Genomic DNA, 46704 nt, shown 5'->3' on the forward strand with positions numbered 1-46704 from the left:
AAAGAACGGGATCACCTGCCTCAATACCCCTGGCACAATCGATGCCGACTACCGGGGTGAAGTGAAGGTCATTCTTGTCAATCTTTCGAACGAACCCTTTGCTATAGAACGCGGTATGCGCATTGCCCAGATGATTATTGCGCCCGTAACCCAAGGAGAATGGGTTGAGGTTGAGGCACTTGATGAGACTGCCCGCGGTGCAGGCGGTTTTGGATCAACCGGTACAAAATAAGGAACCTGCAATGGCTCAGGGATGGACATGCATCAAGTGCGAAAGCGATGAGTTTGAGACGGATGAAATCACCGTCACGGGCAATGGCCTATCCAAGCTCTTCAATGTGCAAAACCGGAAGTTCACGGCGGTTACTTGCAAGCGGTGCACCTATACGGAGTTCTACCGGGGCGAAACCAGCACGCTTGGCAATATTGTGGATTTCATGGGTAACTAGGCCGCGATGGATTTAACCGACGAACAGCTGGAGCGCTATGCTCGTCATATCATCCTCAAGGAGGTTGGTGGCGCTGGGCAGATGGCGCTTCTAAAGTCGCGTGTCCTTGTTGTTGGCGCGGGCGGGCTGGGCGCACCGATGCTGCTTTATTTAGCGGCGGCAGGCGTTGGGACCATTGGCATTGTGGACGATGATGTGGTGGAGCTCTCCAACCTGCAGCGGCAGGTGATCCACACAACAAAAGACATCGGCAAAGCAAAGGCGCTGAGTGCTAAGGAGAAAATCGCTGCGCTTAACCCGGACGTAAAGGTTGAGACGCACACCGTTCGCCTGACCGATGAGAACGCACGCGATATCACCGGAGCTTATGACATCGTGGCTGACGGTACCGATAATTTCAGAACCCGACATTTGGTGAGCGACACATGTGTTGCGCTCGGTAAAACGCTGGTATCTGCCGCGCTTGGGCCATACGAGGGCCAGCTCGCGACCTTCAAGCCGCACGCAGGGAGTGGTCTGCCCTGCTACCGCTGTTTCCTGCCCGAAGCACCCGGGGCGGAGGCTGAACGCACCTGCGCGGATTTTGGCATCTTGGGTGCTGTGGCGGGCATGGTCGGCACGATGCAGGCCCTTGAGGTGCTGAAAGAGATCACCGGCGCGGGCGAAAGCCTTGCGGGCAAAATGGTGCTGGTTGACGCGCAAAGCATGATGGTGCGCAAGATTGGCCTGCCAAAAGACCCAGCCTGCCCAAGTTGCGGAGCATTATAGATGGCCAGCAAACGCCCTATGACCCTGATGATGATTTCTGCGCGGGCGGAGCGTATCCACATGGCGCTTATGACAGGTGCCACAGCCGCGGCCATGGGCCGCCCGGTTACCTTCTTTTTCTCTAAAGCTGCTGTGCGATTTGTCACCAAAGCTGGTTGGGCCGCCATGCAGACAAGTGAGGGTGAGCCAGCGACTGAGATGGATGCAGCTCTTGATGCGCGCGGTGTGGCAGATACCGAGGTGCTGCTCGACGGCATTTCAGCCTTGAATGTGCGTTTTGTCGCCTGTGACAGCGCGCTCAGGGAACATGATATCGACCCTACCTCACTTATCCCTCGGCCTCAGGTTGAAGTAGGCGGCCTTGCCGAAGTGATTGAAAAAGGTGAAGGCGGTGACTGGCTGACCTTCTGATTCTGTCTTTCCGATACGTTCATGCAATTTGCGTGGTGTGCTACCGCCACCACTGGCCGTGTCATTGGCCTCAGTGACACACAAGCATCATCTACTTGTCATTGAAATGTTACCATGGTACATAGATAACAAAAATCACGAAGAGCTGAAGCTATGAAAATTGAGCGGGTACAGACAGGCGTGCGCATGGAGAAGCAGCTGGTGAAGGTGCTTAAGGGCACCGCCGAGTATCTTGATATGTCTCTCGGTGACCTGCTTGAAGGCATTGTACTGCACGCGTTTGATGGCAAGGAACCAGCATTCTCAGCGGAGACACGTGCCAAGATCGCAGCGCTCAAGGCCATCTATGGCTGCACGCTTGATGCGACCATGAGCCATAAGCTCACAGAGTAAGGAGGCAAAATCATGAACGACCTGGACCTGTTTCGTACATTTGAAAGCGGCGTACTCTCGCGTGAAGCTTTCAGCCACAAGGTTCATGTACATCTGGCGTGGATCTATGTTTCGCGTTTCACGCTGACGGAAGCGATTGAGCGTTTCCGGGCACGGCTGATCAATTGGGCGAAACTGAATGGTGCGGATGGCCTCTATCACGAGACAATCACGTGGGCTTACCTGATGATCATCAACGAGCGGCAACGACGCGGGCACTATGCCGACTTTGAGGCATTCCTGTCAGATAACGAGGATCTACTTAAAAAGCCGTCCGTGCTGGAGCAGTATTACACCCTTGAGACGCTTGATAGCGACTATGCCAAGCATCACTATGTTATGCCGGACAAGGCCGTTGCCGCCAAAGCAGCGTAGGTTAGCTCATGCCGCGCGGGCGTTCCTGCCCATAGGTACCAAGGATGCGGACCCGTTTGGTATGGAAGCGTAGCTCCTCCATGGCACGGTGTACATTTTCCATGCCTTCGTGGCCTTCGATATCTGCATAGAACTCGGTGGCGGTGAAGCTGTCCGATTCGTAATAGCTCTCAAGTTTCGTCATGTTCACGCTATTGGTGGCAAAACCGCCAAGCGCCTTATAGAGCGCGGCGGGGATGTTTCGTACCTCGAAGGTGAAACTGGTCATCACAGGCCCTTCAATCTCGTCTACCGTCACTGGGGTCTGCGAAAGCACCACAAAGCGGGTGGTGTTGTGCCCTTCATCCTGAAAGTTTTTGCGCAGTATTTTAAGCCCGTGTACCTCGGCGGCCAACTCGCTCGCGATTGCGCCTAGCGTTGGGTCACCCACCTCAGCCACATGTTTGGCGGAACCTGCGGTGTCAGCAAAAGGCAGGCGCTCGAGCCCCATGGCGCGCAGGTTTTTGCGGCACTGTCCAATGGCCTGCACGTGGCTGGTCACCCTTGTCAGTGTTTCTTCGCTGGCGTCCTTGTGGCAAAGCAGGCAGTGGCGGATCGTCTCAAAATGTTCGCCGATGATATAAAGGCCGCTATCGGGCAGCAGGATATGAATATCTGCCACACGCCCTGCTGTTGAGTTTTCAATCGGGATCATGGCGAGCCGCGCGAGGCCGTTTTTTGTAGCGGCCATCGCATCTTCAAAGCTCGGGCAAGGCAGCACTTCCATATCGGGAAACTTGGCCAGGCACGCCATATGAGAATATGCACCCAGTTCGCCCTGGAAGGCGATCTTGTTCTCAGCGGCGCCGATTGGCGCAGTTGGCTGGCCTGTCATGATATTTTACTCACCCGGAAAATTTTGAAACAAATGAAAAGACCTTGTGCCAATGCAATCCGGCCAAGTCAACGCGGGAAGTGGCTCTTTATGGCCCTGTGCGCTTATGCCTCATGGAAAAGAAGCAAAAAAAATGCTGTTTTTTGCCAATAGGTGCGAAAATGGTGCAAATGACGACTTGAAAATCAGGGTCATGAGCGGCTATTGTCGCGCCCGAATTACCGGTCTGCGTCTGTCAGGGAAATCTAGGGGCGGGCCATTGTTATCCAGTTGCTCGCCTGCAAGGAGAAGAGCCTGTGTCCTTAGAATCGAATAAAGTATTTGCAGCTGTGCTTTCGTCTGCACTGTTGATCATGGTGATCTCAATGGTGGCCGAGAGCGTTTTCCATGAAGAACATGCCAAGCCAGCGTTCACTGTTGAAGTTGCTTCAACCGACGCTGCCGAGGAAGTTGTGGAAGAAGGCCCATCGCTTGCTGAGCTGTTGCAGACCGCAGACCTCAGCAAAGGTGAGCGCCAGTTCGCAAAATGTAAAAGCTGTCACACTGTTGAAAAAGGCGGTCGTGACGGTACTGGCCCGCACCTCTATGGCATCCTCGGTCGCGGTGTTGCGGCGGTTGACGGCTTCAAATATTCCGGCGCTCTCTCAGAGCATGGCGGCACATGGACATATGAGCTGCTCAACGAATGGCTCGCCAGCCCGAAAAACACCGTTCCTGGCACGTCAATGGCGTTTGCCGGTATCCGCAAGGATGATCAGCGCGCAGACCTGATTGCTTACCTTCGCTCCTTCTCTGACAACCCACCGGCACTGCCTGAGGTTGTTGCAGCAGAAGAAGCCGCTGAAGAAGTGATGGACGGTGCTGCTGAGATGGCGGATGAAGGTGCTGAGGAAGCGTCTCACTAAGAATTAGCTTCGTTCAAGGGAGCGGATTGGCGGCGTGCCCAATGGGTGCGCCGCCTTTCTTTTGTGCTGACAAGAATGGACGGCTAGAGCCTGCGATATCCGAGAAATGCCGGGCCGGTTTGATTCTTTCTCTCAAGGTCCGCCTGTACCCAGCCGGTCACTTCGTCCACGGGGTCAATGGTGACAGCCATGTTGGTGGCGTTTGCATGCAGCAGGTGCACACCGTCTATCATCCAGCCCACATGCCCGGGGAAGAAGGCGAGATCGCCTCTGCACGGTGCCTCGTCGCTTGCAAGAGGTCTGCCGAGACTCTCAAGCTGCGGCCCACTGTCACGCAGCACACGATAGCCAGTATGGGCGAGTGATACCTGAACAAGGCCCGAACAGTCGATGCCCAGCTTTGAGCGGCCACCCCAAAGATATGGTGAGCCGATAAACTGCTCGGCAATGGTGACAGGATCTTCGCCCGTATCCGTTTGGCCGATTGGCATCAGGTGTTTTTCATAGACCCAGCCTTCAAAAGCCGTTTCCGCAAAGCCGCCCTCGCGCGGGCCGGGCAGGGTAAGATAGGCGCCCATGGGCAGTATGAGCTGAGGCTCTGACTTGAGGGACGGCGCGATATAAACATGCGTAAGCGGTGCACTAACCCGGTGTGTGGGCAGCACCTCAAATTCAGCGACAGCACTTTCACCCACCCAACCCATATATCCATCAATAATAGACACCATGAACCACCAGCCAGGTACCTCTGCAAGCAACTGTACGGGCTCACCGTAGAGAACCTCGCTCAAGGTCTCCGATGTGCTTTCGGGACGGGCTTTCAGGGCCGCAACAGGACGGGTGATAACGCCGTCAATCTGTGTGGCGCCTAGAAGCCGTTTGGATGTTGAGAGGCAACCTTCCGGGTCATGAAGTGGCGGCAATCCGAAAGAATGAAGCAGGTCATTCATAATCGCCCAGGTCCTGATCGACGAGCTTTTCAGCCGCCAGAATGCGGTCAGACACTTCGCTTAAGTAGACAGCGCCTTTCACCGTGCGCTGCACCAGCACATTGCGGCGGTCGCTCTCGTCGCGCTTGCGCTTTATCAGGCCCATGCGACCCAGTGTATCCAGCGCGCGGGTAATCACCGGCTTGGTCACATTCATCCTGGCGGCAAGCCCCCTTACGGTGTGGGGATCTTTGGTCATATAAACCGTGAGGAGAAGTGTCATCTGCCGCATGGTCAGGTCAGGCTCGTCCGAGCGCACACCATTGAGGTTAGCGGTGTGCCAGATTTTCAACATACGCGGGTTCGTTTTCTCGGTCACGATATCCGTTCCTTTACCGGAATGATCCCCGAAAACGCTACACGGGATTGCCTTTAAGACTGCCCCTTTGTGCCTTAAGCGTCAAGCTTCAAGAAACTTTTTAGTGCATCATAACAGGCGCGCAGGCCCTGTGCTTCACCGCCCTTCGGCCGTCCTGGCTTGGCAGACGGCATCCATGAGAAGACGTCGAAATGCACCCAGGGTACGGACTTCTCAACAAAACGCTGCAGGTAAAGCGCGGCGGTGATGGAACCGCCAAACGGACCATCAGCCGTGTTGTTCATATCCGCAATCTCGCTTTTGAGCATCGCGTCATAGGGTGCCCAAAGAGGCATGCGCCATAAGGGGTCCTGAGCTTCTTTTGCGGCGTTCTCTAGCGCGCCCCAAAGTGCATCATCGTTTGCGTATGTCGCGGGCAGGTCCGGGCCAAGCGCGACACGCGCGGCACCGGTCAATGTCGCAAAATCCATCAACAGGTCAGGCTTTTCCTCACAGGCAAGTGCAAGCGCATCACAAAGCACAACGCGGCCTTCTGCGTCTGTGTTGCCGATCTCGACCGAGAGGCCCTTCCGGGTGGCGATAACGTCGCCGGGGCGATATGCGTTGCCGCTGACAGCATTTTCAACAGCGGGGACTAGCACACGAAGTTGAACCTTGAGGCCGGATGCCATGATCAACCGCGCGAGGCCAAGCGCGTGCGCCGCACCTCCCATATCCTTCTTCATGATCAGCATGCCGGACGCGGGCTTGAGGTCCAGCCCGCCGGTGTCGAAACATACGCCTTTGCCCACAAGGGTGAGTTTTGGCCCTTCCTCGCCCCAGCGCAGGTCAATCAGGCGGGGTTCCCGGCCTTCAGTGGCGGCGCGCCCCACGGCATGGATCGCAGGGAAATTCTCATCAAGCAGGTCTTCTCCGACGATTGTCTCACATGTGCCGCCAAACTCTTCAACCAGGGCTTCGGCGGTATCCTGCAGGTCCGCAGGACCCATATCCTCGGCCGGTGTATTGACGAGATCACGCACGAGGCTGATGGATGCCACAGCACGCTCAATTGTCGCAATATCCGTGCTTTCAGGAACGATCAATGTGCGAGGGCCTGTGTTCTCATAGGAGCGGTAGCGATCGAAGCGGTACTGAGCGAGGCACCAGCCAAGCCCGGCAATCTCACATTCATCCGCGCTGGCACCCTCAAGCGCATAAATGCCTTCATCCAAGTTCGTGACAGCGTCAGCAAGACTCCAAGGTGTGAGCGGCTCGCCGCCGGTGCCGATCAGGACTTCTCCAACACCATTTTTGCCCTGTATGCGCAGGAACTCACCCGCCTCCCCCTTGAAGCGGGACGCCTTGGCCCAGGCCTGAATGTCAGCAGGTTTCTCTGCAAGCATCTCTGCATCAACGATGCGGATGGGGATTGCTTTGGCGTCTGGTTTAGAGGTGAGAAGGCTTGGCGTCTGGGCCATGGTTTGCTCCTGAGGGCAGAGTGTGTTGGCTTAGGCTTCTGGTGCGATTGTAACCTTGAGGCCGTCCATCGAACCGTCTACTTCAATTTGACAGGATAGACGTGATGAACCGTCGCGGAAATGTTCGCTGTCTTCCAGAAGATATTGTTCGTCGTCTTCCATCGCGGGCAGGTCACTGTAGTTATCAGCGTCTACATAGACATGGCAGGTGCAGCAGCTGCAACAGCCCCCACAAATGGCGGCTAGGTCGTCAAAGTCATTGTTGCGGATATTTTCCATGAGGGAGAGACCCTCCTCGGCTTCGATCGTCTGGGTTTGACCGGCGAGGTTGGTCACGGACACTTTAACCATACTAAATTCCTAAATCTGACAGGGTTGGCCGTTAGCTTTGCTTCCATATAGCATTTCCCGCGCAATAAAAAAGAGTTGATCCCCATCATATATGGCCCAGATCGTTCTTCAGGTGCGATTGAAGGCCGCTGATAGCATGCGCTTTTCATCAGGGGTGGATTTCCACTAGCGTCTGCGACAGACTGCCTGCACGGCTCACATCATAAGAGCTTGAGGGGTTATAAAATTTAAGGGGGACGGGAGCATGAGAGCATTCTGGGTAACGATCGCAATGTGTTGGGCTTTGGGGGCTGTACCGGCGCAAGCGGTTGACGCTGAGGGCGGTGATCAACCGTCGGATGCCACGCTATACACCGGCATGTCTGTTATCGACGGCACGGGATCCCCGATGCAGCCCGGCATGGCCATTCTTGTTAAAAATGGCCTGATCGTGGAGGTTGGACCGTCCTTGGAAATGGCCGCAGAGGTGGACAGGGATACAAAGCTGGTGGATGCAAGCGGCTGGTATGCCCTGCCGGGGCTTATTGACACCCATGTGCATATGGCGACTGTGCCGAACCTCACACAGGCGCGGGCATTGATGCGCCGCTATATCTATAGCGGGATCACAAGTGTACGCGACATGGCGGGTGATATGCGAACGCTTGCGGAGTTGGCCCGGGAAAGCCGTTTGCAGAAAACACCTGCTCCTGACCTTTATTATTCAGCCCTTATGGCCGGACCAAGCTTCTTCAAGGACCCGAGGCCAGGCTCAGCCGCAGAAGGTGAGATTGCAGGCCAGGTGCCGTGGATGCAGGCGATCACGCCTGAAACCGATATGGCGGAGGCCGTAACGCTCGCGCGTGGTACATGGGCAACGGGCATTAAAATATACGCAAACCTGCCGGGCACTGAGGTGCGCCGTATTGCTTCGGAAGCAAAAAAACAAGGCATCAAAACCTGGGCCCACAGCATGGTGTTTCCCGCCACGCCGGGCGAAGTTGTTGGCGCGGGTGTTGACGTTATCTCGCACGTATGCCGCCTAGCGTGGGAACTGACCGAGGAAAAACCCGGTGAGTATCACCACAGCATTGCACTTCCCTACGATACGCTTGACCCGGCGGATGATCGCCTGAAAGCGCTCTACGCCAAGATGAGAGCCCAAGGCACAATTCTGGACGCTACCTTGTGGCTATACAGCCACCTTGAAGAGCGCCGGAAAAACCAACCCGCCCGCAAGGCCGGGCCTGCGATCTGCCCACCCGATTTTGCCGCCAAGCTGACCTCGTTTGCTCACGAGCAAGGGGTGGAGATTTCCACGGGCACAGACGTCGTGCTGCCAGCGGAGGCGAGCCATCCTGCCTTGTTTGATGAGCTTGAAACCCTGGTGGCAAGCGCGGGGCTGACACCGCTAGAGGTTATTCGCGCTGCAACATTGAACGGCGCCCGTGTGGTGGGGCTTGAAGATGATCACGGTACACTTGAGGTAGGCAAGCGGGCGGATATCATGTTCGTGTCCAAAAACCCGGTTGAGGATATCAAAAACCTGCGCGCCGTGGTTATGACGGTGAAGGGCGGCAAGGCGTACCCGCGCGCTGATTATGTGCCGATCACAAAAGAAGACCTGGCAAACTAGCAAAACCGTTTGCACATGGAAGGCAACATGAGAGGGACCAGATGATGAGTGATTTTAAAAATGGTGGCGCGTTTGCCCGACGCGATGTCTTGCGCTTTGGTATCGGGGCTGTAAGCACCTTGCCACTGATGAACATGAGCCTTTCTGCACTTGCTAGTGAGGGGGGATATACCGGGCTCAAGGATATTATCCTGATCAACAATCTTGGTGGTATCTCCAACCCCAACTTGCGCATGCTGCCAAGCGATAAAAAGGCGAACCCTGTCGCGGGGTCAAAAGCCCTGAGCCTTGACCCGCGCGCGCTTGAGGATGCTCTGGCGTCAGGCACCACGGCCGTTAACCAGACGCTCGGTTATGTGGCAGGGCCAGAAGACCCGTTTGAATATACGGTGGGGGAGATCGCGCGCTGGAACCGCATCATCAACCACCATAGTGACAAGCTCCTGAAGGTCTGGACCGCGGCGGATATTGAGCGCGCTAAGCGCGAGGGCAAAATCGGCATCATCATGGGCTTTCAAAATGGCGCGATGATGGGCGAGAACGCCGAGCGGGTCGATATGTTCGCGGGGTTAGGCGTCAAGATTATCCAGCTTACCTATAATGGCCGCAACCAGTTGGGGGACGGCAGCATGGAGGCGGAGAACAGAGGGCTCACGGAGTTTGGACGTGAGGTGGTGGCGCGGTTGAACGCAACAAACATTGCCGTTGACCTCAGCCATTCGGGCGAGCAGACCTGCCTTGATGCGATCCAGGCATCCGAACGCCCGATCTGCATTTCGCACACCGGCTGTCGGGCGCTTGCCAACCTGCCCAGAAACAAAACCGACGAAGAATTGCGCCTGATGGCGGACAAAGGCGGCGTCGCGGGCATCTATTTCATGCCGTTCCTCAAAGAAGACAGTTTCCCCACGGCGGAAGACGTGGTGCTTCACATTGAGCATGCCATCAAGGTTTGTGGTGAAGACCATGTAGGCATTGGCACCGATGGCGGCACTACAGCGATTGACGACATGGCGGGGTATCACAAGATTATTGATGACGAGATCAGCCGCCGCCAGAAGGCGGGCATTTCAGCCAAGGGCGAGAAGAAGGGCGTTGTGCCTTTCATCCCCGATATTCAGGGCCCGGGCCAGTTTCAGCAACTCGCTGACATGATGGCCGCGCGCGGGCATTCATCCACACGGATCGAGAAAGTATTGGGGGCGAACTTCCTGCGCTACTACCGCGATATCTGGGGCGCCTGACAACCTAAACCAAGCTAAAAAAAGGGCCGATCCAGGGAAGGATCGGCCCAGATACACCCATTTAGTGGACAGGGTGTGAGGGACAAACTTTATTCAGCGGCCTTGAACTGAGCGGTTTCGGTCGATTCGCCCATGGCTGTTGTTGATGCCGTGCCACCGCTGATGGCTTGGGCCACAGCATCAAAATATCCTGTGCCAACTTCACGCTGGTGGCGTGTTGCGGTGTAACCGTCTTTCTCTGCGGCAAACTCAGCTTGCTGCAGCTCCGAGTAGGCAGCCATGCCGCGGTCGCGGTAGCCGGTTGCAAGCTGGTACATGCCGTGGTTCAGGCTGTGGAAGCCCGCAAGGGTTACGAACTGATATTTGTAGCCCATGGCGCCAAGCTCGCGCTGGTATTTGGCGATGGTGTCCTTGTCCAGATTGGCTTCCCAGTTGAAAGATGGTGAACAGTTATAGGCCATCATCTTGCCGGGGAATTCTTTCTGGATCGCTTCCGCAAACTTCTTCGCGTCATCGAGGTTGGGGGTGGAGGTTTCCCACCACAGAAGGTCAGCGTGCTTCGCAAACGCGAGACCGCGAGCGATACAGTGATCAACACCAGCATCCAGGTGGTAGAAGCCCTCTGGCGTGCGGCCTTTGTCCTTGAGGATGAAGGCGTGGTCGCGCTCATCAATGTCAGACGTGATCAGCTTAGCGCTTTCCGCATCCGTGCGAGCGATAACGATGGACGGCACGCCGCAAACATCTGCCGCCAGGCGTGCGGCCTGCAGGTTCTGCTCATGCTGCTGTGTCGGGATAAGTACCTTGCCGCCCAAGTGACCGCATTTTTTCTCAGCCGCCAACTGGTCTTCAAAGTGAACGCCAGCAACACCGGCCTCGATGAAAGCTTTCATAATTTCAAACGAGTTCAGCTTGCCACCAAACCCGGCTTCTGCATCGGCCACGATGGGTGCGAACCAGTCACGCTGTACGCCGCCTTCTGCATGCTCGATCTGGTCTGCGCGCTGAAGCGTGCGGTTGATGCGGCGGGCAAGCTCTGGTGCTGCGTTCGCCGGGTAAAGGCTCTGGTCAGGATACATGGCGGAGGCTGTGTTGCTGTCTGCCGCAACCTGCCAGCCTGAAAGATAGATCGCCTTGAGGCCTGCGCGCACCATCTGCATGGCCTGGTTGCCAGTCATGGCGCCAAGGGAATGCACATAATCTTCTGTGTTGAGGAGGTCCCACAGTTTGCGTGAGCCACGGTCCGCCAGCGTATATTCAATCTTGAGGCTACCGCGAAGCCGCTCAACATCTGCGACCGTGTAGTTCCGCTCAATATACTTGTAGCGATCTTTAGGGGTGTTCGGGATCAGGTCTTCAAATGTCTTACTCATGGGTACTCTCCTTCTTAATCCAAGGCCCCATCGGGGATTAGTCTCGGGCAATGTCTCTAGTGGTTATTTGATCAGCTCATAGGCCGGGGTTGTGAGGAATTCCTCTAGCTCGTCCTTGAAAACAAGGTCGAGGAACAGCCGACCGGCTTCCGCAAGCCGGCTGCCCTCGACAAGGTCCTGGCCTAAGGACGCTGTCAGTTTCGTGATCTCATCGTCATAGAGGTCACGAACCAATTCTTCGGAGATGGTGCGGCCATCAGAAAGCGTGGCGCTAAGCTTCAGCTGCTGCCAGATCTGTGTGCGGCTGATCTCAGCCGTGGCTGCATCTTCCATCAGGTTATAGAGCGGTACAGCACCGCGGCCTTCAAGCCAGGCCGCGATATACTGGATGCCCACGCGGATATTTTCCCTGAGGCCCTCTTCTGTGCGTTCGCCTTCGTGCGGCGCAAGAAGCTCTGCCTGGCCAATCTCCACATCGAGACGGGTGCGGTGAATTTGGTTCTGGTGCGGCATCAGCCGGTCGAAAACATCTTTGGCAACCGGTACAAGCGCGGGGTGCGCCACCCAGGTGCCGTCGTGGCCAAAGCTGGCTTCGCGGTCTTTGTCTGCGCGTACCTTCTCGAACGCTGCGTCGTTTGCGGCTTCATCACCCTTAACCGGGATTTGCGCGGCCATGCCGCCCATGGCGTGCGCACCACGCCGGTGACAAGTGCGAATCAGCAGCAAGGAATAGGCCTTGAGGAAGGCGGTGCCCATGGTGACCTGCGCCCGGTCTGGCAGCAGGTACGCCGGGTTTTTCCCGATGCGCTTGATGTAGCTGAAAATATAGTCCCAGCGTCCGCAATTGAGGCCCACGATATGGTCCTTCAGTGTATGGAGAATTTCATCCATCTCAAAAGCGGCAGGCAGTGTTTCAATCAAAACGGTGGTTTTGATGGTGCCGTGCTTGAGGCCAAGCGTTTCTTCCGTGTATGTAAACACATCATCCCAAAGCGCGGCTTCCTTGTGGCTTTCCATCTTTGGCAGGTAGAAATACGGGCCAGTGCCTTTAGCGAGCAGTGCCTTGGCGTTGTGGAAGATGTAAAGGCCAAAATCGAACAGGGATGCTGAGGTAGGCTCACCGTCCAGGAGCGCATGGCCTTCAAGCATATGCCAACCGCGCGGGCGCACTTTCAACACGGCGGTCTTCTCGCCCATCCGGTATTGTTTGCCGGATTTAGGGTCCGTGAACTCGAGCTGGTCGCGGGCGTAATCATAGAGATTAAGCTGCCCGTCGATCATGTTTTCCCACACTGGCGCGCTGGCATCCTCAAAGTCTGTCATGAAAACATTGGCGCCTGAGTTGAAGGCGTTGATCATCATCTTGCGGTCAACAGGGCCGGTGATCTCCACACGGCGATCTTTAAGGTCATCCGGTGTGCCGAGGATTTTCCAGTCACCATTGCGAATGTCTTTGGTGTCTGTGAGGAAATCAGGCAACTCGCCTGCGTCAAAGCGTTTCTGGCGTTCTGCGCGGGCAGTGATCAGACCGGCGCGACGTGCGCCAAAGCGCAGTTCAAGGTCCGCGACAAACGCTAACGCATCCTCGCTCAGGATCGTCTCATAGCGGTCACGCAAAGGGGCGTTCAGCTCGAGGGTCGAGGTGCTTTCAAGGCGTTTGGCTGCTGCTGACATCTGAATTCCTTCCCAGAAACAAGTAACTTTATTGCGTTCAGCAGCACTCATATTTCACATTATTTCGTTCCTTCAAACAACAATTGATACAAAAAGTGTTCTTATGTATGCTTTTGTAAATGTAAAAATGTTGATATGTAAATTTTGTAAAATAGTGAGAATGATATGGTTGAAACGGCAACCAAGAAGATATTTGCAGGCCCCCGCATCCGACGGCTGAGGCGGGAGCTGGGGCTTAGCCAGTCCCAGATGGCGGCGGCACTTGGCTTCTCAACCAGCTATCTCAATCTGGTGGAGCGCAATCAACGTCCTGTTTCTGCACAGTTTTTGCTGCGGCTAGCAGAAGTATACGATGTTGAATTGACGTCTTTCGCTGGCACGGATGAGGCGCGTGCATTTGCAGACCTCTCTGAGGTACTGGCGGACCCCATGTTCAAGTCAATCGGTCTCTCGCGCGGCGAGATGCAGGACATGGCGGATGCAGCGCCAAAAGCGGTGGAGGCATTTACACTTCTTTACAAGTCGTTCGAGCAGGCCCGTCACAACGCAAAAGAGATATCGAGCCAGTTCGCGGAACGTGAAGGCGGCGAAGTGGAAACCATCTTCCCGGTAGATGAGGTGCGGGATTATATCCATGACCGTAAAAACTACTTCCCTGAGCTTGATGAAGCGGCAGAGACGTTGCATGACGAACTGGGGCTTAGCCGTGATGATGCCTTTATGGTGCTTTCAGGCAGGCTTGATGAGGAGCATGGCATTCGTGTGCGCATCATGCCGCATGAGGTGATGCCTGAGACGCTCCGGCATTTTGACCTTCACCGCAGGCAGTTGCTGGTGAGTGAAATGCTCGATGCGCCCGCCAGGGTGTTTCAGCTCGCTTTCCAGCTTGGCATGTTGGAGTTTAGGCCCATGATCCAACGGCTTGGCGACATGCACCCGTGGCAAACAGAAGAGGCCCGGCGGCTCGTGCGTATAAGCCTCGCTAACTATTTCGCGGGCGCGCTTCTCATGCCTTATGGGCGGTTCCTGCGGGACGCTAAAACCCTGCGCTATGATATTGAGCATCTTGGCCGCCGTTTTGGCACCAGTTTTGAGCAGGTCTGCCACAGGCTCACCACATTGCAGCGCCCGGGTGAGCGTGGCATCCCCTTCTTTTTTATCCGGGTTGATAAGGCGGGCAATGTATCCAAGCGTTTTTCAGCAGGGCGTTTCCATTTCTCCCGCTTTGGCGGCACATGCCCACTTTGGAACGTGCATGACACGTTTGCAAATTCTGGCCGCATCGCCACCCAGATCATCCAGATGCCGGACGAAACCACATATTTCTCCGTTGCGCGTACGGTAAGGCGTGTGGGGGCCGTTTATGGCCAGCCAGACCAACAGCTCGCCATTGGCCTTGGGTGTGACATCGCCTACGCGCGGGAGCTGATCTATGCCAAAGGTCATGACCTTGAGACGCTGGATGCAACGCCTGTGGGGCCAAACTGCAGATTATGTGAGCGCCCGGCATGCCCGCAGCGGGCGAACCCGCCGCTTACACGCAACCTTGTGCTTGATGAACGCTCGCGCGGCATATCGGCCTATCGGTTTAGCCAGGAATAAGGGCTTCTGAAACATTGTTTCTGGTATGAGTAATAATATTTCACGAGAATCAGGCTGTTTTCTGCGGCTTAATTGATAGTTGAAATTATATTACTCAAAACCGCTGCTTTTCCCGTTGCGAAAAGTTTAGCTGCCACGTAGCGTGTGGCCCGAAAAGCGAACCCCCTTTTTGTGAGGCGTGAGAGATCATGAGTACCAGCGTTCTTGACCTGTTTAACATTGGCATCGGCCCGTCGAGCTCCCATACCGTGGGGCCGATGAAAGCCGCGCGCGAATTTGTTGAAAAGCTGGATGAGGACGGCCTGCTGGAAGGCACGGCCCGGCTGGTGACCAAGCTATACGGCTCACTGGGTGCTACGGGGCGTGGCCACGGGTCGGACGGTGCGGTTATCCTTGGTCTTTTGGGCGAGTGCCCGCGTGCTGTGGATGTTGAAGGTATCCCAGACCTTATCGCGGGCGTGCGGTCAGGCAAAAGCCTCAATCTTATGGGTAAAAAGCCGGTCCCGTTTGAAGAGGATACCGACCTCCAGCTTCTGCCGCGTGAACAGCTGCCGTTCCACCCCAATGGTATGGAGTTCTGGGCTTATGATGCTGATGGCGCTGAGCTTTCCCGTGCCATCTATTATTCCATCGGCGGCGGTTTCATCGTGCATGAAAATGAAGCCAAGAAAGACAAGTTCGTCGAAGAGAAAGTGCAGTTTCCCTACCCGTTTAAAAGTGGGGTTGAGCTTCTGGAGCACTGTGAAAAAACCGGTAAATCCATCTCGGCCATCATGATGGCGAACGAGAAGAAGATGCGCAGTGTTCAGCAGATCAGGGCTGAGCTTCTTGAGATTTGGAAGGTGATGCAGGAATGCGTGCGTCGCGGCTGTAGCCGGGACGGTGATATGCCGGGTCTCAAGATCAAACGCCGCGCTGCGTCGCTTTACCGGCAACTGGCGGACAGGCCGGAAAGTGCGCTTACGGACCCGCTCACCATTCTTGACTGGGTGAACCTTTATGCCCTTGCGGTGAATGAAGAAAACGCTGTTGGTGGCCGGGTCGTGACAGCGCCGACCAACGGGGCAGCGGGCATCGTACCTGCGGTGCTGCATTACTACACGCGGTTTATTCCCGGCGCGAACGAAGACGGTGTTGTGCGTTTCCTTCTCACCGCTGGGGCTGTTGGCAAGCTTTTTAAGGAAAACGCGTCAATATCCGGCGCCGAAGTGGGATGCCAGGGCGAAGTGGGCTCGGCCTGCTCGATGGCAGCGGCAGGGCTCACAGAGGTGCTGGGCGGTACCCCTGAACAGGTGGAAAACGCGGCTGAGATCGGTATGGAACACAACCTCGGCCTTACATGCGACCCCATTGGCGGGCTCGTGCAGGTGCCGTGCATTGAACGGAACGCCATGGCGGCCATCAAGGCAATCAACGCGGCACGGCTCGCCCTCAGGGGAGACGGCAAACATTTTGTCTCTCTCGACAAGGTAATTCGCACCATGCGCTTGACCGGACGTGATATGCGCTCAAAATATAAAGAAACGGCGCGGGGCGGATTGGCCGTCACCGTGCCGATCGCAGCAACGGTGGTTGACTGCTAGGCGCTTGCTAAAACCAGAGGGGAGAGCGGGATGGAAAGCTATGTTAAAGGCGATACGTCAGACCCGCTCCTTCATGCGACCATTGGTGAGGTGCTTCGTGAAACCGCTGAGCGATTCCCTGACAACGAAGCGGTTGTTTTTGTCGAAGATGATATTCGCCTCACCTGGGCTGAGCTCTATCACGATGCCGAGGCCATAGCCGCAGGCCTCTTGGCGCTCGGGCTTGAACCGGGGGACAGGGTCGGGGTTTGGGGACCAAACCGTATCGAGTGGGTGCTGGCGCAGTTTGCAACGGCACTGGCGGGGCTTATTCAGGTTAATATCAACCCGGCTTACAGGCTTTCCGAGCTTGAATATGCGCTCAACAAGGTTGAGTGCAAAGCGCTTATCCTCGCGGATCAGTTCAAATCCTCAAACTATGAAGAGATGCTGCAAACACTGGCGCCTGAGCTGCCTGACTACCCGCACGGCAGGCTGGATGCTGACCGGCTGCCCTATCTCAGGTTTGCGATCACCATGGCAGATGAGGCACCGGGCGGATTTTTCTGCTTCGCCGATATCGCGGATTTTGCCGAAGATGAACATTTTGAAAAACTGGCTTTGGTCACGGCGTCGCTTAAGCCTGATGATGCCATCAACGTGCAGTTCACCTCCGGCACGACCGGTTCCCCGAAAGGGGCGACGCTCACGCACCTCAATATCCTGAACAATGCGCGATACTGTGCGAAGGGCATGCGGCTCGGGAATCAGGACCGGCTCTGTGTGCCTGTGCCGCTATATCACTGTTTTGGCATGGTGATGTCTGTGCTCGCGTGCATGACCGTGGGGGCAACGCTTGTGTTCCCCGCCGAAGCGTTTGAGCCAAAAAGCGTGCTGGACGCGGTTGCGCAGGAGCGCTGCACGGCCCTTCAGGGCGTGCCGACCATGTTTATCGCGGAGCTGGCGCACCCTGATTTTGCGGCTTACGACCTCTCAAGCCTGCGCACGGGCATTATGGCGGGCTCACCATGCCCCATAGAGGTGATGAAACGCGTCATTTCAGATATGCATATGAGCGAGTGCACCATCGCCTACGGTATGACAGAGACGAGCCCAGTGAGCTTCCAGACCGGCCTCGATGACCCGATTGAGCGGCGCACATCAACGGTTGGGCGTATTCACCCGCATGTTGAAGTGAAGGTGATTGATGAAGATGGCGGTATCGTACCGCGCGGCACGCAGGGCGAGCTGTGCACGCGGGGTTATCTTGTGATGCAAGGCTATTGGAACGACGAAGAGCGCACGGCTGAGTCAATTGACTCGGATGGCTGGATGCATACGGGGGACCTCGGTGTTATCGATGAGGAGGGGTACTGCCGTATCACCGGGCGGGTGAAGGATATGGTGATCCGTGGCGGGGAGAATGTTTACCCTCGTGAGATTGAAGAGTTTCTCTATGCGCACCCGGATATTGAGGACGTGCAGGTTTTTGGTGTGCCTGACGAAAAGTTCGGTGAGGAGCTATGCGCCTGGATCAAGGTCAAGGACGGGCGCAGCTTAAGTGATGATGCCATCAAAGCCTTCTGTGACGGGCAGATCGCACACTATAAAATCCCGCGATACATCCGTTTTGTGGACGAATATCCGATGACCGTAACCGGTAAAATCCAGAAATTTGAGATGCGCAATACCATGATCAGGGATCTTGGGTTGCGGGTGGTTGAGACCGCCTAGCAATCCGTCACTCCGTTCGGGTGTCGTCATATTGCCATTCATCCGCCGTAATCTTCCCTAGAATGAAGCGCGGGGAAGAAACGAGGATGACCGGTAAGATGTTACGTTTGTTGTGCATAGTATTTTCCTTCGCGTTAAGTGGTGCAGCCTTGGCTGATGCTGATGGGGACGGCGTGAGCAGTATCCCGCTCGCGAAGCTCTTTGAGGGGTATGATAAATACCTTGAAAAATCCGCGAAGGAAGAGCTGGCGCTGATGCCAGTTTACACGCTCTCGTCCAAGTTGGTGGAGCCGAGCGAGATAGAGCTGAGCTTCCATTATCAGGATCAGGACTATACTTTCACGCCTGAGACGGATGGCCGCCTCAGGTTCCGCCCGACCGCAGACATGCTTGAGGCCAACCCCGTTGTTTTCAGCAACCAGCCAAAAGACTCGCTTGCGCTTACGCTCAGTATCGACGTGGCGATTGTCTCGAGGACAAAATATAAAATCGACGACCTGCATGATCGGGTGCATCAGGCATGGGGTGAAGCAAAAAGCTTTCGCGGCGTGCTTTCCGTTTTTGCGCCAAACCACAGCAGGCTGAAGATTGCCTTCCCAGAAAGCTGCACCGACAGACAGTGGTCCGTGCTCAAGGGCTCAAAAGTGATGGTATCTGGTGAAAATGAAGCGGCATTTGTCCTTGATTTTGGCGACAAAAAGATCCGCAAGGCAGACCATGTCATGCTTTCTTGCCGGCCTTATCGCTTCTCGCTCAACTAAGGGCCTTGCATGCGGGCTTGGGATGTTTGAGGTTATGCACCGTCATAATCAATAACCCCGAGGTCAGACCTGATGGCGCGAACATACGCGAGCTTTCCCGCGATCTATGAACTGGTGCGCGAAATACCTGAAGGGCAGGTCGCGAGCTACGGCATGGTGGCAAGCCTTCTGCCCGGTGTTACGCCGCGCATTGTCGGTTTTGCCATGGCTGCCACACCTGCGGGTGAAGGCATACCCTGGCAACGCGTGATTAATTCCGCCGGGCAAATCAGCGAACGCGACGGGGCCGCACGCCAGCGCACCCGGCTCGAGGAGGAAGGCATAAGCTTCAAACCCCCCGGCAAAGTGGATTGGGCCAAACACAGATGGCAGGGCCCAAGCGAAGCCTGGCTTGAGAAGCACAGCATCGACTTCATGGATTTCCTCACCATTCAGGCCGGGTGGCCCGGCTAGGTTATGTCTCCGATTTTTCGGCTGGGTCGCCTGCCGGTTCTGAGGTGGCGTCATGCCCACCCAGTGCCCGGATATCTTCCACAATCAGCACAATCGCGGGCAAGACAAACAGCATCAACGTGCTGGAGATCAAAAGCCCGGTCGCAAGGCTCACAGCCATCGGTATCAGGAACTGCGCCTGTGGGCTGGTTTCCGAAATGATGGGCAACAACCCAAGCGCCGTGGTGATGGTGGTAAGGGCGATGGGCCGGAAACGCCGGAGCGTGGCCCGCACCGCTGCGTCGATCGGCTCGGTACCTGGTTCGGTCAGCTCAATATTATAGCGGTCCACCAACACAACAGAGGCATTCACCACAACTCCCGCCAGCGCCACCACACCAAACATGGACACAAACGACAGGTCAAAGCCAAGCGCCATATGACCAACAATGGCCCCCGCAATGCCAAGCGGGATGGAGACAATGATAATCACCGGCTGCAGGTAGCTTTTCAGTTGGGTTGCCACCAGCGCATAGATCACCAGAAGCGCCAGCACAAACCCACGCAGGAGGGAAGCGAAGTCTTCATTCTGCTCCCGCGAGCCACCTTCAAGCTGCCAGCGCAAGCCCGGGTGTGCGGCCATAATGTCAGGCAGGATGTTGGCCTGAATAAGCTCGTTTACCACATTGGGGGTGGTGACACTTTCATCAACATCAGCAGTTACCGTGAGGATACGCCTGCCGTTAACCCTCTCGATGGAGGTTGGGCTGCGGCCTTCTTCAATTGTGGCAACATGGCTGAGCGGCACCCCTTCGCCCGATGGCAGCCTGATACGAAGTTTTGAGAGCGCGGTGAGGTCATGCCGGGTTTCGCGCGGGTAGCGCACATAAACCTTGATCTCGTCCCGCCCACGCTGGATGCGTTGCACCTCATCGCCAAAATAGGCTTGCCTGAGCTGGCGTGCGAGGTCTTGCGGGCGCAGGCCCGCCGCATGGCCAGATGGGGTCATGGTAAACTCAAATTGTCGTTTGCCGAGGTCAAGGCCAGCGTCGATCTGGTCTACGCCATCAATAGCGCTCAGGCGGTCAGCCAGCTCACTTGCCGCCTTTTGAAGTTCCCGCTGGTCGGCATGGGTCATCTCATACCCCACATCAACGCTTCTTGGCCCGATGGTAGAGGCGTAGGTGAGCGTTTCTGCCCCCGGCACGGTTCCCACGGCAAGTTGCCAGCGGCGGCCTATTTCGCGAGACGACACACTGCGGGCATCGGTGGGCACCAGTTCAACGGTGATCTGCCCCAAATGGCTCGCAAGTGAACTGGAGGAGAGGGAGCCCGGCCCCGTGGCTTGCGTGTATCTGGCGCCAACGGTGATGGCGACGGCCTTGATCACGCTTTCGCCGGTTTCATCGCGAATCTCATCCGCCACCTTGTTGAGCGCGGTTTCCATCTGCTCAATCGCGGCAACGGTGGCGTCAAAAGGGGCGCCTTCCGGCAGCGCCAGGTTAGCGGAAATTTCAGTGCCCTCAATGCTCGGGAAAAACACCACCCGCACAAACCCCGCCCCCACAAGCGAGCTTGCAACCATAATAAAACCAACCGCGCCTGCGAGGGTCACATAACGAAACTCGCTGGTTTTAATGATCAGGCGCTGCAGTGGCCCGATAGCAAAAGCGTCAAGCGAGCGCGAGACCTTCACCTGAAAGCTGCGCAACATACCCTTTGACCATCTCTTCTCGTGAGAGAGGTGGGTGGGCAGAATGAGCATGGCTTCAATGAGTGAGACAAAGAGGATGGCAATCACGGCAACCGGGATGGGGCGGGTGATTTCCGCAAATGTACCCGTTTGAAACAGAAGGGGGGCGAAGGCCGCCATGGTGGTTAGCACCCCCACGAGGACGGGGGCGAAAATATTCTTCACCCCTTCAAAAGCAGCGCGGCGACCTTTATGGCCTGCCTGTTGTTCTGCGTAGATATTCTCACCCACCACAATGGCATCATCAACCACGATACCAATCACCACGATCAGCGCAAAAAGCGTGACCATGTTGAGCGACACCCCGGCGCTGCCAAAAATCAGGAAGCCTCCAAGGAAGCTGATGGGGATGCCCATGGCAACCCAGAAGGCGAGCTTGAAATCAAGGGTGATCACGAGCATGAGGAAAACAAGCGCAAACCCGAGAAGCGCGTTGCTGGTGAGGAGGCTGATACGGTCCGCCAGAATTTCAGTCTGGTCGCGGAAGATAATCAGCGCCTGTCCTTGGGGCAGTGTCACGGTGCTTACATAGTCAGCCACCTGGCTTTTAACGAGCAGGATGTCCTTGCTTTCATTCCTGAGAATATCAAGGAAGATCGCCGGGGCGCCATTATAGGTGTTGATCAACTCATCATCGGTGAGCCCATCTTCAACCCGTGCGATATCGCCTAGCCGGATGCTCTCCCCATTAGTGGTGGTGCGCAGGGTGATGTCAGCAAACTCGTCGCCCACACGGGCTTTGGCATCGGTGCGCAACAGTATTTGCCCGCCACCGGATTTGATGGTGCCGCCAGAAAGCTCAATGGAGGACTGGCGCACGGCTTGTGCCACTTCACCAAAGGTCAGCCCATATTTGCGGAGTGTATCCTCGCTCACTTCTATAGAGATTTCACGGGCCCGGGTGCCACGCAGGTTCACGGCAGACACCACCTCAAGCGCAAGCAGGTCCCGTTCCAGAAGTTCCGCCGTCTGGCGCAGGTTTTCCTCCGCCGCCTGACCTGTGAGCACAAGGGTCAGCACGTTTGAAAGGGACTGCGTGACGCTGACAATCGGCTCTTCCGCATTGCCGGGCGGGAAGTCAATAAGGGCGTCGATAGCTGCCTGCACTTCATCCTTCACCCGGTAAGCGTCGACAAAGTCTTCAAGCTCCAGCACCACGCTGGCGCGGTTCTCGAAGGCGTATGACCGCACACGCTCAACCCCGTTGATACCCAGCACCGATTCTTCCACACGCCGGGTAATACTGTCCTCTACTTCAAGCGGGGTCGCGCCCGGATAGGTAACGCTCACGGTGATGGTGCCAACGTCAACGGTCGGGAATACTTCCGAGCGCATGGTCACGGCCGTCATCAAGCCGCCAACGATGAGGAAAACCATCAGCAGATTGGTCATCACCGGGTTTTCAAGAAACTTGGCAACAAGGGTGAGAAGCCCGCCCCCTTCAAGCTTGTCGCTGCCGGGTTTATCTTCGCTCATGACGGTGCTCCGTCATGCCTGCGCACAGTAACCGGACGGTTTATGAAGCTGGTGGGTACCTCTGTGGTGACAACACCTTCATGTGCCTCGAAAGGTTTGGTGAAGATAAAACCGTCGGCAACGTCCACCACCTCAACCTCTGCGCGGCTTAGTTTGCCTGATTTCACTGTCCACACGCTGTTGTTGGTGGTGAGTGCGGTTTCCGGCAGTTGGTACAGCACGCCGTCAACGCTGGTTTCAACACCGATGCGCACAAAGGTGCCGGGCACTATGTTCAGCTCTTTCGGGACAGCGATAAAGATGGGTTGCAGGCGGGTTTTGTCGCTGAGCGCACCGCCAATGCTGGAGATGGCCGTTGTGGTTTCTGCCGTTTGAGCCATATCGCTTGAAAGGGTAACGGTTTTGCCGGCGCTGAGCTGCAGCAGTGACAGGTCTTCCGGCGTTGTGCTCGCGCGTACCCGCAAACCATCAAGCGCGTAGAGCGCGCCATACTGGCCATTTGCGGTCACGAACTGGCCTTTCTCCACCCGGCTCTCGGTGATGCGGGCGTCGTAGGGAAGGCTGTATTTGGTGCGGGATATATTTAATTTCGCTTGCGAAACAATTGCCTTAGCGGAGCGGAGTTTGGCTTCAAGCGCCTTGACCTGAGGTTCTTTCGCCACCAGCGCAGGCGCGGGCTCATTGGGGAAAACGCGCTTCCAGTCCTTGATGAAATTGCCCGCTGTGGCCTGAGTTTGCAGTAGTTCTGCTTCGGCGGCGGCCACCTGTGCTTCGGCTTGCTCAAGCGCCAGTTCAAAATCCGTGGGGTCAATCTCGAACAATGTCTCGCCTGATTTGACGATCATGCCGGGGGCGAGCTGAGGGTGGATGTTTATAACTCGGCCGGAAACCTGGGGTGTGATGGCGACACTCGCGCGGGCTTCCACCTCGCCAGTGAGGGTGCGCCTGAGCGTATGGTTCACCTCGCGCGGGCTAACGCTATCCACCACAACCTGTTCAAGGGACTGGGAAACCCCGGGGCCTGCTGCGCCGTTACTTCTGATCAGCTTGGTAAGCGCGATGGTGCCGCCCACAACCAGCACAACCAGTACCACCTGCAAAAAGCCGATGGACCGCTCAGACCCACGTTTCACATGGAATGCCTCGATAACCCGTTTCATAGGTGCCCCTTTGCTTGCGTCGCATCCTTATACGAAGCTAAACCACCAAAGCCGTCAAATTTTTTTCAAATTGCCTCAGTGCCGCACAGGAACTAGGGCGAAGTGTTAAGGGGCCAAGGGTTAGGGGCGCCTTTAGGCGTAAAACGCGCGGTACCAGTCGACAAAGTTTTTGATGCCAACCTCGATAGGGGTATCCGGCTTATAGCCCGTCGCGGCCTCCAGCGTTTCAACGCTGGCGCTGGTATCCGGCACATCGCCGGGCTGTAGCGGCAGGTAGGTCTTGATTGCCTTTTTGCCAAAACAATCTTCCAGAACTTCAATATATTTCATGAGCTTAACGGGTTGGCCGTTGCCGATGTTATGAATTCGCCATGGCACACTTGAGGAAGCCGCCGCCGGCGTTCCGCTATCCCAGTTCTCGTTCCTGGTAGCAGGATGGTCGAGCGTTAGCACAACACCGCGCACGATATCATCGATATAAGTGAAGTCCCGCATATGGTTGCCGTTATTGAAAACCTTGATGGGTTTGTCGTTCAATATGGCGTCAGCAAAGAGAAAGGGGCTCATATCCGGTCGTCCCCATGGTCCGTAAACCGTGAAGAAGCGGAGGCCGGTTGTGGGAATGCCAAACAGATGCGAATAGCTGTGCGCCATGAGCTCATTCGCGCGTTTTGTGGCACCATACAAGGCGACCTGATGGTCTGCAGGATCATGCACGGTGAACGGCATGTTGGTATTCGCGCCATAAACCGAGCTTGAAGATGCATAGACAAGATGGGCCACCTTGTTGTGGCGGCAGCCTTCAAGAATGGTGAGGAAACCAGTGATATTGCTATCGATATAGTCGAACGGGGCATCCAGCGAGTGGCGCACGCCAGCCTGTGCGGCCAGGTTTATGACCCCGTCGAACTTCTCAGCTTCAAAGAGAGTCGCAATGCCCTCCCGGTCCTCAAGGCTCATCTTTACAAAACGAAACGGGCCGGTGGGGGTGCCATCGCGCCTGGCGTCCGGATAGATATCATCTGACAACTCACCGCGCGCGAAGGCCTCAATGCGCGCCAGGCGGGCTTCCTTGAGCGATACATCATAATAATCGTTCATGTTGTCGAGCCCGACAACCTCGTCCCCGCGCGCAAGGAGGTAAAGCGCAACATGGCTGCCAATAAAACCTGCAGCACCGGTGACGAGTATTTTCATGAAACGACCTTCCATATTGGTTTTGCCATAACTTGCACCCAGACTATGACGGTTGCGCGTAATCTCCCGCTAAACCAGCATAAATTCAAGGCCTAAGCCGAAAATCAGTCTGCGGCGCGAACGTAATGCCGGCGTGGCGGGCGCAGTTTCCGTGCTGTTTCACGTGCTTTTTCATTGTCTTTCTCGGCCTCGCGGATCGCCTGCATCTCACCGGTTTTATACTGGATCGGCCAGTGGGGGTCCTTGACGCCGTAATGTGCTGCGGCCATGCGGGTAAAGGCAGGGTTGTTGAGGTGTGGCCGCGCAAGCGCCACAAGGTCCGCCCGGCTGGAGGCGAGGATGGTATTGATTTGTTCCGGTAACGTAATGTTACCTACAGTCATTACCGGAATGCCCGCTTCTGCCCGGATAAAATCAGCAAATGGCACCTGATACATTCGGCCATAAATGGGTTTTTGGTGTGGCACGGTTTGCCCGGTGGAGACATTAATGAGGTCAACGCCGGCATCCTTGAAGGCCTGGGCGATCACTTTCAGGTCAGCCCAGGTCATGCCGCCCGCAGCCCAGTCCCACGCCGATAAACGCACGGAAATCGGCCGGTTTTCGGGGAAGGCGTCGCGCATGGCACGGAAAACCTCAAGCGGGTAACGCACCCGGTTTTCCGCCGTTCCGCCATAGTCGTCGGTGCGGGTATTGGTGAGCGGTGAGAGGAAACTGGCGATCAGATAGCCGTGCGCGCTGTGCAGTTCAACCATGTCGAAACCCGCACGGGCCGCGCGTTCCGTGGCTTCCACAAACTCGGCCTTGATGCGGTTCATGTCATCCCGGTCCATGGCCTTGGGGGTCTGATTGACCCCGGCCTTGTAGGGAATGGCGGAGGCGCTGATCAGCGGCCAGTTGCCGGATGATTTTGGCAGGTCAGGCCCGGCTTTCGGGTGTTTGGTGGAGCCCTTCCGGCCCGCGTGACCTATCTGCATGCATACCTTGGCGCCTGAGTTTTCATGAATGAAATCAACAATTTGCGCCCAGACCTCTTCCTGCGCATCGTTCCAGATGCCGGGGCAATAGTCGGTGATGCGCGCGTCCGGGCTTGGGCAGGTCATCTCAGTGAACACAAGGCCCGCACCGCCCACGCCGCGTGCACCATAATGCATCAGGTGCCAGTCGGTTGGCATGCCGCCAGTGGCGGAATACTGCGCCATTGGGGCCACCACCACCCGGTTTGGGAGCGTCATACCGCGCAGGCGAAACGGCGTGAACATGGGGGTGGGGCGAGATGCGCCACACATGCCAGAATCTGCGGCCGAATCCGTGTCATAGTGTGGCGTAAGTGCGGCGTAGAATTCGTCCTCAACTTTCGCCAGAAAACCAGCATCCCGTAGGGCTAGATTGTCCCAGGTGATGCTTTTTGAGCGTGACATCAACGCGAAGGCGAATTCATACCGCTTTTTGGTGAAGTGCCGGGGCATATCCTCAAACCAGCGCAAGCTCACATCCGCCGCATGCTGGATGATCTCAACCGGTGTTCGCCGCTTGTCTTCATAGGCCGTGATGATCCCATCCCGGTTGCCGAAATTCTCCAGCACGCTTTCAGAAAGCCCGATAGCACATTCCATCGCCAGCTTGGTGCCGGAGCCGATAGACCAGTGCGCGGTGGCCTTGGCGTCGCCGAGAAGGATGGTTTTGCCAACAGCCCAAACGTCGCACCGCACCCGCGGGAACTGTCTCCAGATCGATCGGTTGGTAATTAAGCCATGCCCGGCCAACTCTTTTTCAAACACTTGTTCGAGAACGCGCGCACTTTCTTCCTCGCTCATCTGCTCAAAACCACAGTTTTTGAAAGCCTCGGGCGTACATTCAATCACCCAGGTGGATTTCCCGGCCTCATACTCATAGGTATGGGCGCAGAAATGCCCGTGCGGCGTTTCCTTGAAAAAGAAGGTGAAGGCATCCAGCGGCCGGGTGGAACCAAGCCAGGTGAAGTAGTTTTTGCGCATCTCAATGCTGCTGCCGAACGCATCGGCCCGCGCGTCGCGCACCGCACTGCCGATACCGTCTGCGGCGATGATCAGGTCGCTATCCGGGAAATCTTCTTCCACTGTCGCGGCATTCACGCGGGTCCCGAAGCGGAGCGTTACGCCCACATCGCGGCAGCGTTTGCATAAAATTTCTAGAAGCTTGAAACGTGAACAACCGGCAAAACCGTTTCCGCCAATAATGGTGCGGTCGCCGTCCTTCTCAACCACAATGTCCTGCCAATAGGCGAAGTGGTCCCTGATCAGGTCATAACTTTCCGTATCAACGGCAAAAAACTCATCCAGCGTTTCATCAGAAAATACCACGCCAAAACCGAAGGTGTCGCCCTCCCGGTTCTGTTCAATCACCTCAATCTCAAAATCGGGTCGCGCCTTTTTGGTCAGGAGCGCAAAATAAAGCCCGCCGGGCCCGCCGCCAATAACGGTGATCTTCATGATCTGTTTCCTCTTTGCTGGTCACGCGCTGTGCCAGTTGTTCTCCGGCCAATTTTTTCAGTCATTCCCGGCGAGCGGCCTCGGGCGCGAGGGAAGGGAATCCAGAAATTCGGTGTCATGGAAACCCTTTCTTTTTTGGCCCTTCTTGGCCCCTTTTTTGCCGTATAGCCTCCCGCCTTCGCGGGAGTGACGGTTTACCCCCTGCGCCAGTGCTGCGGTCACTTCACGCGTGCGGCAGCACGGCGGTGGTTTCAATCTCAACCCGGGCTTTTGGCTCCATCAGGCCAGAGACCGCCACGCATGCCATGGCAGGATAGTTCTTGCCCATCAGCTCACGCCATATGGCCCCCATGCCGGAAAGGTTCGCCAGATACTCCTCCCGGTCTGTCACATACCATGTCATGCGGGTGATATGCTCTGGCCCCGCGCCCGCTTCCGTCAGCACGGCCAGCGTGTTTTCAAGCGTTTGCCGCAGTTGGCCAAGGAAATCCTCCGCCTCAAAAACCATGTCTCCGGTTTGAGCATCAAATATCCAGCCAATCTGGCCCGCCACAAAAACCATGCGGCCTTCCGCCATTATGCCGTTTGAATATCCGCTCGGCCTTGGCCAGCCTTCCGGCAACAGGGTTTTCATGCGTTCTCTCCGTTATGGTTTTGGTGTGCATTCAGCCACGGTGTCATCGCCGCTTTTGTGTGCGCGGGCCATGGCAGGCTTTTGCCTGTTTGCATATCCATATGCACAATCACAAGGGTGGCCGAAAGCCGCGCTTCGTCGCCTGCGCGGGCGTGAATGTTAAGGGTGCAACTTGAGGTGCCAATGCGTGCCACGCTCAGGTCGAAGGTCAGTTCATCATCAAGCTTGCTGGGGGCGTGGAAGTTCACGTCAATGTGCGCCGTGGGCACCGCGCGGCCTTCAACAAGATGCAGCTGTTTGAAGCTTTCGCCAACGCCGCTCGCAAACCAGTCCTCCACCAGATCATTGATCAGCTCAAAATAACGCGGGTAAAACATGATGCCCGCCGCATCCACATGTTTGAAGCGTACCGCGATATGACTTTCAAAAACCTGCATGGCGGCCCGGTGCCCCTCGTGATGCTCTAATGGGTGATGCCTGAATGATTAAAATTATTTTAGCACTAAATTAAATTGCTCACAAGCATGCTCTCAGGCCCTATCCGCGCCATGACTGTGCCACAGGCGTAAATGCACAAGAAAAGATGATTCGCGAGCCCCATCCGCGCATGAGAAAATGCGAGCCTGCACTCGGACACGGGCGTGGTGCCCAAGGCCATTGGTGCAAGGAGTTTTCTGACATGAGATTGGTTATTCTGGTTGCGGCTTTTGGGGTTATGGGCGGCGTTGTTACGCTCTCCCCCACCCTCAGCCCTGCTGTTGAGGCTCAAAGCGTGTCTGAGCAGCAGACCGTACAGGCTCAGCTTATTGCCCTTGCGCAAGCGGGCAACTGGGCGGCCTTCAACAGCCTGGTTGATACCCAGGTAGCCGCCGGCCGGGCGGGCATGCTGGCCACAATCGCGGGCAATATCTCCACCATGGGCCTCACTATCGCGGATACCGATACATCGAGCGCAGTCGCACTTTCGCTGGCAGCAATGGCCATCGCAGACAATGCCACTGTGTATGGCGCGAACCCGGGCATCGGCGCCACCGTGGGCAATAATGTGGGCCAGGTGAAAGCCAAGATCGTTCGGCGCAGCCCGGCGGGCGCAGCCGCTTTGGCATCTGCCGCCGCGCGCAGCGGCGCACCGGGGCTTATGGTGGCGTACAACGCGGGCCAGTCCGGCACCCAGCAAACCGGGTCTACCACAACGGTTGTCACTGTGGTGCGGCAAACGCCGCCGCGCCCCACAACACCGGTTGTGCCAATTATTGTTGAGCCAAACCCGGACCAAGCTGGCAGCCCAACCTGAGAATAAGGTTCGTGAGGGGTGGCTGAAGGATGCTCAGCGCGCACCCAAGCGCACGTTTTTTCAGCATTGTCAATGATTTGACCATAACTGGCGCAGCCGCACCGGCCTGCGCCGGTGTTGCGTTGTTGCAACATCAATGTTTTTGACAGTCATGGCCATCTGTGGCATGGTTAAATCAATTATTCATGCGTGATGGGGCAATGCCTCCTCCACCCATAGACCAAACTGGCCCTTGGCCCACCTGACTGGAGAGCGATAATGCGTTTGGCAATTGTAGTAGCGGCATGCGGCCTTGTGCTCGCGGCACCCATGGTAGCCCCAACAGCCCTGATGAATAAGGCGGAGGCTCAGGCGACTGCCACGCTGCCTCAGGCAGAGCAAGCCAGCGTTGACGCGGCCATTGATGCGGTACTGGCAAACACCGCCCTGACGGCAGATCAAATTACGCAGCAGATCGCAACCATTGTGCAGAATTCGTCCAATCCTGCCGCCGCAGCCAAGCGCGTTTCAGCCAAAGTGGCCGGTACGTCTGGGTTGTCAACGGCGGTCGTACAAGCAACTGGCGCCGGTTTGATGCAGGTTGTTACTAACCTTCAAAGCTCGGACCCAGCTACGGCATCTGATATTCAGGTTACTGTTGCGATGAGCTCGTCAGCAGACTTCCAGATTGGCTATGTCAACGGGCCAACGACACAGACGCAAGTTGCCGGCGGCAACCAGCAGACAGGTACGACCACACCGGTTGTTCGCCGCACCACCACCCGGAGGGTCGCGCCACCACGGCCACGTATACCCACAACACCGACTGTGCCGATCATTATTGAGCCGAACCCCAGTCAGGCTGGCAGCCCAACCTAAGGCTTGTGGCCGCGCGAATCTGCGCTCACGAGATAAAGTTTCAGGAAGGTCGGGGTTTCCCCGGCCTTTTTAACTATGCACTCGCCCCCCCCTGTTTCCACCGTGTTTTCACCCGCATTCCCAGTGTGTTATCTGCCGCCTGACGGGTGTGGCCTATTTTAGGTTGCAGCCTGTAACTCAATAGAAACATTAATATTTTTGACAATATTTCCCCGCCATGGCATGGTGGCCCTAACTTTTTATGCCTGATGGGGGGCAGTGCCTCATGTGTATGGCACATAGAATCGGTCATTTTTTGACCCACTGAACTGGAGAGTGATAATGCGTTTGGCAATTGTAGTAGCGGCATGCGGCCTTGTGTTTGCGGCACCGGTTGTTGCGCCGACAAGCGTGATGAGTAAGGCTGAAGCGCAGGCGACAACCATGACAATGGAAGAACGAACCCTGCAGGCGCAGGTCGTTGCGCTGGCGCAAGCGGGCGATACGGACGGCATTAAGGCGCTGATCCGCACCAAGATCGCCCAGGGCAAGGCCGCTTTGGTGGCCAAGGTTGCCAAGTCAGTAGCTGCCATGAGCACGCAGCTTGCTGGCACTGATTCATCGTCGGCGGCCTCGCTCGCATCCGGGGCGATCGTGATCGCGTCTGATCCAAGCGTTGCAGCTGCGGACAGCACGGTTGAAGCGGACGTCGGCGGCAGCGCCGCCCAGACGGCTGCAGCACTGACGAATACCGACCCGGCTAGCTCAGCTCAAATCCAGCAGACTGCGGCGTCCGTAGGCAGCCAAAACCTTGTGGCAAGCTTCATGACCGGCGGCAGCAATACCCAGACGGCTCAGCAGACAACCCCCACGACACCGACTGTTCGCCGCACCGGCACCACCCGGCGGGTCGTGCCACCACGGCCACGTATACCCACAACACCGACTGTGCCGGTTATCGTTGAGCCCAACCCGGATCAGGCGGGCAGCCCAACCTAAGGCTTGTGGCCGCGCAGCGCGCGCTCACGAGATAAAGTTTCCGAAAGGTCGGGGTTTCCCCGGCCTTTTTTGTTGGCATGCTTGTTGTCACCCCCGCGAAGGCGGGGGTCCATAGTGCGGCAGTCAATCGTGAGGCGGTTGTTTGGCCTTTATAAGTTGGATTCCTTTCCCTCGCGCCCAAGGCTGCTCGCCGGGAATGACAGGGTATCCCCCTCGCTATTATCCGCGCAGCTTGAAGCGCTGTAGCTTGCCGGTTTGGGTTTTGGGCAGCTCATCAATAAATTCAATCGCGCGCGGGTATTTATAAGGTGCGATGGTGTTTTTAACGTGCGCCTGCAAGGTGGCCGCGAGCGCCGCATCACCCTCATACCCCTTGGCTGCAACCACAAACGCCTTCACGATCTGGCCACGGTCAGCGTCCGGCACGCCGATGACAGCGCATTCTGCCACCGCGTCATGCGCGAGAAGCGCCGCCTCAACCTCTGGCCCACCGATATTATAACCCGATGAGACGATCATATCGTCTGACCGCGCGATGAAGGTGAAATAACCGTCTTCGCTTTGGTGATACGTATCGCCCGTGATGTTCCAGCCCCCTTGCACATAGGTACGCTGGCGGTCGTCCGCCATATAGCGGCAACCGGTGGGGCCCTTCACTGCAAGTCGCCCGGTGGCAGGCGGGGTAAGGATAGTGCCATCGTCATCCTGCACACAGGCTTCATAGCCGGGCACGGGTGTGCCGGTGCTGCCGGGCCGGATGGCATCATAAGGGGCGGAGATGAAGATATGGATCATCTCGGTCGCGCCGATGCCGTCCATCAGCTTGAGGCCGGTTTCCGCATACCACGCGTGATAGGTGGCCTCGGGCAGGGTTTCCCCGGCTGAAATACAGCGCCGCAGGCTTGAGAGGTTGCGCCCTTCCATTTGCCCCAGCATGGCGCGGTAGGCCGTGGGGGCGGTGAAGATGATGGTAACACCGTGCCGCTCGATTGTGTCCATGAACGCCTCGGCGCTTGGCCCGCTTGGGAGCGCGACCGCCGCACCAAAGCGTGCGGGGAAGACTACAAGCCCTCCCAGCCCGAAGGTGAAGGCAATCGGCGGTGAGCCGGAGAAGATATCGCTGGCATCCGGTTTCACCACTTCAGCGGCATAAGTGTCTGCCATAATTAGCACATCGCGGTGGAAATGTATGCAGGCCTTTGGCTGGCCCGTGGTGCCGGAGGTGAAGGCCAGAAGGGCCACATCATCCTGCGCCGTGGCAACCGGGGTGAAATTTGCCGGTTTGTTTTTCATGTGGGCTTCAAGTTCCGCGCCTTTATCGCCAAAGCCCATGATTTTAAGCTTGCTGTGCGTGAGCTTGGCGGCAACTGCCAACTCGTCCATCAGGCTGTTTTCACTGAGCGCGAGTGTGATCTCTGCCTTGTTGCAGATGGTGACAAGCTCTGGCGCACGTAGAAGCGGCATGGTGGCCACAACAACGCCTCCCGCCAGCAGCACACCGTACCAGGCGGCCAGCATCATCGGGGTATTGCGCCCGCGCAGTAGCACGCGGCCCCCCGGCACAAGGCCCATATCGGCGGTGAGCACATGCGCGATGCGGCTGGCTTCAGTGGTCAGCTCCGCATAGGTCCATGCGCCGTCCGCCCACAGGATAGCGGGGGCATCCGGCGCGCCACTGGCCAGAAGGGCGGCCGCCGCGTTCAACCGTTCAGGATAGTTGAGCGCGGGCAGGGTGAACGTCAGCTCAGGCCACTGGTCTTCGCTCGGCAGGTTATCCCGCGTAAACGTGTCGATATGGGCACTCTTATACATCGTGATGGGCTCCCCTCCCAAAGTTCCCAAATGGTGGTGTTCTATTCAGACAAAAGCTGCCGGGCGATCACCAGTTTCTGCACCTCTGACGCGCCTTCATAAATGCGCAGCGCGCGGATCTCGCGGTACAGTTCCTCAACCTTCACGCCCTTGGTGACGCCCATGCCGCCAAACATCTGCAAGGCCTTGTCGATCACGGTTTGTGCGCTGTCAGTCGCATAAAGTTTTGCCATCGCAGCTTCGCGCGTGACACGCGGTGCGCCGCTGTCTTTTGTCCAGGCCGCGCGGTAGATCAGAAGCGCGCTTGCGTCGATATCAAGCGCCATCTCCGCCAGCCGCTCCTGCGTGATTGCGAGATCTGCGAGCGGGGCACCAAACAGCTGCCGCGACGTGGTGTGGTTGACGGCCTCCCCAAGGGCGCGGCGCGCAAAACCAAGGGCCGCCGCCCCGACGGTGGAGCGGAAGATATCCAGCGTTTGCATGGCAAGCTTAAACCCGCCCCCGCGCGTGCCGAGCAGGTTCCCTTTGGGGATCACGCAATCATCAAACTTGAGCCGGGCGAGCGGATGCGGCGCGATCACCTCAATGCGTTCCTTGACCTTGAGACCATCGGTGTTCGCGTCGACCACCACGGCGGATAAGCCGCGCGCGCCAGCGGCCTCGCCCGTGCGGGCAAACACGCAGTAAAAATCAGCGATGCCGCCGTTGGAGATATAGGTTTTTTCACCCCTCAGGCGGTAACCGTTCTTTTTCTCTTCAAGCGTGCTGGCGATCTGCGCAACGTCCGACCCTGCCTCAGGTTCGGTGAGCGCAAAGGCGGCGATTTTTTCACCCATTGCCACAAGCGGCAGGTAGGCCTGTTTTATCGCCTCATCGCCTGCGAGAGAGATAGCGCCGGAGCCCAGGCCCTGCATGGCGAACGCGAAGTCTGCGAGGCCCGAGTGCCGGGCCAGGGTCTCACGGATGATGCACAGCGAGCGCACGTCCAACTGGTCAAACATACCGCCATAAGCCTTGGGCACCGCATAACGAAGCCAACCGCCAGCACCCAGCGCGCGCACCAGCACCCGGCAGGTGTTGTCTACATCCTCATGCGCGCCGGGGGCATCAGTGATGGCGGGCAGGGTGCCCAAAGCCCAAACGTCCAGCTCGTGGGCTAATGTTCGGTGGTGGTCGTTAAAAAACGGCCACTGCAGGAAGGTTTTGTCTGTCATAAGCTTTGCCATCAGTCCCCCTCAAACACAGGTTTCTGTTTGGCAACAAACGCATGATAGGCGCGCTCAAAATCCTTGGTCTGCATGCAAATGGCCTGCGCCTGCGCTTCCGCCTCAATGGCGGCATCCAGGCTCATATCCCATTCCATATTCAGCTGGTTTTTGGTCATGCCATTCGCAAAGGTGGGCCCGGCCGCCAGACGGGCCGCCAGTTCTTTTGCCTCCGCCATCAGTTTGTTTTTGGCAACAATGCGGTTGAAGAAACCCCAGCGCTCGCCCTCGTCCGCGCTCATGGTGCGCCCAGTGAACAACAGCTCAGACGCCCGGCCCTGACCGATGATTCGCGGCAAGATCGCGCACGCGCCCATGTCGCAGCCCGCGAGGCCAACGCGGTTGAAGAGAAAAGCGGTGCGCGCGTCCTTTGTTGCGAGCCTGAGGTCTGACGCCATGGAGATGATGGCACCTGCGCCGACCGATATGCCGTCAACCGCAGCGATGATGGGCTGCGGGCAACCGCGCATGGCTTTGACAAGATCACCGGTCATGCGGGTAAACTTGAGAAGGTCGGGCATGTCCATTTTGACAAGCGGTCCGATGATTTCATGTACGTCGCCGCCAGATGAGAAGTTGCCGCCAGCGCCCGCCATGATGACCGCTTTCACTTCCGGCAGGTAAACAAGTGCGCGGAACGTATCGCGCAGTTCAGCATAGCTCTCGAAGGTGAGCGGGTTCATGCGGTCCGGCCGGTTGAGCGTGACGGTGGCGACACCATCCTCAAACTGCCAAAGGAAATGTTTGGGCTTGAAGGTTTTGGGGTTCATGTCGGCCATGGTGTGATCCTCTTAATCCAAATCAGGTGTGCTGAGTTTTTCCAGCAGGCTGTGCAGGGTTTGATGCTCATGGGCGGTCAGAGGGGCGAAGAGGTCTTCAACCCACAAGGCATGCTCTGCCGCCATTGCCTCAAAAGTTTTACGCCCCTTGTTTGTCAACCGCGCGACAGCCGCTCGCGCGTCATTAGGGCATGGTTTGCGGTCCACCAGCCCTTCTTTCAGAAGCGGGGCCATCACTTGCGTGACATTGCCATTTGAAACCATGAGCTGCTTTGAAAGCTCAGACAGGCGCACACCTTCATCGGCCGCACGGTAGAGATTCGCGAGCACATCAAAGCGGGAGAGGGAAACACCGTGCGCCGCTTGCATCTTTGCGGTCAGTGATTTGCGGATGGCATTGCTACTGCCAAGAAGCTTGAGCCAGCTTCTCAGCGCGCGCTGCTGCGCTTCAGTGATGCCCGGATGATTCGCCATCTTACCCCTCGACCTGATGCTTGAAATTTATTTTAGCACTAAATTAAATAGGACTCAAGCGAGTGCGAGTGGGTAGGTTGGCCTGTGGATGTGGTGGGGTGGTGGTTACATAACCTCGCCACACGCAACGGCGATAGCCTGACCGTTAATGGCGCTCGCCTTTTCACCAGCCAACCACAGCACTGTATCGGCGACTTCTTCCGGGCGAATCAGGCGATTTTCCGGATTATGATGGGTTAGCTCATTCAGGGCGGCCTTTGCACTACGCCCGGTTTTCTCCACAATATTCTGGACCGAGGTGCGCACGATATCGGTGTCCGTAAAACCTGGGCAAACAGCGTTGGCAGTGACGCCTGTGCCAGCAAGCTCGAGCGCAAGGGCCCGGGTCATGCCGAGGATGCCATGTTTGGCAGCCGTATAAGCGGCAGTGTAGGCATAGCCTTTGAGGGCGGCGGTGCTTGCGACGGTGATAATACGGCCAAACTGCTGGGATTTCATGTGTGGCAGCACCGCGCGGGTGCAGAGGAAGGCCCCGGTGAGGTTCACATCAAGCATCGACTGCCAGACCTTGAGGCTGGTGCGCTCAAGCGGTGCTGTTGCGGCAGCGCCCGCGTTATTGATCAGCACATCAGGCATCATGTCGGATTCCATGAGGGTATCAAAAGCCCTGGAGACGTCTTCCTCGCTGCTCACGTCGAGAGCGAGGGGATGCAGGGCAGGTGCTTTGGCGACTGCTTGCTGCAAACGGTCCAACGAGCGCCCTGCGATGATGACCCGAAAGCCTTCATGGGAGAGCATCTTCGCGACGGCAAGGCCGATGCCGGAGCCGCCCCCTGTTACAAGTGCTGTGTGTTGTTTTGAACGCATACCCTGACCCTCCATTCATACACCTTAGAGCTAATTTGAGAGGGGATACAAGCGCGGGCTTTTGCACCGTCAAGAGAAAGCGCTGATGCGACTGTGCGGCTTTTTTGTTGTGCCGCATTTTATTTGTTATAGCTTGGCAGCATTGTAATGACTGAGTTTGGGAGCCTGCCTGCGTGACGTTCTGGCGGAAAATCTGGAAAAGCAAACCGCAACCTGAAGTGCCCATGAAAGATTGGGCGCTACCGGAGGGCGCGCTGGTATATGCCATCGGCGATATCCATGGTCGTTTTGATCTCTTGCAGAAATTGCTCACCCAAATTGAAGAAGACCGCACCGCCCGTTGGGGCGTGGAAAACACCTATATTGTTTTCCTTGGGGATTATGTGGACCGGGGCTTTCAGTCCTATGAGGTGATAGAGTATCTGGCGAATTATGCCGCGCGTGGTGTTACCCCTATTTTCCTGCGCGGCAATCATGAAGAGCTGATGCTGCGCTTTATGGAAGACCCGGTTGAGGCACAGCTGTGGTTAAGTGTTGGTGGCCCTTCCACGCTCGTAAGTTATGGCATTGACCTCCAGTCGGCTGAACTGTCGGGCGATATCCTTATGGCGTCGGATATGCTGATCCAGAAGATGCCGGAGCATCATCTGCGGTTCCTGAAGAACCTGCAAACGAGCTGGCGGCTGGGCGACTATTTTTTTGTGCATGCAGGGCTTAGGCCGGGTGTGCCCTTGAAGGCGCAGCGTGCAAAAGATCTAACAACCATACGGCAGGATTTCACCCAGAGCCGCCACAATTTTGGCGTATGTGTCGTTCATGGTCACACAGGCGTAAAAGAACCGGAGCATGTTGGGAACCGGATAGGCGTGGATACGGGAGCGTTTGCGACGGGTGTTCTGACCGCTGTGGTGCTTGAGGGTGAAGAGGTTCGGTTTTTGGCGACAACCTAAATATTTTAGTGTTGCACTCACGCAACAAGACAAAATATTATTGATTCCATGGACTTCTGCACTCTAATGCAGTAAACAAATCAACAAGTATCTGTGTATATTGACGTAAGTTTTAAAGATAGCGTTATGCCGTGTATTGTCGGCATCCTCCTCCAACTGGGGTAAGATAGATGAAAAATCAAAAGACCATGATTTTGGCAACCTTGCTGCTCGGCAGCACCTCGCTTGCGCCTGCAGCTTTTGCTCAAGACGCCGCAGCTGAAGGCGATGCGGTGAAATCCGTTTATGAGCGTTCGCGGCCAGATTATGATGCACCGGGCATCCGCTCGGGCAGTTTCCTTTTTTACCCGACAGTTGGTGTGGAAGGTAAGTATAACTCTAATATTTATGCTGAAGAAAGCAATGTTACCGATGACTTTGTTGTTGCGGTGAAGCCTTCCTTCAACCTGGTGTCTGACTGGAACTCCAGCTACCTTGAAGTTTTCGCGAAAGCTGACATTGGCCGTTACCTTGATAATGGTGGCGAGAATTATGAGGATTATGGTTTTGGGCTTAATGGCCGCAAAGACATCTCTTATGGCACAGACTTCCATGGCAATGTAGCTTACGACCAGAAGCATGAAGATCGTGGTTCGCCGGATGCGGTTGGTAATGCTAGTGAGCCGACACAGTTTTCTGTGATGACAGCTTCTGTTGGCTTCAAGCGCGATGTATCCATTCTGTCATTCGCAGCGGACGCTGAGTATGTGAAACGTGATTTTGATGATGTTGCGCTCAACGGTGGTGGCTTTCGTGATAACCAGCACCGTGACAGGGATCGTCGCAAAGGTACACTCCGTATTGGCTATGAAATGGCGGATGGTTATGAAGCCTTTGTTCGTGGCTCGATGGACCGCGTCGAGTATGACGATTCCAAGCGGAACGGTGGACCACAGCGTAACTCGGACGGGTATGAAGCCGTTGCTGGTGCTGCATTTGACCTGACCGGTAAAGCCAAAGGTGAGTTTTACGTAGGTTACATGAAGCGCGCCTTCGATTCGAATACGCTTGGCAGCATAGACGGCATCAACTTTGGCGCTGAATTGCTGTGGAATGCGACGGGCTTGACCTCGTTCCAGGGTACAGTGAAGCGGTCGATTGAGGAAACAACGATTAAAGGTAAAGATATTAACGACCCTACTTTGGACGTTTACTCTTCTGGTATCGTGGCGACGCTCTTCTCCGGGCGTGTTGAACATGAATTGCGCCGCAATGTGCTTCTGAATGCTGATGTAAGCTATACTCGTCAGAACTTTGAGTTGACCACCCGTGAAGATGAACTTTGGGGTGCAAAACTTGGCTTGAAATATCTGCTAAACCCGAATTTCGACATCAATGCGGGTTATAGCTACGACTACCGCGATACGACCACGCAGGGTCAAGATTACCAGCGTCATTCGTTTAGGGTTGGTATCAAGGGCCAATGGTAAGTATACTCCTCAATCAATAACGTGTTCAGTTAGTCATCATTGGTTGAGGTAATGCAGACATTTCGTGTTTTGATAATCTTATGTGTGGCGAGCCTTGTGGGGCTCGCCCAAACTGTTTATGCGCAAACGGTTGCGGAAACCCCGCCAATCGTGGATGCAGAGCGGTATGAGCTTGGCTCCGGCGATAAGGTCAGGGTCATCGTATATGGTGAGGATGACTTGTCTGGCGAGTTTGAACTGGACGGTTCGGGCATTGTCGCTTTGCCACTTATCGGCCCGGTAAACATCGGTGGGCGTGATCTCGCGGTGGCGGAACAGCTTATCAGCGCTAAGCTGGCGGACGGGTACCTCGTAAACCCAAGGGTTAGCATCGAAGTGCTGAACTATCGGCCCTTCTACATTCTTGGCGAAGTAAAAAAGCCGGGCAGCTATCCTTACGTGAACAGCATGACGGTACTGAATGCTATTGCATTGGCCTCTGGCTTTACCTACCGGGCGAACGAGAAGAAAATTGTCATCACCCGCCGTGTTGATGGCGTAGAGAAAAAAATCACCGTTGAAGATACGACGCTGGTACTGCCGGGGGATATCATTCGCGTACCAGAGCGCTTCTTCTAATTTCAGGCCATGGCTGAAGGCGTGTGAAGATGCGCCCGGCGATGTTTAGGTTATAAGCATGTACGACAATCACTATTCAGACCCAGAGCACCGGGCATCTGCGACGGGGCAAAACACAGCGACGTCTCCTATCGATGATGGCGAGATCGATATCCGGTCTCTGCTGCTTGTTCTGTGGCGCCGGAAATGGGTGATCGTTAACACCGCAGTGTTTCTTGTTGTGCTATCGACCATCATTGTTTTCCAGCTCACACCTCGCTACACGGCCCAAGCGATGCTGGCCATTGAGACACGCAAAAACAGTGTGGTTGATCTTGAAGCTGTGATGTCAGGTGTGGGGACGGATCAGGCCGCGATCAAAACCGAGATTGACGTACTTCAGTCGCGCCGGCTTGTTGGCAAGTTGGTGGACAATCTGAAACTGACGCAAGACGCTGAGTTCAATTCGGCGCTGAACCAAAAAAGAAGCTTGCTGTCTTACCTCAACCCCTTCAGCTATCTGCCTGATGCTTGGACGGATGCGATTCTGGGGCGAAAAGATGATACCCGCTCCCCGGAAGAAATCGCTCATGCTGTGCGCGCCAAGGTGATTGATAATGTTGCAGCTGGTCTTTCTGTAAGCAATCCGCCACGCTCTTACACGCTTGAAGTCTCTTTTGTGTCCGTCGACCCTAAAAAAGCGGCTCGTATTGCTAATGCGTTGGCAAATCTCTACCTTACAGATCAGCTGGAGGTTAAGTTTGAGGCCACTCAGAGGGCTAATGAATGGCTTAATGAGCGCGTGTTTGAGCTTCGTGAAAAAGTGCGGCTCACGGAGCAGGCGGCGCAACAATTCCGCGAAGAACACCAACTTATTCAGACACAGTCAGCGGGCCTCGTGAACGAGCAGCAGCTCACACAGATCAACACGCAGCTCGTTACCGCGCGCACGGAGCTAGCGCGCATTCAGGCACGCCAGCGACAGATCGAACAAAATGTGGCTGAGGGCGATGTGGAAGATTCGGGGCTTCTTGAAGTTGTGCAGTCTCCGCTTATTCAGCGCCTTAAGGAGCAGGAATCGGAAGTGCGCCGCCGCCGAGCGGAACTGGGCACTCGCTATGGGCCCAAACACCCGCGCATGATGAATGTGGAAGCGGAGCTTGCGGACATCAAAAACAAGATTACGCTTGAGATTAACAAGATTGTTGCCGGCATTCGTGGTGAGGCGGAGGTCGCGGCAATCCGTGTGCGCACGCTTGAGCAAAATATGGACGCACTGAAGCAGGAAAGCTATTCGGTGAGCCGGGCGCAGGTGCAGATGCGCGAGCTGGATAGGGAAGCGGAGGCTAACCGTTTGCTTCTGCAAACTTTCCTGACCCGCTTCAAGGAAACCTCAAGCCAGGATGGTATCCAGCAGGCGGATGCGCGTATTATCTCTGAGGCAGACATTCCAACTGTTGCGTCTTTCCCAAAGAAAAAGCTCATCATTTTGCTTGTTGCCTTTGCGGGTGCGGGGCTTGGTGTTGGTCTCGCGTTCCTTCTGGAAGCGCTTGATAACGGCTACCGTAGCCCGGACATCCTGCGCCAGGATCTGCATTTGCGGCCGCTTGGCATGATCCCCCTTGTGGGTAAAGCCGTGCTCCAAAGCGGGGGGCCTGAAAAATATATCGTTGCAAAACCGACATCTTCTTTCGCGGAAGCGCACCGCAGCATTCACGCGTCGCTGATGTTTAGCGGAGCTGGAGGCACAACACCCAAGGTGCTGGCCGTTACCTCGTCCATTCCGGGGGAAGGTAAGTCAACCGCGACTTTGTGTCTCGCGCATATCCTTGGGCGTACCGGCCTCAAAGTATTGGTTGTTGAGGCGGACCTCCGCCGTCCGGTGTTGCGGAAGCGCCTCGGCCTTGATGAAGGCAAATATGTCAGCGTGAACAGTGTGCTCAGCGGTAAAGCAGCAAAGTCGGGCGGTTCGATTTACCAAGATGAAACATCAGGTGTTCATGTGCTGTGGGCAGAGCGTGACGATAACCCGCAGAAGCGGTTTGCCGGGCCGGAGTTTAACCAGTTCCTGGGTGAAGCACGCAAGCAGTATGATCTGGTGCTGATTGATACGCCGCCGGTGATGGCCGTGGCTGATGCTCTGATCATTGCGAAATATGCCGAAAGCATCATGTTTGTGGTGCAGTGGGAAGCAACCGCCAAAGGCATCGTCAAAACTGCTGTGAAGCAATTGCAGCAAACCGGTATTCCGATCGCAGGTGCCGTGCTCACACAGGTCGATATTAAGCGGCACCGCGGGTATGGCTACGGAGACCAAGGCTATTATTATGGTAGCAAGAGCAACTATTACACCAATTAGGTGCTCTCAAAAGTTTCGTTTAAAAAAGCGCTGCCCACGTTGGCAGCGCTTTTTTTGTCCGCCGCACAAGTACTTCGTGAAGGGCAACTTTGAGAAGGGGGTAGATGGCGGAGCCGGAGGGATTCGAACCCTCGAGGGGCAGGACCCCAACACGCTTTCCAGGCGTGCGCCTTAAACCGCTCGGCCACGGCTCCATAAGACAGCGATCCCGACCTGATATCCTGCTGAAGGTGCGGGTGCGGGGCGCACTATAGCCATCCTGTCCCTAAAGGCAAGGGGGAAATGCCTTGCTATTATACTTCTGCAATAGAGGCTGCGAAGGCGATATAACAGAAGCGTGACAAGCGCTTTAAGTGCGTGATAACCTTAACGCGTGATTAAGCATAATAATTATCACAGTTTTTACCGGATCCGGTTATAAATGGGTTGGGGAGACGAATTTTCTGGAGGAGGAATCGGATGATTTTTGCAGTGTTATTCACCGACATTGCGTTGAGACTGAAGCGGTTTGCCGCCCTGACGGCAGCTGCACTTTTGTTGCTGAATGCTGCGCCTGCGTTTGCGGATGAGATCAAAGACTGGCAGCGCGAGATCGTAAAAAAGATTATCAAGACCCATATCTACCCGCGTTCTGCGATTGCTCGCGAGATTGAAGGTAGTGCCAAGGTGCAGGTAACTATTGATCGCACCGGGAAGATCATGTCTTACGATATTACGGAGCCATCGGGTGAGGACCAGCTCGACAAGGTCATCCCGAAGATGATGGAAAAACTGGACCCGCTTCCAGAGCCCCCGGCCAGCCTGCCGGATGGCAACCTCTCGTTTGTCATTCCGATTGCCTGGCGGCTACAATAAACAATGCAACAGTCGTTGTATCGAGAAGGCCCGTAAGGGCCTTTTTTATTGCGCCGAGATAAGGAGGACTGATTCTCACGACCTCATCGAGAGGAGTTTAACAAACGTGAGGCTTGAGCCCGCTCCGTGGCGTAATGGAATACCTCTTGGTTTGCGCAAGTTACGCCCAATAAAAAGGGCCCACCAAAATGAGCCCTTTAGCATCTTGATAGAGTAGCACCACGTGCGGCGCCACCCTTTGTTTGATCTCTATTCTTCTTCGCGGATCGTGCGAAGGAAGTTTTCAACCTGACTACGAAGTTCGTCGGACTGCTGTGTCAGCAGTTGAGCAGCCGATAGTACCTCTGTCGCTGCTGACCCGGTCGACGTCGCGCCCTGGTTCACAGCGTGAATGTTTGAGGTTACTTCCTCGGTGCCGGTGGAAACTTCGGCAACGTTGCGGGCGATTTCCTGCGTGGAAGCATCCTGCTCTTCAACCGCAGACGCAATAGACACGGATGTGGACTCGATTGCCCCAATGATGCCTTTAATCTCATCCATGGCGCGCACCGCGAGGCTCGTGGCATGCTGCATGCCCTCAACCTGTGCACTGATTTCCTGTGTTGCTTTTGCCGTTTGGTTCGCGAGTGATTTCACCTCGCTGGCCACAACCGCAAAGCCCTTGCCCGCATCACCCGCGCGGGCCGCCTCAATAGTGGCGTTGAGTGCAAGCAGGTTGGTTTGCTCGGCAATATCGTTGATAAGCTTCACCACGTCGCCAATCTTCTGCGCAGCATCCACAAGCTCAGCAACGTCTTTACCGGCGTTCTCGGTACGGTTCACAGCGTCGCGTGCCGATGCAGACGACTGGTTGGTCTGGCCTGTGATCTCCCGAACAGACGCCGAAAGCTCTTCTGCGGCGCTTGCCACCATCTGTGCGTTAGAGCTGGCTTGCTGGGCTGCGTTTGCCACCACTTCCGACTTCTTGGAGGTGTCATCAGCGGTTTCAGCCATGCCGCGTGCGGCACCTTCCATCTCAGCTGCGGAGTTGGAAACACCCTGCACAACAGCCATAACAGAGGCTTCGAACTTGTCCGCAAGGTCGAGCATCGCTGCCCGGCGTTCCTCGCGAGCTTTTTCCTCACGCTCTTGTTCGCGGCGGCGGGTTTCTTCTTCTTCCTCACGCTTGCGGCGCTCAGCTTCTTCAGAGCGTATACGCTCTTGCTCTTCACGCTCGCGCTGCTCGGCTTCAAGTTTCTGCCGCTCAACCGCGTTTTCCTTAAATACCTGCACGGACCGCGCCATGTCGGAAACTTCGTCGCCGCCATCGGTATAAGGTACATCAACTTCCAGTTTGCCTTGTGCAAGCACCATCATGGTGTCGGAAAGCGCGTTCACCGGGCGAACCACTTTGAACATCACAACCCAGAAGGCCACACCGCCAATCGCGAGCACAAAAATCATCAGGATCACGGCGACAGTTACGTTGCCAGTTGCAGCACCCACAGCGGCTTCATTCAGCTCTTTTGATAGCGCACCGGCATAGTTTGCCATGCTGTTCACAGGCGCCGTTGCTTTTGACGCTTCCTGAATCCACTCAGCGGCTGTCATGCCGTAGTCGACATACATATTGCCTTCGTCGTCCATAGATGGATCGGCGGAAAGGTCATAAAGCGCAAAACGGGTGTTCGCGAACTCGTCAAAAAAGGCGGCCTGAATAGCTTCAAGCTGGGCCTTGCGTTCTTCTGGTGTGGTGTTTTCATTCACCACAGAACCAGAGTTGGCAATCGAACGCACCTGATCCCACGCCGCTTGCACGCGGCCAACATATTGTGAGCCGAGAGACTGTTTCACGGCAGAGATTTCTTCGCCCGACGCAACGTTTTCACCAAGAATGGCGGATTCAAGCGTCGCATATTCAATCATCTGCCACAGCTGATGCTTGAGCCGGATCACGAGAGAAATGCGGTCATCACCAAAATCATAGTTTTCCTCTAGGGCAAAACGGACATTCAGTGCTGCTTCAATCAGATTGTTCATAACCTTGGTTGCGTCGCGGCTGCGCAGTTCGCGGGCGTCAGACATCGCGTCAAGGTCCTGGTCGATTTGGGCCAGTTTTGATTCGTATTCACCGTAGGCGTCGCGGAATTTCTGTTTCGATTCTTCAAACTTTGCCACTACGTTTTCGTAGATGGCTGGGTTGAAGTCTTCCCCATCAAACGGGGGCAATTCGTCAAGGCGGGCTGCAACGTCTTCATACGCGTTTTCTACCACGCGCCGGTTGCTGCTTATCATATTGGTCAGGTAGCCATCGGCCGGGCCTTTGAAGCCATATCCCGCGTAGGTGGCGCTCCGTTCCCCACTAAGTGCCAGTTTAAGCTGGAGAATCCCATCAATGGCCTGGTTGATTTCCATTGACCGTTCTGCGCGCGCGCTGTTTTCAAGCGCACCGTCCATACGCAGGTAGGTCAGCGTGATAACGATGGCCATCAGCGTAGCGGTTACCGCCAGCAAAAGATTACGAATGCTGAAAAATTTATTTTGCAGGATATTGTCAAGCGCCGCCATTGTGGAGTGCCCCTTGTAATTTCGCGAACTCAGCTCTTAAAGTTTTAAGCTAACCTGCTCAATAGATTGCATATCACGGTTAACGAACCTTAAAGAGTTACGGATTTTATGGTGACTTTTTTACCGGCGTCACCTCCCCCTATGCGCGATAGTAGCGTTAGAATTCTTGTGATCAACCGAATCGTTATATAAATAGCGCGTTCCGTGCAGTTTTTGGCTGCAGGAAGGGGTAAAGGATCGCGCATTGGTTGATGAAGCTCTAGAAAACGTTGATGTTGTTATTGTTGGTGGCGGTGCAGCCGGTTTGATGTGCGCGCTCACAGCGGGTGGCCGTGGGCGTTCGGTACTGCTTGTTGAGCATAACAAAAAGCCAGGTGCCAAGATTCTGATTTCAGGTGGCGGGCGCTGCAATTTCACCAACCAAGATGCTGTGGCCAGCTCCTATATTAGCGATAATCCGCACTTCGCCAAGTCTGCGCTCAGCCGCTACACGCCGTGGGATTTCATGAACATTCTGGCGAGGCACGGTGTTACCTGGCACGAGAAAACACTCGGCCAGCTTTTCTGTGATCAGGGCGCCAAGCGCATCCTTGAAGTGCTGCTGGATGAATGTAAAAGCGTGGGCGCAGAGGTGCGGTGTGGTGTGAGCGTAAAGTCGGTCACATTTGGGTCTGATGGCTATACGCTTGCGACGACTGCAGGGCCGGTAAGGGCCAACAAGCTTGTGATTGCATCAGGCGGGCTTTCTATCCCCAAAATGGGGGCAACCGGTTTCGCTTACGATATTGCGCGGCAGTTTGGCCTTACGGTCAATACCCCGGTACCGGCCCTTGTGCCCTTTACCTTCAGTGACACTGACCTTGCATTCATGAAACCGCTCGCGGGGGTGGCGGCAATGTCACGCGTGAGCATTGGCAAAACGGCGTTCCGGGAAAGCCTTCTTTTCACCCATCGCGGCCTATCGGGGCCTGCGATCCTCCAGATATCCAGCTATTGGGACGAGGGTGTGCCGGTGCTTATTAACTTGCTGCCCGATGACGCTGATGTTGTCGGTTGGCTCAAGGATATGCGGGAGGTGCGGCCAAAAGCGGCTTTGAAAACCGCGTTGACTGAGAAGTTGCCAGCGCGCCTCGCGGACGCCATCGCGGAAAGCTGGGTTGGGACCATGGGGTCATTCTCAAACGCGGCGCTTGAGGCCGTGGCAAAACGGCTCACCGCGTGGGAGGTAACACCATCCGGCACGGAAGGTTTTGCGAAAGCCGAGGTAACCCGCGGCGGTGTCAGCACGGATGAGTTAAGCTCCAAAACGCTGGAGGCTAAGACGCAACCGGGTCTCTATTTCATTGGCGAATGTGTGGACGTAACCGGTTGGCTCGGCGGCTATAACTTCCAGTGGGCCTGGGCCAGCGGCTGGGCTGCCGCGCAATATTTGTAGTTGTATAGGAACTGTCCGTCGTCAGAACATTTGTCTCAACTTGAGCACGTTATGATGTGAGTGTTTGGCTCATCATTTATTGATATTATGCCGCTTGTTGTTGATGTTGCAAGCGACGTTGTTTGATGGTGTTTTGTTTAATCC

42 protein-coding genes and 1 tRNA gene (1 of these 43 only partly in view) are annotated in these 46704 nt (G+C 56.0%); 23 read left to right on the forward strand and 20 right to left on the reverse strand.

Features of this window, described 5'->3' with window-relative positions:
• From dut to ACN0XZ_RS04960, 6 genes are all read left to right on the forward strand, one after another.
• Positions 1 to 232 carry the 3' portion of a dUTP diphosphatase gene (dut, locus tag ACN0XZ_RS04935; RefSeq protein ID WP_417456598.1) on the forward strand. Its footprint begins 230 nt before the window's first position, so the window shows 232 of its 462 coding nt (coding positions 231-462); the start codon falls outside the window, past its left edge; the stop codon is at positions 230 to 232.
• 10 nt (positions 233 to 242) lie between these two features.
• Positions 243 to 449 (forward strand): zinc ribbon domain-containing protein, encoded by a 207-nt coding sequence (locus ACN0XZ_RS04940; RefSeq protein ID WP_417456599.1) that lies wholly within the window; start codon positions 243 to 245, stop codon positions 447 to 449.
• A gap of 6 nt (positions 450 to 455) precedes the next feature.
• The gene (locus tag ACN0XZ_RS04945; protein WP_417456600.1) at positions 456 to 1217 is read left to right on the forward strand and encodes a HesA/MoeB/ThiF family protein; all 762 of its coding nucleotides are present in this window, start codon (positions 456 to 458) and stop codon (positions 1215 to 1217) included.
• Positions 1218 to 1628, forward strand: coding sequence for a DsrE family protein (locus tag ACN0XZ_RS04950; protein WP_417456601.1), 411 nt, complete (start codon positions 1218 to 1220; stop codon positions 1626 to 1628). It abuts the gene before it with no gap.
• 153 nt (positions 1629 to 1781) lie between these two features.
• Positions 1782 to 2021 (forward strand): hypothetical protein, encoded by a 240-nt coding sequence (locus ACN0XZ_RS04955; RefSeq protein ID WP_417456602.1) that lies wholly within the window; start codon positions 1782 to 1784, stop codon positions 2019 to 2021.
• A 12-nt stretch (positions 2022 to 2033) separates the two neighbouring features.
• Positions 2034 to 2435, forward strand: a complete 402-nt coding sequence (locus ACN0XZ_RS04960) for a hypothetical protein (protein WP_417456603.1) — start codon at positions 2034 to 2036, stop codon at positions 2433 to 2435.
• A 1-nt stretch (position 2436) separates the two neighbouring features.
• On the opposite strand, the gene ACN0XZ_RS04965 is transcribed toward ACN0XZ_RS04960, so the two are convergent.
• Positions 2437 to 3309: a prephenate dehydratase gene (locus ACN0XZ_RS04965; RefSeq protein ID WP_417456604.1), complete on the reverse strand. Its 873-nt coding sequence runs from the start codon at positions 3307 to 3309 to the stop codon at positions 2437 to 2439.
• 296 nt (positions 3310 to 3605) lie between these two features.
• Here ACN0XZ_RS04965 and ACN0XZ_RS04970 point away from each other — a divergent pair, with 296 nt between their 5' ends.
• Positions 3606 to 4214 (forward strand): c-type cytochrome, encoded by a 609-nt coding sequence (locus ACN0XZ_RS04970; protein WP_417456605.1) that lies wholly within the window; start codon positions 3606 to 3608, stop codon positions 4212 to 4214.
• 83 nt (positions 4215 to 4297) lie between these two features.
• Here the strand turns inward: ACN0XZ_RS04970 and ACN0XZ_RS04975 are convergent, their stop codons facing one another.
• The 4 genes from ACN0XZ_RS04975 to ACN0XZ_RS04990 all read right to left on the reverse strand — a co-directional run bounded on the left by ACN0XZ_RS04975 (position 4298) and on the right by ACN0XZ_RS04990 (position 7333).
• Entirely contained in the window at positions 4298 to 5164 is an 867-nt protein-coding gene (locus tag ACN0XZ_RS04975) for a C40 family peptidase (RefSeq protein ID WP_417456606.1), read from the reverse strand.
• Positions 5157 to 5498, reverse strand: a complete 342-nt coding sequence (locus tag ACN0XZ_RS04980) for a MarR family transcriptional regulator (RefSeq protein ID WP_417456657.1) — start codon at positions 5496 to 5498, stop codon at positions 5157 to 5159. Before ACN0XZ_RS04980 ends, ACN0XZ_RS04975 begins: the two co-directional genes overlap by 8 nt.
• 98 nt (positions 5499 to 5596) lie before the next feature.
• Entirely contained in the window at positions 5597 to 6982 is a 1386-nt protein-coding gene (locus ACN0XZ_RS04985) for a leucyl aminopeptidase family protein (RefSeq protein WP_417456607.1), read from the reverse strand.
• A gap of 30 nt (positions 6983 to 7012) precedes the next feature.
• On the reverse strand, positions 7013 to 7333 hold the full coding sequence (locus tag ACN0XZ_RS04990; protein ID WP_417456608.1) for a 2Fe-2S iron-sulfur cluster-binding protein: 321 nt from the start codon (positions 7331 to 7333) through the stop codon (positions 7013 to 7015).
• Between the two features lie 244 nt (positions 7334 to 7577).
• Between ACN0XZ_RS04990 and ACN0XZ_RS04995 the strand changes: the two genes are divergently transcribed.
• Together ACN0XZ_RS04995 and ACN0XZ_RS05000 are read left to right on the forward strand one after the other, a co-directional pair.
• Positions 7578 to 8948: an amidohydrolase family protein gene (locus tag ACN0XZ_RS04995; protein WP_417456609.1), complete on the forward strand. Its 1371-nt coding sequence runs from the start codon at positions 7578 to 7580 to the stop codon at positions 8946 to 8948.
• Between the two features lie 41 nt (positions 8949 to 8989).
• Positions 8990 to 10192 carry a dipeptidase gene (locus tag ACN0XZ_RS05000; protein ID WP_417456610.1) on the forward strand — a complete coding sequence of 401 codons (1203 nt, stop codon included), beginning with the start codon at positions 8990 to 8992 and terminating at the stop codon, positions 10190 to 10192.
• A gap of 89 nt (positions 10193 to 10281) precedes the next feature.
• On the opposite strand, the gene aceA is transcribed toward ACN0XZ_RS05000, so the two are convergent.
• Together aceA and aceB are read right to left on the reverse strand one after the other, a co-directional pair.
• Entirely contained in the window at positions 10282 to 11565 is a 1284-nt protein-coding gene (gene aceA, locus ACN0XZ_RS05005; RefSeq protein WP_417456611.1) for an isocitrate lyase, read from the reverse strand.
• 63 nt (positions 11566 to 11628) lie between these two features.
• Complete coding sequence (aceB, locus tag ACN0XZ_RS05010; RefSeq protein WP_417456612.1) at positions 11629 to 13239, reverse strand: malate synthase A; 1611 nt, start codon at positions 13237 to 13239, stop codon at positions 11629 to 11631.
• 165 nt (positions 13240 to 13404) lie between these two features.
• Between aceB and ACN0XZ_RS05015 the strand changes: the two genes are divergently transcribed.
• The 5 genes from ACN0XZ_RS05015 (at position 13405) to ACN0XZ_RS05035 (ending at position 19351) form a co-directional block, all read left to right on the forward strand.
• The gene (locus ACN0XZ_RS05015) at positions 13405 to 14841 is read left to right on the forward strand and encodes a helix-turn-helix domain-containing protein (protein WP_417456613.1); all 1437 of its coding nucleotides are present in this window, start codon (positions 13405 to 13407) and stop codon (positions 14839 to 14841) included.
• Between the two features lie 188 nt (positions 14842 to 15029).
• Complete coding sequence (locus tag ACN0XZ_RS05020; protein ID WP_417456614.1) at positions 15030 to 16424, forward strand: L-serine ammonia-lyase; 1395 nt, start codon at positions 15030 to 15032, stop codon at positions 16422 to 16424.
• 30 nt (positions 16425 to 16454) lie between these two features.
• On the forward strand, positions 16455 to 18137 hold the full coding sequence (locus ACN0XZ_RS05025) for an AMP-binding protein (RefSeq protein ID WP_417456615.1): 1683 nt from the start codon (positions 16455 to 16457) through the stop codon (positions 18135 to 18137).
• A gap of 98 nt (positions 18138 to 18235) precedes the next feature.
• Positions 18236 to 18898 carry a hypothetical protein gene (locus tag ACN0XZ_RS05030; RefSeq protein WP_417456616.1) on the forward strand — a complete coding sequence of 221 codons (663 nt, stop codon included), beginning with the start codon at positions 18236 to 18238 and terminating at the stop codon, positions 18896 to 18898.
• 72 nt (positions 18899 to 18970) lie between these two features.
• On the forward strand, positions 18971 to 19351 hold the full coding sequence (locus tag ACN0XZ_RS05035) for an MGMT family protein (RefSeq protein ID WP_417456617.1): 381 nt from the start codon (positions 18971 to 18973) through the stop codon (positions 19349 to 19351).
• Position 19352: 1 nt separating this feature from the next.
• Here the strand turns inward: ACN0XZ_RS05035 and ACN0XZ_RS05040 are convergent, their stop codons facing one another.
• From ACN0XZ_RS05040 to ACN0XZ_RS05065, 6 genes are all read right to left on the reverse strand, one after another.
• On the reverse strand, positions 19353 to 22559 hold the full coding sequence (locus tag ACN0XZ_RS05040; RefSeq protein ID WP_417456618.1) for an efflux RND transporter permease subunit: 3207 nt from the start codon (positions 22557 to 22559) through the stop codon (positions 19353 to 19355).
• Positions 22556 to 23719 (reverse strand): efflux RND transporter periplasmic adaptor subunit, encoded by a 1164-nt coding sequence (locus ACN0XZ_RS05045; RefSeq protein WP_417456619.1) that lies wholly within the window; start codon positions 23717 to 23719, stop codon positions 22556 to 22558. Before ACN0XZ_RS05045 ends, ACN0XZ_RS05040 begins: the two co-directional genes overlap by 4 nt.
• Before the next feature lie 132 nt (positions 23720 to 23851).
• Positions 23852 to 24916, reverse strand: a complete 1065-nt coding sequence (locus ACN0XZ_RS05050; protein ID WP_417456620.1) for an NAD-dependent epimerase — start codon at positions 24914 to 24916, stop codon at positions 23852 to 23854.
• A 104-nt stretch (positions 24917 to 25020) separates the two neighbouring features.
• The gene (locus ACN0XZ_RS05055; protein WP_417456621.1) at positions 25021 to 27387 is read right to left on the reverse strand and encodes an FAD-dependent monooxygenase; all 2367 of its coding nucleotides are present in this window, start codon (positions 27385 to 27387) and stop codon (positions 25021 to 25023) included.
• Positions 27388 to 27610: 223 nt separating this feature from the next.
• Positions 27611 to 28021: a RidA family protein gene (locus ACN0XZ_RS05060; RefSeq protein WP_417456622.1), complete on the reverse strand. Its 411-nt coding sequence runs from the start codon at positions 28019 to 28021 to the stop codon at positions 27611 to 27613.
• Positions 28018 to 28458 carry an acyl-CoA thioesterase gene (locus tag ACN0XZ_RS05065; protein WP_417456623.1) on the reverse strand — a complete coding sequence of 147 codons (441 nt, stop codon included), beginning with the start codon at positions 28456 to 28458 and terminating at the stop codon, positions 28018 to 28020. The genes ACN0XZ_RS05060 and ACN0XZ_RS05065 overlap by 4 nt, the downstream gene beginning before the upstream one ends.
• 242 nt (positions 28459 to 28700) lie before the next feature.
• Here ACN0XZ_RS05065 and ACN0XZ_RS05070 point away from each other — a divergent pair, with 242 nt between their 5' ends.
• From ACN0XZ_RS05070 to ACN0XZ_RS05080, 3 genes are all read left to right on the forward strand, one after another.
• Complete coding sequence (locus ACN0XZ_RS05070) at positions 28701 to 29315, forward strand: hypothetical protein (protein WP_417456624.1); 615 nt, start codon at positions 28701 to 28703, stop codon at positions 29313 to 29315.
• A gap of 258 nt (positions 29316 to 29573) precedes the next feature.
• Positions 29574 to 30173, forward strand: coding sequence for a hypothetical protein (locus tag ACN0XZ_RS05075; protein WP_417456625.1), 600 nt, complete (start codon positions 29574 to 29576; stop codon positions 30171 to 30173).
• Positions 30174 to 30494: 321 nt separating this feature from the next.
• Positions 30495 to 31151 (forward strand): hypothetical protein, encoded by a 657-nt coding sequence (locus ACN0XZ_RS05080; RefSeq protein ID WP_417456626.1) that lies wholly within the window; start codon positions 30495 to 30497, stop codon positions 31149 to 31151.
• 219 nt (positions 31152 to 31370) lie between these two features.
• On the opposite strand, the gene ACN0XZ_RS05085 is transcribed toward ACN0XZ_RS05080, so the two are convergent.
• From ACN0XZ_RS05085 to ACN0XZ_RS05105, 5 genes are all read right to left on the reverse strand, one after another.
• Positions 31371 to 32963 carry an AMP-binding protein gene (locus tag ACN0XZ_RS05085; RefSeq protein WP_417456627.1) on the reverse strand — a complete coding sequence of 531 codons (1593 nt, stop codon included), beginning with the start codon at positions 32961 to 32963 and terminating at the stop codon, positions 31371 to 31373.
• 41 nt (positions 32964 to 33004) lie between these two features.
• On the reverse strand, positions 33005 to 34177 hold the full coding sequence (locus tag ACN0XZ_RS05090; protein WP_417456658.1) for an acyl-CoA dehydrogenase family protein: 1173 nt from the start codon (positions 34175 to 34177) through the stop codon (positions 33005 to 33007).
• A gap of 11 nt (positions 34178 to 34188) precedes the next feature.
• The gene (locus tag ACN0XZ_RS05095) at positions 34189 to 34998 is read right to left on the reverse strand and encodes an enoyl-CoA hydratase family protein (RefSeq protein WP_417456659.1); all 810 of its coding nucleotides are present in this window, start codon (positions 34996 to 34998) and stop codon (positions 34189 to 34191) included.
• A 21-nt stretch (positions 34999 to 35019) separates the two neighbouring features.
• Positions 35020 to 35481, reverse strand: coding sequence for a MarR family winged helix-turn-helix transcriptional regulator (locus ACN0XZ_RS05100; RefSeq protein ID WP_417456628.1), 462 nt, complete (start codon positions 35479 to 35481; stop codon positions 35020 to 35022).
• Between the two features lie 105 nt (positions 35482 to 35586).
• On the reverse strand, positions 35587 to 36348 hold the full coding sequence (locus tag ACN0XZ_RS05105) for an SDR family NAD(P)-dependent oxidoreductase (protein ID WP_417456629.1): 762 nt from the start codon (positions 36346 to 36348) through the stop codon (positions 35587 to 35589).
• 173 nt (positions 36349 to 36521) lie between these two features.
• Between ACN0XZ_RS05105 and ACN0XZ_RS05110 the strand changes: the two genes are divergently transcribed.
• The 4 genes from ACN0XZ_RS05110 (at position 36522) to ACN0XZ_RS05125 (ending at position 41723) form a co-directional block, all read left to right on the forward strand.
• Positions 36522 to 37298 (forward strand): metallophosphoesterase family protein, encoded by a 777-nt coding sequence (locus tag ACN0XZ_RS05110; RefSeq protein WP_417456630.1) that lies wholly within the window; start codon positions 36522 to 36524, stop codon positions 37296 to 37298.
• 170 nt (positions 37299 to 37468) lie between these two features.
• Positions 37469 to 38767, forward strand: a complete 1299-nt coding sequence (locus tag ACN0XZ_RS05115; protein ID WP_417456631.1) for an outer membrane beta-barrel protein — start codon at positions 37469 to 37471, stop codon at positions 38765 to 38767.
• 51 nt (positions 38768 to 38818) lie between these two features.
• Positions 38819 to 39385, forward strand: a complete 567-nt coding sequence (locus ACN0XZ_RS05120; protein ID WP_417456632.1) for a polysaccharide biosynthesis/export family protein — start codon at positions 38819 to 38821, stop codon at positions 39383 to 39385.
• Positions 39386 to 39443: 58 nt separating this feature from the next.
• Positions 39444 to 41723: a GumC family protein gene (locus tag ACN0XZ_RS05125; protein WP_417456633.1), complete on the forward strand. Its 2280-nt coding sequence runs from the start codon at positions 39444 to 39446 to the stop codon at positions 41721 to 41723.
• A gap of 105 nt (positions 41724 to 41828) precedes the next feature.
• On the opposite strand, the gene ACN0XZ_RS05130 is transcribed toward ACN0XZ_RS05125, so the two are convergent.
• Positions 41829 to 41917 (reverse strand) — tRNA-Ser (locus ACN0XZ_RS05130).
• Positions 41918 to 42182: 265 nt separating this feature from the next.
• On the opposite strand from ACN0XZ_RS05130, the gene ACN0XZ_RS05135 reads away from it, so the two are divergent.
• Positions 42183 to 42578: a TonB family protein gene (locus ACN0XZ_RS05135; RefSeq protein ID WP_417456634.1), complete on the forward strand. Its 396-nt coding sequence runs from the start codon at positions 42183 to 42185 to the stop codon at positions 42576 to 42578.
• Positions 42579 to 42827: 249 nt separating this feature from the next.
• Here the strand turns inward: ACN0XZ_RS05135 and ACN0XZ_RS05140 are convergent, their stop codons facing one another.
• Positions 42828 to 45125, reverse strand: a complete 2298-nt coding sequence (locus ACN0XZ_RS05140; protein ID WP_417456635.1) for a methyl-accepting chemotaxis protein — start codon at positions 45123 to 45125, stop codon at positions 42828 to 42830.
• 244 nt (positions 45126 to 45369) lie between these two features.
• Between ACN0XZ_RS05140 and ACN0XZ_RS05145 the strand changes: the two genes are divergently transcribed.
• Entirely contained in the window at positions 45370 to 46560 is a 1191-nt protein-coding gene (locus ACN0XZ_RS05145) for an NAD(P)/FAD-dependent oxidoreductase (protein WP_417456636.1), read from the forward strand.
• Positions 46561 to 46704: the final 144 nt, after the last annotated feature.

This window comes from Kordiimonas sp. (assembly GCF_048264555.1).
GTDB lineage: Bacteria > Pseudomonadota > Alphaproteobacteria > Sphingomonadales > Kordiimonadaceae > Kordiimonas.

Coding starts and splice junctions, on each gene's coding strand:
- ACN0XZ_RS04940 (WP_417456599.1), top strand. CDS start 243: ATGGCTCAGGGATGGACATGCATCAAGTGCGAAAGCGATGAGTTTGAG.
- ACN0XZ_RS04945 (WP_417456600.1), top strand. CDS start 456: ATGGATTTAACCGACGAACAGCTGGAGCGCTATGCTCGTCATATCATC.
- ACN0XZ_RS04950 (WP_417456601.1), top strand. CDS start 1,218: ATGGCCAGCAAACGCCCTATGACCCTGATGATGATTTCTGCGCGGGCG.
- ACN0XZ_RS04955 (WP_417456602.1), top strand. CDS start 1,782: ATGAAAATTGAGCGGGTACAGACAGGCGTGCGCATGGAGAAGCAGCTG.
- ACN0XZ_RS04960 (WP_417456603.1), top strand. CDS start 2,034: ATGAACGACCTGGACCTGTTTCGTACATTTGAAAGCGGCGTACTCTCG.
- ACN0XZ_RS04965 (WP_417456604.1), bottom strand. CDS start 3,309: ATGACAGGCCAGCCAACTGCGCCAATCGGCGCCGCTGAGAACAAGATC.
- ACN0XZ_RS04975 (WP_417456606.1), bottom strand. CDS start 5,164: ATGAATGACCTGCTTCATTCTTTCGGATTGCCGCCACTTCATGACCCG.
- ACN0XZ_RS04980 (WP_417456657.1), bottom strand. CDS start 5,498: ATGTTGAAAATCTGGCACACCGCTAACCTCAATGGTGTGCGCTCGGAC.
- ACN0XZ_RS04985 (WP_417456607.1), bottom strand. CDS start 6,982: ATGGCCCAGACGCCAAGCCTTCTCACCTCTAAACCAGACGCCAAAGCA.
- ACN0XZ_RS04990 (WP_417456608.1), bottom strand. CDS start 7,333: ATGGTTAAAGTGTCCGTGACCAACCTCGCCGGTCAAACCCAGACGATC.
- ACN0XZ_RS04995 (WP_417456609.1), top strand. CDS start 7,578: ATGAGAGCATTCTGGGTAACGATCGCAATGTGTTGGGCTTTGGGGGCT.
- ACN0XZ_RS05000 (WP_417456610.1), top strand. CDS start 8,990: ATGATGAGTGATTTTAAAAATGGTGGCGCGTTTGCCCGACGCGATGTC.
- aceA (WP_417456611.1), bottom strand. CDS start 11,565: ATGAGTAAGACATTTGAAGACCTGATCCCGAACACCCCTAAAGATCGC.
- aceB (WP_417456612.1), bottom strand. CDS start 13,239: ATGTCAGCAGCAGCCAAACGCCTTGAAAGCACCTCGACCCTCGAGCTG.
- ACN0XZ_RS05015 (WP_417456613.1), top strand. CDS start 13,405: ATGGTTGAAACGGCAACCAAGAAGATATTTGCAGGCCCCCGCATCCGA.
- ACN0XZ_RS05020 (WP_417456614.1), top strand. CDS start 15,030: ATGAGTACCAGCGTTCTTGACCTGTTTAACATTGGCATCGGCCCGTCG.
- ACN0XZ_RS05025 (WP_417456615.1), top strand. CDS start 16,455: ATGGAAAGCTATGTTAAAGGCGATACGTCAGACCCGCTCCTTCATGCG.
- ACN0XZ_RS05030 (WP_417456616.1), top strand. CDS start 18,236: ATGTTACGTTTGTTGTGCATAGTATTTTCCTTCGCGTTAAGTGGTGCA.
- ACN0XZ_RS05035 (WP_417456617.1), top strand. CDS start 18,971: ATGGCGCGAACATACGCGAGCTTTCCCGCGATCTATGAACTGGTGCGC.
- ACN0XZ_RS05040 (WP_417456618.1), bottom strand. CDS start 22,559: ATGAGCGAAGATAAACCCGGCAGCGACAAGCTTGAAGGGGGCGGGCTT.
- ACN0XZ_RS05045 (WP_417456619.1), bottom strand. CDS start 23,719: ATGAAACGGGTTATCGAGGCATTCCATGTGAAACGTGGGTCTGAGCGG.
- ACN0XZ_RS05050 (WP_417456620.1), bottom strand. CDS start 24,916: ATGAAAATACTCGTCACCGGTGCTGCAGGTTTTATTGGCAGCCATGTT.
- ACN0XZ_RS05055 (WP_417456621.1), bottom strand. CDS start 27,387: ATGAAGATCACCGTTATTGGCGGCGGGCCCGGCGGGCTTTATTTTGCG.
- ACN0XZ_RS05060 (WP_417456622.1), bottom strand. CDS start 28,021: ATGAAAACCCTGTTGCCGGAAGGCTGGCCAAGGCCGAGCGGATATTCA.
- ACN0XZ_RS05065 (WP_417456623.1), bottom strand. CDS start 28,458: ATGCAGGTTTTTGAAAGTCATATCGCGGTACGCTTCAAACATGTGGAT.
- ACN0XZ_RS05070 (WP_417456624.1), top strand. CDS start 28,701: ATGAGATTGGTTATTCTGGTTGCGGCTTTTGGGGTTATGGGCGGCGTT.
- ACN0XZ_RS05075 (WP_417456625.1), top strand. CDS start 29,574: ATGCGTTTGGCAATTGTAGTAGCGGCATGCGGCCTTGTGCTCGCGGCA.
- ACN0XZ_RS05080 (WP_417456626.1), top strand. CDS start 30,495: ATGCGTTTGGCAATTGTAGTAGCGGCATGCGGCCTTGTGTTTGCGGCA.
- ACN0XZ_RS05085 (WP_417456627.1), bottom strand. CDS start 32,963: ATGTATAAGAGTGCCCATATCGACACGTTTACGCGGGATAACCTGCCG.
- ACN0XZ_RS05090 (WP_417456658.1), bottom strand. CDS start 34,177: ATGACAGACAAAACCTTCCTGCAGTGGCCGTTTTTTAACGACCACCAC.
- ACN0XZ_RS05095 (WP_417456659.1), bottom strand. CDS start 34,998: ATGAACCCCAAAACCTTCAAGCCCAAACATTTCCTTTGGCAGTTTGAG.
- ACN0XZ_RS05100 (WP_417456628.1), bottom strand. CDS start 35,481: ATGGCGAATCATCCGGGCATCACTGAAGCGCAGCAGCGCGCGCTGAGA.
- ACN0XZ_RS05105 (WP_417456629.1), bottom strand. CDS start 36,348: ATGCGTTCAAAACAACACACAGCACTTGTAACAGGGGGCGGCTCCGGC.
- ACN0XZ_RS05115 (WP_417456631.1), top strand. CDS start 37,469: ATGAAAAATCAAAAGACCATGATTTTGGCAACCTTGCTGCTCGGCAGC.
- ACN0XZ_RS05120 (WP_417456632.1), top strand. CDS start 38,819: ATGCAGACATTTCGTGTTTTGATAATCTTATGTGTGGCGAGCCTTGTG.
- ACN0XZ_RS05125 (WP_417456633.1), top strand. CDS start 39,444: ATGTACGACAATCACTATTCAGACCCAGAGCACCGGGCATCTGCGACG.
- ACN0XZ_RS05135 (WP_417456634.1), top strand. CDS start 42,183: ATGATTTTTGCAGTGTTATTCACCGACATTGCGTTGAGACTGAAGCGG.
- ACN0XZ_RS05140 (WP_417456635.1), bottom strand. CDS start 45,125: ATGGCGGCGCTTGACAATATCCTGCAAAATAAATTTTTCAGCATTCGT.